Annotated in this window: 52 protein-coding genes (2 of these 52 only partly in view); 17 read left to right on the top strand and 35 right to left on the bottom strand. The window is 64.1% G+C overall.

All coding sequences use genetic code 11. The features are described 5' to 3' along the window. Together P9A16_RS00510 and P9A16_RS00505 are read right to left on the bottom strand one after the other, a co-directional pair. Positions 1-652 carry the 5' portion of an ATP-binding cassette domain-containing protein gene (locus P9A16_RS00510; protein ID WP_023512744.1) on the bottom strand. The gene continues 167 nt to the left of window position 1, outside the view, so 652 of the gene's 819 nt are visible here — the first part of the coding sequence; it begins with the start codon at positions 650-652; the stop codon falls past the left edge of the window. Positions 653-731: 79 nt separating this feature from the next. Next, positions 732-1,778: an ABC transporter substrate-binding protein gene (locus P9A16_RS00505; protein ID WP_023512745.1), complete on the bottom strand. Its 1,047-nt coding sequence runs from the start codon at positions 1,776-1,778 to the stop codon at positions 732-734. Between the two features lie 272 nt (positions 1,779-2,050). Here P9A16_RS00505 and P9A16_RS00500 point away from each other — a divergent pair, with 272 nt between their 5' ends. Beyond that, positions 2,051-3,070, top strand: coding sequence for a LacI family DNA-binding transcriptional regulator (locus P9A16_RS00500; RefSeq protein ID WP_023513928.1), 1,020 nt, complete (start codon positions 2,051-2,053; stop codon positions 3,068-3,070). Positions 3,071-3,083: 13 nt separating this feature from the next. Here the strand turns inward: P9A16_RS00500 and P9A16_RS00495 are convergent, their stop codons facing one another. From P9A16_RS00495 to kdpF, 6 genes are read right to left on the bottom strand one after another with little or no spacing between them, the layout of a single operon-like run. Continuing rightward, on the bottom strand, positions 3,084-3,776 hold the full coding sequence (locus P9A16_RS00495; protein ID WP_050743669.1) for a response regulator: 693 nt from the start codon (positions 3,774-3,776) through the stop codon (positions 3,084-3,086). Then, a complete protein-coding gene (locus P9A16_RS00490; RefSeq protein WP_023513926.1) occupies positions 3,773-6,457 on the bottom strand; it encodes a sensor histidine kinase in 2,685 nt (894 codons plus the stop codon). Before P9A16_RS00490 ends, P9A16_RS00495 begins: the two co-directional genes overlap by 4 nt. 8 nt (positions 6,458-6,465) lie before the next feature. Further along, positions 6,466-7,035 carry a potassium-transporting ATPase subunit KdpC gene (gene kdpC / locus P9A16_RS00485; protein ID WP_023513925.1) on the bottom strand — a complete coding sequence of 190 codons (570 nt, stop codon included), beginning with the start codon at positions 7,033-7,035 and terminating at the stop codon, positions 6,466-6,468. Positions 7,036-7,037: 2 nt separating this feature from the next. Then, the gene (gene kdpB, locus P9A16_RS00480) at positions 7,038-9,074 is read right to left on the bottom strand and encodes a potassium-transporting ATPase subunit KdpB (protein ID WP_023513924.1); all 2,037 of its coding nucleotides are present in this window, start codon (positions 9,072-9,074) and stop codon (positions 7,038-7,040) included. A gap of 11 nt (positions 9,075-9,085) precedes the next feature. Continuing rightward, positions 9,086-10,795 (bottom strand): potassium-transporting ATPase subunit KdpA, encoded by a 1,710-nt coding sequence (gene kdpA, locus P9A16_RS00475; protein ID WP_023513923.1) that lies wholly within the window; start codon positions 10,793-10,795, stop codon positions 9,086-9,088. 18 nt (positions 10,796-10,813) lie between these two features. After that, entirely contained in the window at positions 10,814-10,936 is a 123-nt protein-coding gene (gene kdpF, locus P9A16_RS00470; protein ID WP_081870726.1) for a K(+)-transporting ATPase subunit F, read from the bottom strand. A 266-nt stretch (positions 10,937-11,202) separates the two neighbouring features. Here kdpF and P9A16_RS00465 point away from each other — a divergent pair, with 266 nt between their 5' ends. From P9A16_RS00465 to P9A16_RS00455, 3 genes are read left to right on the top strand one after another with little or no spacing between them, the layout of a single operon-like run. Next, on the top strand, positions 11,203-11,577 hold the full coding sequence (locus P9A16_RS00465) for a COG4315 family predicted lipoprotein (protein WP_023513922.1): 375 nt from the start codon (positions 11,203-11,205) through the stop codon (positions 11,575-11,577). Beyond that, complete coding sequence (locus P9A16_RS00460) at positions 11,561-12,127, top strand: RNA polymerase sigma factor (RefSeq protein WP_081870725.1); 567 nt, start codon at positions 11,561-11,563, stop codon at positions 12,125-12,127. The genes P9A16_RS00465 and P9A16_RS00460 overlap by 17 nt, the downstream gene beginning before the upstream one ends. After that, complete coding sequence (locus tag P9A16_RS00455) at positions 12,124-12,903, top strand: anti-sigma factor family protein (protein WP_023513920.1); 780 nt, start codon at positions 12,124-12,126, stop codon at positions 12,901-12,903. Before P9A16_RS00460 ends, P9A16_RS00455 begins: the two co-directional genes overlap by 4 nt. Positions 12,904-12,936: 33 nt before the next feature. Here the strand turns inward: P9A16_RS00455 and P9A16_RS00450 are convergent, their stop codons facing one another. Continuing rightward, positions 12,937-13,731, bottom strand: a complete 795-nt coding sequence (locus tag P9A16_RS00450) for a TSUP family transporter (protein WP_023513919.1) — start codon at positions 13,729-13,731, stop codon at positions 12,937-12,939. Positions 13,732-13,746: 15 nt separating this feature from the next. Here P9A16_RS00450 and P9A16_RS00445 point away from each other — a divergent pair, with 15 nt between their 5' ends. Continuing rightward, entirely contained in the window at positions 13,747-14,535 is a 789-nt protein-coding gene (locus P9A16_RS00445; protein ID WP_023513918.1) for an AraC family transcriptional regulator, read from the top strand. 7 nt (positions 14,536-14,542) lie between these two features. Here the strand turns inward: P9A16_RS00445 and P9A16_RS00440 are convergent, their stop codons facing one another. Together P9A16_RS00440 and oiaX are read right to left on the bottom strand one after the other, a co-directional pair. Next, complete coding sequence (locus P9A16_RS00440) at positions 14,543-15,844, bottom strand: four-carbon acid sugar kinase family protein (RefSeq protein ID WP_023513917.1); 1,302 nt, start codon at positions 15,842-15,844, stop codon at positions 14,543-14,545. 3 nt (positions 15,845-15,847) lie between these two features. Beyond that, on the bottom strand, positions 15,848-17,104 hold the full coding sequence (gene oiaX / locus P9A16_RS00435; protein ID WP_050743664.1) for a 3-oxo-isoapionate-4-phosphate decarboxylase OiaX: 1,257 nt from the start codon (positions 17,102-17,104) through the stop codon (positions 15,848-15,850). A gap of 142 nt (positions 17,105-17,246) precedes the next feature. Here oiaX and P9A16_RS00430 point away from each other — a divergent pair, with 142 nt between their 5' ends. Next, a complete protein-coding gene (locus P9A16_RS00430) occupies positions 17,247-17,963 on the top strand; it encodes a transcriptional regulator NanR (protein WP_023513982.1) in 717 nt (238 codons plus the stop codon). Positions 17,964-17,966: 3 nt separating this feature from the next. On the opposite strand, the gene apnL is transcribed toward P9A16_RS00430, so the two are convergent. From apnL to P9A16_RS00365, 13 genes are all read right to left on the bottom strand, one after another. Then, entirely contained in the window at positions 17,967-19,835 is a 1,869-nt protein-coding gene (apnL, locus tag P9A16_RS00425) for a D-apionate lactonase (RefSeq protein ID WP_023513983.1), read from the bottom strand. Continuing rightward, positions 19,832-20,866 carry a Gfo/Idh/MocA family protein gene (locus P9A16_RS00420; protein ID WP_023513984.1) on the bottom strand — a complete coding sequence of 345 codons (1,035 nt, stop codon included), beginning with the start codon at positions 20,864-20,866 and terminating at the stop codon, positions 19,832-19,834. The genes apnL and P9A16_RS00420 overlap by 4 nt, the downstream gene beginning before the upstream one ends. Positions 20,867-20,868: 2 nt before the next feature. Beyond that, complete coding sequence (locus P9A16_RS00415) at positions 20,869-21,936, bottom strand: ABC transporter permease (protein WP_023513985.1); 1,068 nt, start codon at positions 21,934-21,936, stop codon at positions 20,869-20,871. Further along, on the bottom strand, positions 21,936-23,480 hold the full coding sequence (locus P9A16_RS00410) for a sugar ABC transporter ATP-binding protein (RefSeq protein WP_023513986.1): 1,545 nt from the start codon (positions 23,478-23,480) through the stop codon (positions 21,936-21,938). The genes P9A16_RS00415 and P9A16_RS00410 overlap by 1 nt, the downstream gene beginning before the upstream one ends. A 1-nt stretch (position 23,481) precedes the next feature. Beyond that, a complete protein-coding gene (locus P9A16_RS00405; protein WP_023513987.1) occupies positions 23,482-24,120 on the bottom strand; it encodes a DUF2291 family protein in 639 nt (212 codons plus the stop codon). A 69-nt stretch (positions 24,121-24,189) separates the two neighbouring features. After that, positions 24,190-25,131 (bottom strand): D-ribose ABC transporter substrate-binding protein, encoded by a 942-nt coding sequence (locus tag P9A16_RS00400; protein WP_024271314.1) that lies wholly within the window; start codon positions 25,129-25,131, stop codon positions 24,190-24,192. Positions 25,132-25,235: 104 nt separating this feature from the next. Beyond that, the gene (locus tag P9A16_RS00395) at positions 25,236-26,063 is read right to left on the bottom strand and encodes a phosphogluconate dehydrogenase C-terminal domain-containing protein (protein ID WP_023516209.1); all 828 of its coding nucleotides are present in this window, start codon (positions 26,061-26,063) and stop codon (positions 25,236-25,238) included. A gap of 313 nt (positions 26,064-26,376) precedes the next feature. Then, a complete protein-coding gene (locus P9A16_RS00390) occupies positions 26,377-28,077 on the bottom strand; it encodes a dihydroxyacetone kinase family protein (protein ID WP_023517390.1) in 1,701 nt (566 codons plus the stop codon). A gap of 66 nt (positions 28,078-28,143) precedes the next feature. Beyond that, complete coding sequence (locus P9A16_RS00385; protein ID WP_197032949.1) at positions 28,144-28,998, bottom strand: DeoR/GlpR family DNA-binding transcription regulator; 855 nt, start codon at positions 28,996-28,998, stop codon at positions 28,144-28,146. A gap of 92 nt (positions 28,999-29,090) precedes the next feature. Beyond that, a complete protein-coding gene (locus P9A16_RS00380) occupies positions 29,091-30,038 on the bottom strand; it encodes a D-ribose ABC transporter substrate-binding protein (RefSeq protein WP_024271312.1) in 948 nt (315 codons plus the stop codon). A 117-nt stretch (positions 30,039-30,155) separates the two neighbouring features. After that, positions 30,156-31,196, bottom strand: coding sequence for an ABC transporter permease (locus P9A16_RS00375; RefSeq protein ID WP_023517348.1), 1,041 nt, complete (start codon positions 31,194-31,196; stop codon positions 30,156-30,158). Positions 31,197-31,294: 98 nt separating this feature from the next. Further along, positions 31,295-32,836, bottom strand: a complete 1,542-nt coding sequence (locus tag P9A16_RS00370; RefSeq protein WP_024271311.1) for a sugar ABC transporter ATP-binding protein — start codon at positions 32,834-32,836, stop codon at positions 31,295-31,297. Further along, positions 32,833-33,483 carry a DUF2291 family protein gene (locus tag P9A16_RS00365; protein ID WP_023517504.1) on the bottom strand — a complete coding sequence of 217 codons (651 nt, stop codon included), beginning with the start codon at positions 33,481-33,483 and terminating at the stop codon, positions 32,833-32,835. The genes P9A16_RS00370 and P9A16_RS00365 overlap by 4 nt, the downstream gene beginning before the upstream one ends. 771 nt (positions 33,484-34,254) lie before the next feature. Here P9A16_RS00365 and P9A16_RS00360 point away from each other — a divergent pair. The 7 genes from P9A16_RS00360 to derI all read left to right on the top strand — a co-directional run bounded on the left by P9A16_RS00360 (position 34,255) and on the right by derI (position 41,381). Then, positions 34,255-35,805, top strand: coding sequence for an FGGY-family carbohydrate kinase (locus tag P9A16_RS00360; protein WP_023516469.1), 1,551 nt, complete (start codon positions 34,255-34,257; stop codon positions 35,803-35,805). 15 nt (positions 35,806-35,820) lie between these two features. Beyond that, a complete protein-coding gene (locus P9A16_RS00355; RefSeq protein ID WP_023516468.1) occupies positions 35,821-37,332 on the top strand; it encodes a glycerol-3-phosphate dehydrogenase in 1,512 nt (503 codons plus the stop codon). Between the two features lie 8 nt (positions 37,333-37,340). Continuing rightward, a complete protein-coding gene (locus tag P9A16_RS00350; RefSeq protein WP_023516467.1) occupies positions 37,341-38,276 on the top strand; it encodes a sugar phosphate isomerase/epimerase family protein in 936 nt (311 codons plus the stop codon). A gap of 73 nt (positions 38,277-38,349) precedes the next feature. Next, positions 38,350-39,294: a sugar-binding transcriptional regulator gene (locus P9A16_RS00345; protein ID WP_023516466.1), complete on the top strand. Its 945-nt coding sequence runs from the start codon at positions 38,350-38,352 to the stop codon at positions 39,292-39,294. Between the two features lie 79 nt (positions 39,295-39,373). Next, positions 39,374-40,147 (top strand): DeoR/GlpR family DNA-binding transcription regulator, encoded by a 774-nt coding sequence (locus P9A16_RS00340; RefSeq protein WP_023516465.1) that lies wholly within the window; start codon positions 39,374-39,376, stop codon positions 40,145-40,147. Further along, on the top strand, positions 40,144-40,908 hold the full coding sequence (locus tag P9A16_RS00335; protein WP_024271310.1) for a triose-phosphate isomerase: 765 nt from the start codon (positions 40,144-40,146) through the stop codon (positions 40,906-40,908). The genes P9A16_RS00340 and P9A16_RS00335 overlap by 4 nt, the downstream gene beginning before the upstream one ends. A 14-nt stretch (positions 40,909-40,922) precedes the next feature. Continuing rightward, positions 40,923-41,381: a D-erythrulose-4-phosphate isomerase gene (derI, locus tag P9A16_RS00330; RefSeq protein WP_023516408.1), complete on the top strand. Its 459-nt coding sequence runs from the start codon at positions 40,923-40,925 to the stop codon at positions 41,379-41,381. A 53-nt stretch (positions 41,382-41,434) separates the two neighbouring features. On the opposite strand, the gene P9A16_RS00325 is transcribed toward derI, so the two are convergent. The 6 genes from P9A16_RS00325 to P9A16_RS00300 form a co-directional block, all read right to left on the bottom strand. After that, positions 41,435-42,151 carry an aspartate/glutamate racemase family protein gene (locus P9A16_RS00325; RefSeq protein WP_023516407.1) on the bottom strand — a complete coding sequence of 239 codons (717 nt, stop codon included), beginning with the start codon at positions 42,149-42,151 and terminating at the stop codon, positions 41,435-41,437. 1 nt (position 42,152) lies between these two features. Continuing rightward, complete coding sequence (locus tag P9A16_RS00320; protein WP_023516406.1) at positions 42,153-42,875, bottom strand: ABC transporter ATP-binding protein; 723 nt, start codon at positions 42,873-42,875, stop codon at positions 42,153-42,155. 3 nt (positions 42,876-42,878) lie between these two features. Next, positions 42,879-43,661, bottom strand: a complete 783-nt coding sequence (locus P9A16_RS00315) for an ABC transporter ATP-binding protein (protein WP_023516405.1) — start codon at positions 43,659-43,661, stop codon at positions 42,879-42,881. Further along, on the bottom strand, positions 43,658-44,629 hold the full coding sequence (locus P9A16_RS00310; RefSeq protein WP_024271309.1) for a branched-chain amino acid ABC transporter permease: 972 nt from the start codon (positions 44,627-44,629) through the stop codon (positions 43,658-43,660). The genes P9A16_RS00315 and P9A16_RS00310 overlap by 4 nt, the downstream gene beginning before the upstream one ends. Before the next feature lie 4 nt (positions 44,630-44,633). After that, complete coding sequence (locus P9A16_RS00305; protein ID WP_024271308.1) at positions 44,634-45,503, bottom strand: branched-chain amino acid ABC transporter permease; 870 nt, start codon at positions 45,501-45,503, stop codon at positions 44,634-44,636. Positions 45,504-45,599: 96 nt separating this feature from the next. After that, complete coding sequence (locus P9A16_RS00300) at positions 45,600-46,787, bottom strand: ABC transporter substrate-binding protein (protein ID WP_024271307.1); 1,188 nt, start codon at positions 46,785-46,787, stop codon at positions 45,600-45,602. Between the two features lie 226 nt (positions 46,788-47,013). Between P9A16_RS00300 and P9A16_RS00295 the strand changes: the two genes are divergently transcribed. Beyond that, the gene (locus P9A16_RS00295; protein ID WP_024271306.1) at positions 47,014-47,721 is read left to right on the top strand and encodes a GntR family transcriptional regulator; all 708 of its coding nucleotides are present in this window, start codon (positions 47,014-47,016) and stop codon (positions 47,719-47,721) included. Between the two features lie 87 nt (positions 47,722-47,808). On the opposite strand, the gene P9A16_RS00290 is transcribed toward P9A16_RS00295, so the two are convergent. Together P9A16_RS00290 and P9A16_RS00285 are read right to left on the bottom strand one after the other, a co-directional pair. Beyond that, complete coding sequence (locus P9A16_RS00290; RefSeq protein WP_023512665.1) at positions 47,809-48,432, bottom strand: hypothetical protein; 624 nt, start codon at positions 48,430-48,432, stop codon at positions 47,809-47,811. A 127-nt stretch (positions 48,433-48,559) separates the two neighbouring features. Continuing rightward, positions 48,560-48,994, bottom strand: coding sequence for an Lrp/AsnC family transcriptional regulator (locus P9A16_RS00285; protein WP_024271305.1), 435 nt, complete (start codon positions 48,992-48,994; stop codon positions 48,560-48,562). 126 nt (positions 48,995-49,120) lie between these two features. Here P9A16_RS00285 and P9A16_RS00280 point away from each other — a divergent pair, with 126 nt between their 5' ends. Both P9A16_RS00280 and P9A16_RS00275 read left to right on the top strand, forming a co-directional pair. Continuing rightward, positions 49,121-52,171 (top strand): aminotransferase class III-fold pyridoxal phosphate-dependent enzyme, encoded by a 3,051-nt coding sequence (locus P9A16_RS00280; protein ID WP_278025616.1) that lies wholly within the window; start codon positions 49,121-49,123, stop codon positions 52,169-52,171. Positions 52,172-52,266: 95 nt separating this feature from the next. Then, complete coding sequence (locus P9A16_RS00275) at positions 52,267-53,277, top strand: amino acid ABC transporter substrate-binding protein (RefSeq protein WP_023512037.1); 1,011 nt, start codon at positions 52,267-52,269, stop codon at positions 53,275-53,277. Between the two features lie 44 nt (positions 53,278-53,321). Here P9A16_RS00275 and P9A16_RS00270 read toward each other — a convergent pair whose 3' ends face one another. The 3 genes from P9A16_RS00270 to nirK all read right to left on the bottom strand — a co-directional run bounded on the left by P9A16_RS00270 (position 53,322) and on the right by nirK (position 56,282). Further along, a complete protein-coding gene (locus P9A16_RS00270) occupies positions 53,322-54,017 on the bottom strand; it encodes a Crp/Fnr family transcriptional regulator (RefSeq protein ID WP_023512036.1) in 696 nt (231 codons plus the stop codon). A 75-nt stretch (positions 54,018-54,092) separates the two neighbouring features. Then, on the bottom strand, positions 54,093-55,007 hold the full coding sequence (locus P9A16_RS00265) for an SUMF1/EgtB/PvdO family nonheme iron enzyme (RefSeq protein ID WP_023512035.1): 915 nt from the start codon (positions 55,005-55,007) through the stop codon (positions 54,093-54,095). Positions 55,008-55,139: 132 nt separating this feature from the next. Beyond that, the gene (nirK, locus tag P9A16_RS00260; protein WP_023512034.1) at positions 55,140-56,282 is read right to left on the bottom strand and encodes a copper-containing nitrite reductase; all 1,143 of its coding nucleotides are present in this window, start codon (positions 56,280-56,282) and stop codon (positions 55,140-55,142) included. A gap of 214 nt (positions 56,283-56,496) precedes the next feature. Between nirK and P9A16_RS00255 the strand changes: the two genes are divergently transcribed. Further along, positions 56,497-56,790: the 5' portion of an NnrS family protein gene (locus tag P9A16_RS00255; protein WP_023512033.1), read on the top strand. It continues 921 nt past the right edge of the window; only the first 294 of its 1,215 coding nucleotides appear in the window; its start codon is at positions 56,497-56,499; its stop codon lies off the right edge, out of view.

Here is a 56,790-nt window from a genome sequence, read left to right as displayed (position 1 = left end):
CGACGGCGCGCACGTCCTCCATGTTGTGGCTGATGATGATGACGCCGAGTCCGCGGTCGCGCACGCGCTCGATGAGGTTCAGCACCTCCGCCGTCTGCGCGACGCCGAGCGCGGCGGTCGGCTCGTCCAGCATGATGAGCTTCGGATTGAGCAGCAGTGAACGGGCGATGGCGACCGTCTGGCGCTGGCCGCCGGAAAGCGAGGCGATCGGCTCGCGCACCGAGGGGATGCGCGCGGCAAGCTCGCGCAGCAGCGTCCAGGCGCGCACTTCCATCGCCACTTCGTCGAGCGCCCAGGGCGACAGCTCGTGGCCGAGATAGAGATTGGCGACGACATCGAGGTTTTCGCACAGTGCGAGGTCCTGGAAGACGGTGGCGATACCCAGGTCCAGCGCCTTGGCCGGGCTATCGAGCGTCACCTGTCGGCCGCAGAACTCGATCGTGCCCGAGGACGGCTGATGCACGCCGGCAAGCACCTTGACCAGTGTCGACTTGCCGGCGCCATTGTCGCCAACCAGCGCGACCACTTCGCCGGCCTTCACGTCGAGCTCGATGTCCGTCAATGCGGAAACGGCCCCGAAATTCTTCGATACGCCGCTGAGACGCAGCACGGATTCCCCCTTGGAGGGAGCATTTTGAAGCGTGGCTGTCATGGCCCGGAACCTTCAGACTGACCTTTCGACGGCAGGAAATGTCCGGCCGCCTTGTGCGGCCGGACACAGATGGCGGCGCTTACTGGATGATGCCCAGTTTGCGGCAACCTTCAACATACTCGCCGGTGCAGACCTCTTCCGGCTTGTTGATGCCCTTGTCGAAGATCTCGGCCTTGATGTTCTCCGCCGTCACGACCGCCGGAACGAAAAGCTGTGAGGGCGTTTCGTAGAGCTTGTGCGTCGCTTCCGGCGTCTCGCCCTTGAGGAGCTTGACGGCGGCATTCGCCGCCGCTGCCGCGACGATTTCCGACGGCTTGGAGATCGTGTTGTACTGGTCGCCGGAGATGATGAGCTGGAGCGCCGCGATGGTCGCGTCGTTGCCCGTCACCGGCGGCATTTCCTTGACGCCGGCCGCCTTCAGCGCCGCGATCGCGCCGCCGCCCGTGCCGTCATTGGCCGCGACGATGCCCTTGATCTCCTCGCCGAAGCGAGTGATCTGACCAGCCGCCCATTCCTGCGCCTTCGGCGGCGCCCAGTCCGGCGTGTCGAATTCGGCGAGCGTCTTGTAAGGCGAGGCGTCGAGGGCGGAATCGATGCCGTCGCGGATGAGCCCGGCGGCCGCATCGGTCGGCGAGCCATTGATCTGCAGCACGCCGGCACCATCGGGAACACCCTTCGCCTTCAGGTGATCGACAAGCGACTGCGCAATGGCCTTGCCGATGCCTTCATTGTCGAAGGAGACGTAATAGTCGGCCGGCTTGTCCGGAATCGGGCGGTCATAGGCGATGACCTTGACGTCCTGCGACTGGGCGATCTCGACGAGGGCAGCGGCAGCGGCGGAATCAACAGGGTCGAGCACGATGACCTTGGCACCCTGCGCGATCACCGAGTTGAATTGCTGCTGCTGGAGCGCGACGTCGGCATTGGCGTTCTGGTAGATCACCGTGCAGCTCGGGCACAGCTTTTCCATCTCGGCCTTGAAGCCGGGATAGTCATGCTGCTCGTAACGGGTCGAAGCCTGGTCGGGCATCAGGAAGGCAACGGTCGCGCCCTCCTGGGCAAAGGCGGCGCTGCCGAGCGACAGGACGAGGCCGGTCGAGGCGAGCAAATGGGTAAGCGTCTTCATTGGGTTCCTCCACGGTTGATATTTCGCCAGTTCCCTCAAGCCGTCCAGGGCGACAGGACCGACAATCTCCGCGCACCGAATGGGCACAGATCATCGTTCGCTGCGGCGAGGCCACAACGTCCGGTTCGTCGATGCTCCGTCTGACTCCTCCCTTGGGTCAGTCTTGCTGTTCAGGCAACTTCATCGATGGAGCATACTTGCTCAATCGATGAAGCAAGAATTGCCACCAAACGCCATTGGTGTCAAGGTGGCTCACGAAACGGAGATGACGTGTGAATAGAGCGACGCAGACGAAAAGGACGACGATCTACGATCTGGCGGAGCTGGCAGGCACCTCGGCAAGCGCCGTCAGCGCGGTTTTGAACGGCAACTGGAAGAAGCGGCGCATCAGCGCGAAGCTCGCCGAAAAGATCACGAAACTCGCCGAGGAACAGGGCTATGCGCTCAACATGCAGGCGAGCGTGCTGCGCCGCGAGCGGTCCAAAATCATCGGCATGATCGTGCCGAAATACGACAACCGCTACTTCGCCTCGATCGTCGAGCAATTCGAGATGCTGGCCCGCGCGCGCGGCCTCTTTCCCATCATCACCTGCACGCAGCGCGATCCGGCGCTGGAGGTGGAGGCGGCGCGTGCCATGCTCTCCTACCAGGTCGACTGCCTGATCGCTACGGGCGCCACCGACCCGGACCATATCGTCGACCTCTGCGCTGCCGCGGGCGTACGCACCATCAATCTCGATCTTCCAGGCACGCGCGCGCCCTCCGTCATCTCCGACAACTACGGCGGCGCCTTGGAACTCACACGCCGGGTGCTCGCCAACTGCGAGCGGGAATTCGGTGAAAAAAGCCCCCTGCTCTTCGTCGGCGGCCGCGGCAGCGACCACAACACGATGGAGCGCGTACGCGGTTTTCGCGATGCGCATGCCGAGGCGGGCGTGACGGTGGATGAGACACTGGTGATGACCTGCGGCTATGCGCCCGAAAAGGCGGAAAACGCCATGAAGCAACTCGCCGAGCGCAAAGAGCCGCTGCCACGCGGCATGTTCGTCAACTCCACCATCTCGCTGGAAGGCGTCATGCGCTGGATCCGCCGCTCCGGCCGCTATGCCGACCGGGTGCCGCAGCTCGGCTGCTTCGACTGGGACCCCTTCGTCGCCATGCTGGGTGACCATATCGAGATGGTCCGCCAGGACGTCCCCAAAATGCTGGAAGCCGTGTTCGGCATCATCGATTCCGGCGCAACGGACCGCACCGTGGTGCAAATCCCTCCCATCGTCGAAAAGATCGGCTGAGGCAGCGAAAAGCTCAATCCGCCTCGACGACGAGCCGGTATCCGACACCCGGCTCCGTGCGCACGACGGCCGGATGGGTCGGGTCGCGCTCGATCTTCTGGCGAAGCTGGCCGATGAAGACCCGGAGGTAATGCAGGTCCTCGCCATGGGCCGGGCCCCAGACGGAGGTAAGCAGCGTCTTGTGTGTGACGACCCGCCCGGCGTGGCGCGCCAGCAACGTCAGGAGATCGTATTCCTTCGGCGTCAGGCGGATCGCTTCCTCGTCTCGCGATACCAGCCGGCGCACCGTGTCGATGACGAGGCCGTCGGTGACGAGCGTTGCCGGAGGCGCCTCAGACCGCTCGCGGTGACGCAGCGCATTGCGGATGCGGGCGGTAAGCTCGCCGATGCCGAAGGGTTTTTCGATATAGTCGTCGGCGCCGAGGTCGAGGGCCGCGATCTTCTCGCTCTCCCGCTCGCGGGCGGAGAGGATGATGATCGGAATCTGCGTCCAGCCGCGAAGACTGGTAACGACGTCCTTGCCGTCCATGTCCGGCAGGCCGAGATCGAGAATGACGAGGTCGGGTGCTGCCGTTGCCACGGCCTTCAGTGCCTCGCCGCCGGTTGCCGCCTCCACCACGTCATACCCCGCCGCCTTGAGGGCAGGCTTGAGGAACCGCTGGATCTGCGGCTCGTCGTCCACCACCAGAATGCGCTCGTTCATCATGTCGCCTTGCCCGTCCTTGCCTTTTCACCCACCGGGAAGCGGATGACGATGCGGGTGCCCTTCTTCTTCACTGCCGGGCTCTCCGCATGGATCTTGCCGCCCATCGCCTCGATGAAACCACGGGCGATGGATAGGCCGAGACCTGTTCCGGGCGAGCGGCCGTCCGGCTTGCCGCGACGATAGAATTTTTCGAAGACGCGGTCGATCTCCGAGGGCGGAATGCCCCTGCCGAGGTCGGTGACGGAGATGAGGACATCCTGTCCATCCCGCCGCGCATAGACATTGACCGGCTCCTCGCCACCATATTTCACCGCATTGTCGAGCAGGTTGAACAGCACCTGGCCAAGCAGCACGCTGTCGCCCTCGATGAGTGGCAGGTCGGTCGCAATGCCGGTCTCGATCACCTTGCCCGGGAAATACTTGCGCGCCCGCTCGACGGCGGACTGCACGACATCGGAAACGTCCACCCAGTCACCCTTGGGCTTCAACGTGCCGGATTCGATGCGCGTCATGTCGAGCAGGTTGGCCACGAAGCGGCTCATGCGGCTGCCCTCCTCCTCGATCGACTGGAGAAGATCGTCGCGGCTTTCCGCAGTCATGCGCCCGCCGAGCTGGCGCAGGCTTGTGACAGCCCCCATGATGGTGGCGAGCGGCGTCCTGAGGTCGTGCGAGATCGAGGAGAGCAGAGCCTCCCGGTAGCGCTCGCCCTCGAGCTTGGCCGCCTGCATCACGCTTTCTTCCGAAAGCCGCGCCCTGTCGAGCGCAATCGCCGTCTGATCGAGGATGGCGGACAGCGCACGCTCCGCATTGAGGTCGAGGCGTTCGTCTCCCAGCTGAATGCCGCACACGCCGACCAGGCCGTGCGGCCCCATCAACGGGCGGAACTCGAAGCGGCTATTGGGCAGCGTGCCCGTGCCCAAGCCGGCCTTCTCCTGCTTGTCGCAGGTCCAGCGTGCCGCCGTGAAATCGGTGACGTCGAGCTCGGTATCCGGCGGCCAGACCGCGGCGACCTTGAGATCGTTCTTGTCGGGCAGAAGCAACACGATGTTGCGCTTGAGGCTTGCCTGCAGATGCGACACCGCCACCCAGTTCGCATCGTCGGCCTTGCCTGCCGTCGAGAGCTTTCGCGAAAAATCGTAGAGCGATTGCAAAGCCGTGGCGCGCACACGGGCAACTTTCGCCTGCTCCTTGATACGCGAGGCGAAACCGCCGGCGATGATTGCCACCGTCAGGAAGACGAAGAGCGCGAAAACCTCGTGCGGCGCGGTGATCGTGAAGGTGTGCACCGGATCGATGAAGAGAAAATTGTAGGCGAGCGCCGAAAGGAAGGCGGCAATGAAGGCGGAGGCATAACCGCCCAGCACCGCGGCACCGAGAACCGCAAGCAGGAAGAGCAGCGAGATGTTCGGCAATTCGGCAAAGAGATAGACAAGCTTGCCCAACGCCGCCGTGGCGGCCACGAGCGCGAGCGCGACAAGCGCCGACTGCCGGTAGGAGGCGATCGCCGGCATGGCGGGGCGTGCGGGGGCGGCCGACTTTTCCTTCCTGTCGGGCGTAACGAAATAGACACCAAGGCCTGCCGCGTTGCGCGAGAGCGCATCGGGCAGCGACGGCGAGACGAGCCGTCGCCAGCCGCGGTTGCGCCGGGCGCCGATGACGATCTGCGTCGCGTGCTCGCGGCGCGCCAGCTTCAGGATTTCCTCAACGAAATCGTTGCCGACCACCCGGCGCGTTTCCGCGCCCAGCTGCTCGGCGAGCCGGAACAGCGCCTCGATGCGGTGTAGATGTTCGGTCGTGCCGACCTCCCGGTCCGCCCGCTCTATCGACACGACGATCCACGGCGCGTTGAGGCCGGAGGCGAGCCGGCTCGCCACACGAACCACCTTTTCCGACAATTCGTCCGGCCCGACACAGACAAGCAGGCGTTCGCCGGCCGCCCAGGGTCCTTCGATCGCATGCTGCTTGAGATAGTCGACCATCTGGTCGTCGACCCGGTCTGCCGTGCGCCGCAGCGCAAGCTCGCGCAGCGCCGTCAGGTTGCCGAGCCGGAAGAAGCGGTCAATCGCGCGGCTGGCGCTGTCCGGCAGATAGACCTTGCCCTCCTTCAGCCGCTCGATCAGCTCCGTCGGCGGCAGATCGACGAGCAGGACCTCGTCCGCCTTCTTCAGCATGACATCGGGCACGCGCTCGCGCACCGTGACACCGGTGATCTCGGCGACGAGATCGGCGAGGCTTTCGAGATGCTGGATGTTCAGCGCCGTCCAGACATCGATGCCGGCCGCGATCAGCTCCTCGATATCCTGGTAGCGCTTGGGATGCCGGCTACCTTCGGGATTGGAATGGGCCAGTTCGTCGACGAGCACGATGCGCGGACGGCGGGCGAGCGCACCATCGAGGTCGAACTCCTCCAGTGCACGGCCGCGATGGGTGATCTGTTTGCGCGGCAAAACCTCCAGACCGGCAAGCAGCGCGGCGGTTTCCCCGCGCCCGTGGGTCTCGACGAGGCCGACGACGACATCGACGCCCTCAGCCTTGAGACGGCCGGCACGCGACAGCATGGCATAGGTCTTTCCGACGCCGGGAGCAGCGCCCAGAAAAACAGTCAATTTGCCCCGGCGGTCTTTCTCCGCCAGGGCAAGCAATGTGTCGGGATCCGGTCTGCGGCTGTCGTCGTCCGCCATTCGTCCTCTCATGATCCGAGTGTGTCGAGCGCCATGTTGAGCTGTAGCACGTTCACTTGCGGTTCGCCGAACACACCCAGGAGCCGGCCTTCGACCTGCCGCCCGACAAGGGCCTCGACCGTCGTTTCCTCCATACCACGCGCCTTTGCAACCCGCGCGACCTGCGCCCGCGCGAAAGCAGGCGAGATATGCGGATCGAGGCCGGAACCGGAGGTCGTCACCGCGTCGGCCGGGATCGGCGTCGCCATGCCCGCCGCCGTCAGCCGGGCGACATCCGCCTCGACACGATCCCGAAGCTTGACGGAGGTCGTGCCCAGGTTCGAGCCGGACGAGGCGGCCGCGTTGTAGGCGTCCGGTCCGGTGGCCGAAGGACGCGGCCAGAAATACTTGTCCGAGGCAAAGGCCTGCCCGATGAGGTCGGAGCCGACGACGGCTCCGTTCCTTTCGACGAGAGAACCATTGGCGGCGGACGGCATCACGACCTGCGCGATGCCGGTCACGGCGAGCGGATAGGCAAGGCCGAGAAGCGCCGTCAGGGCGAAGACGAGAGTGAGGGCCGGGCGAAGTTGTTTCAGCATGATCACACCAGATTTAGGGCGCTGACGGCAAGATCGATAGCCTTGATGCCTGCAAAAGGCAGGACGAGACCACCGAGACCGTAGACGAGAAGGTTACGGCGCAACAGGGCGGCCGCTCCCGCCGGACGATAGGCGACACCGCGCAGCGCCAGCGGAATGAGCGCCACGATGATCAGCGCATTGAAGATGACGGCCGAAAGGATGGCCGATTGCGGCGAGGCGAGTTGCATGATGTTGAGTGCATCGAGCGCCGGATAGGTCGCGACGAAGAGGGCCGGGATGATCGCGAAATATTTGGCGACATCGTTGGCAATCGAGAAGGTGGTCAGCGAACCGCGCGTCATCAGCAATTGCTTGCCGATCTCGACGATCTCGATGAGCTTGGTCGGGCTCGAATCGAGGTCCACCATGTTGGCCGCCTCGCGGGCCGCCTGCGTGCCCGTCTGCATGGCAACGCCGACATCTGCCTGGGCGAGTGCAGGAGCGTCGTTGGTGCCGTCGCCGCACATGGCGATCAGGCGGCCGCCCTGCTGTTCGCGGCGGATATAGGCCAGCTTGTCCTCCGGCGTCGCCTGGGCAAGGAAATCGTCGACGCCGGCTTCCGAGGCGATGGCTGCGGCCGTCACCGGATTGTCGCCTGTCACCATGACGGTGCGGATGCCCATGGCGCGCAGTGCCGCAAAGCGCTCCTTGATACCCGGCTTGACGATGTCCTTGAGGTGGATGACGCCGAGCAGGCGCGAACCGTCGGCAACGGCGAGCGGCGTGCCGCCGCTGCGCGCGATCGTCTCGACGGCACGACGGAATTCGGCGGGCGCATCACCCTCCTGAACGCCGGCAAAACGCAGCACGGCATCGACCGCGCCTTTGCGCAGCCGGCGGTCACCGAGATCGACGCCGGAAAGGCGGGTCTCGGCGGTGAACTCGATCACGGCATCGAAGCGCACCTGCGGCATCGCTACCGAAAACTCACCCGTTGCAAGAGCCACGATCGAACGGCCTTCGGGCGTCTCGTCGGACAGGCTGGCGAGAAGCGCGGCTTCCGCGAGTTCCGAGGGGCTCACGCCCGGCGCCGGCAGGAAATCGCTCGCCATGCGGTTGCCGAAGGTGATGGTGCCCGTCTTGTCGAGCAGCAGCGTATCGACGTCGCCGGCCGCCTCCACCGCCCGGCCGGAGGTGGCAATGACGTTGAAGCGGACGAGGCGATCCATGCCGGCAATGCCGATGGCCGAGAGAAGGCCGCCGATGGTCGTCGGGATGAGCGTGACGAGAAGCGCGGCAAGCACCGTGACCGTCAGGATCGTGCCGGAATAGCCGGCCAGGCCCCAGATGGCGACGCAGACGAAGAGGAAGATCAGCGTCAGGCCCGAAAGCAGGATCGACAGCGCGATCTCGTTCGGCGTTTTCTGCCGCTGCGCGCCCTCGATGAGCGCGATCATGCGATCGACGAAGGAGGAGCCGGGCGCAACGGTGATCTTCACCGTGATCTCGTCGGAAAGCACCTGCGTGCCGCCGGTAACGGCAGAGCGGTCGCCGCCGGATTCGCGGATGACGGGAGCGGATTCGCCGGTGATTGCGCTTTCATTGACCGAAGCGACCCCTTCGATCACCTCGCCGTCGCCGGGAATGAGTTCGCCGGCGGCAACAAGCACGACATCGCCGATGGCAAGGCTGGTTGCCGGGATCGTTTCGACCGCGCCGGAGGCCGACCGCCGCCTTGCGACGAGTTCCGACTTGGTCCGCTTCAGGCTGTCGGCCTGGGCGCGGCCGCGCCCTTCGGCGACGGCCTCTGCAAAGGTCGCAAAGAGCACGGTAAACCAGAGCCAGGCCGCAATCTGGCCGGAAAAGCCCGCCTGCGCGCTGCCGGTAAAAAGATCGCGCAGGAAAAGCACGGTGACGACGGCGGCGACAGCCTCGGTGACGAAGATCACCGGATTGCGCACCAGCTGGCGCGGGTCGAGCTTGACGAAAGCATCGCGCGCGGCCGGCAGGAGGATGGCTGGGTCGAGAAGGCCCGGCGCGTGGTGGTCCTTTGACATGATCTGTTCCTTCAGAAGGTCTGGCCGGCAAGCATCGCCAGATGTTCGACGATGGGGCCGAGGGCAAGCGCAGGGAAGAACTGCAGGCCGCCGAGAATGAGGATGATGCCGATGAGGAGGCCGACGAAGAGCGGCCCGTCCGTCGGGAAGGTGCCGGAGGACGGGGGCACCTTCACCTTGGCCGCCAGCGAACCGGCGATCGCCATGACGGGTATCATATAGGCGAAGCGGCCGAGCAGCATGGCGATGCCGAGCGTCGTGTTGTACCAGACGGTGTTGCCCGTCAGCCCGCCGAAGGCCGAGCCGTTGTTGCCGGCCGCGGACGTATAGGCATAGAGGATTTCCGACAGGCCATGCGGGCCGGCCGTGCCGATGCTGGCGACGGCGAAGGGCAGCATGGCGGAAACTGCGGTGAAGCCGAGGATGGTGAGCGGCAGGACGAGCACGGCGAGCATGGCATATTTCATCTCGCGGCCCTCGATCTTCTTGCCGAGGAATTCCGGCGTGCGGCCGACCATCAGGCCGGACACGAAGACGGAAAGCAGCGCGAAGACGAGCATGCCGTACAGACCGGACCCGACACCACCCGGCAAAACCTCACCGAGCTGCATCAGGAACATCGGCACAAGACCGCCGAGACCGGTGAAGGAGCCGTGCATGCCGTTGACGCCACCGTCTGAAAGGCCGGTCGTGACGGCGGCATAGAGCGCGGTCATCGCCTGGCCGAAGCGCACTTCCTTGCCTTCCATATTGCCGGCGGAAGCATCGACGCCAAGAGCGGTCAGGATCGGATTGCCCGCGGCCTCCGCCCAGTAGACGACGGCGACGCCTGATATCAACAGGATCGCCATGGCGCTGATGATCGCCCAGCCCTGGCGGCGGTTACCGACGAGCTGGCCGAACGTGTAGACCAGCGCGGCCGAGATCGACAGCATGGCGAAGATGTTGAGATAGTTGGAGAACGTCGTGGGGTTCTCGAAGGGATGGGCGGCGTTGACGTTGAAGAAGCCGCCACCATTGGTGCCGAGCTGCTTGATCGCCTCCTGCGAGGCGACCGGGCCGAGCGAGATCGTCTGGCTCGCGCCCTCGAGCGTGGTCGCCGTCACGGCACCGTCCAGCGTCTGCGGCAAGCCCATGGCGACGAAAGCAAGCGCGACGACGATCGCCATCGGCAGCAGCACATAGAGCACCGCCCGCGTCATATCCACCCAGAAATTGCCGAGCGTTGCGACCTTCGAACGGACGAAGGCCCGCGTCAGCGCCATGGCGAGCGCGATGCCCGTTGCGGCGGACAAGAAGTTCTGCACCGTCAGGCCGGCCAACTGGCTGAAATGGCTGAGCGTGGTTTCGCCGCCATAGTTCTGCCAGTTGGTGTTGGTGACGAAGGACACCGTCGTGTTGAAGGCGAGGTCCGGTGCCATGCCGGCAAAACCCTGCGGGTTGAGCGGCAAATACGCCTGCAGGCGCAGGATCGCATAGAGCGCGACAAAGCCGGCGATGGAGAAGGCCAGCATCGAGGCCGTATAGGCGAGCCAGCCCTGCTCTTTGCCGGGGTTTATGCCGGAAACGCGATAGAGGTCCGTTTCCAGACGTCCGAGAACCGGCGACAGCGCAGTGCGCTCGCCGGCAAAGACGCGGGCCATGTACAATCCGAGCGGCTTGATCGTGACGAGCACCGCGAGGAAGAAGAGGGCGATTTGCAGCCACCCGATCGTGGTCATCAAAATTCTCCAGAAAACTCAGAAGCGTTCGGGCCGCAGCAGCGTGACCACGAGATAGGCGCCAAGGGCAAGCGCGACGAAAAGGCCGAAAAGGGGTTCAAGCACTGTCGTCTCCTCAAAGCCGGTCGAGCGCGCGGGCATAGGCTGCGAACACGACGAACGTGGCGCAGCCGAGCGCGAGGAATATGAAATCGGACATGTCCGTCTCCTGTTTATGCTGGCGGCACACTAGGAGCGGACGGGGTCAGGTTTCGATTGGGAAGGCAGGGAAGCGACGTAAGGAAAAGATAAAGATGCGTTTTCCAGTCCGCCGCGTATTTTTTCAAAGCGGCAGGGAATAATCCGGCAGGCATCGGTGTCTTGGCAGGGGCGGCTCAGGAAAGTCGCCGTAACGATGGGAGACGACCATGAAGTTCCTAGTCCTCGTGCCATTCGCCGTCGCGGTCCTTGCGGGCACGGCTTTCGCTGCCGAACCGTTCACGACCGTCAAGACCGACAAGGGCGAGGTGCTTGCCGGCGAGAAGGGCATGACCCTCTATACCTTCAAGAAAGACAAGCCCGGCACCTCGAACTGCTACGACAAATGCGCGGCGAACTGGCCGCCGGCCATCGCCGCTTCCGATGCGGCCGCAGAGGGTGCATACTCCCTCGTCACCCGCAAGGACGGGGCGAAACAATGGGCCAAGGACGGCATGCCGCTCTACTACTGGGTCAAGGACAAGAAGGAAGGCGATACGACCGGCGACGGTGTGAACGGCGTCTGGGATGTCGCAAAGCCCTGACCCGCACGGCGTCGGGATGGGCAGCGGGCGGGAGGGCGTATCCTCCTCGCCCGTCTCTTTCGACGCCGAGATCCTGGCCCTCTTGCCACAGCTCCGGCGCTACTCCCGTAGCCTGACGCGATCGGATGCGGAAAGCGAGGATCTGCTGCAGGACTGTGTCGAAAAGGCGCTGAGCCACCGGGGGCAATGGCGCGGCGCAAACATTCGCGCCTGGGCCTACCGGATCATGACCAACCTGCATTTCAACGCCCGCCGCGCCGTCGCGCGCCGCCCGTCCGTCGGCATCGAGGCGGCCGAGAGCATCGCCGAAGGCGCCCCGCCCTCCGATCCGCTGGCGCGGAACCGGCTCGTTCAGGCGCTCGACGCCCTGCCGAAGGAGGCGCGGGCCGTGCTGATGCTGGTTGCGGTCGAAGGCCACACCTATCAGGAAGTTGCCGACATCCTGGATGTCCCGGCCGGCACCGTCATGTCGCGCCTCTCCCGCGCCCGGCAGATGCTGCGGGAGAAATTGGCAGCCGAAAACGTCATTCACCTGCGGAGCCCCCGATGAGCGAGAGCCGCCCCGTGACCGAAACGGACCTGCACGCCTTTGCCGACGGCTTTCTGAAGGGAGCTGAACACGAACGTGTGGAAGCCCATCTCGCCGACAACCCGGAAGCCGCACGACTGGTGGCCGACTGGCAGGCGCAGAACGATGGCCTGAGAGACGCCTTTGCCGCCTATGCCACCGCCCGCCCCTCCGATCTCCAGCTCATCACCGGACATCGTGCCGCTAAAAGGGTCGCAACGCCGCACCTTGCAATGGCCGCCGCGGCAATGCTCGTCTTCATGCTCGGCGGCCTTGCCGGCCATTTCGGCCCGATGCTCCTTGAAAGGGCGCCGACGATGACGGCCATGGATGCCCTCCCGCACGAGGCGCGCAATGCCTATCTCATCTATGCGAGCGAGGTGCGCCATCCCGTCGAGGTCTTTGCCGACCAGGAGGCGCATCTGGCACGATGGCTCGGAAAACGCCTTGCCATCGACGACCTGAAGGTCCCGGACCTCACGACGCTCGGCTTCAAGCTGGTGGGCGGTCGCCTCTTGCCCGTCACCGACAAGCCCGGCGCCCTGTTCATGTACGAGGACGAAACCGGGCGCCGCGTCACGGTCCTCGTTGCCCGCAACGAGGAAAACCGGACGACCAGCTTCCGCTTTGCTTCTACCAGCGGCGTGGAAACCTTCTACTGGATCGATGGCGATCTCGGCTATGCGGTGACCGGCGACATTTCCCGCGAACGGCTCCAACAGATCGCGGAGGAATGCTACCGGCAGTTCCCGACATAAGGCCGTCACAGGTCGGGCCAGGACCCGGCGGTTCTAGAGATAGGACAGGAACAGCACGATCCCCGTTGCAATGACGGCGAGCCGGAGGGCGATGGCTGGCACATGGGCCGCAAGCCGCCCGCCGAGGAACCCGCCGGCCAAGGCACCGGCAAAAACGGGCAAACCCTGCCGCCAGGCAATGCTGCCGCTTGCGATGAACACCGCCGCCGCAAGCGAGGTCACCACCGCCGCCCGAAAATTCTTGCGCAGATTGGCACGCCGGAGCGCCGCCTCCCCCTCCAGCATGATCAGCGCCATCAGCACGACACCGAGCCCGGCGCCGAAATAGCCGCCATACAGCGCCGCAGCGAAATCGAGAAACCGGCACCGCGGCCCTTTCCCTCCGGCAAGGCGCCCCACGAGCCGATGCAACGGTGCGGCAAAGGTAAAGAGCAGCGTCGCCGTCAGGATGAGCCAGGGCACGAGCACGCGAAACACATCGTTTCCGCCAAGGAGCAGCAAGGCCGCACCCGCAAGTGCACCTCCTGCCACCCAGGGCATGCTGTCGCTCTCTTCTGCCGGCAGCCGCTCCGGTGCCCCGACGACTGCCAGCGCGTGGCCCGGCCAGATGGCGACCGCGCTCGTCGCCGCGGCCGAAACGGGCGGCACACCCACTGCGATGAGGGCAGGCAGCGTGAAGAAGGTGCCACCGCCGGCGATGGCATTGCAGAGGCCGCCGATCAGGCCGGCCCCTGCGAGAAGAAGGAAATCTGTCAGGATCATCGTCACCTCTGCGGCAAGAATAGACTTGCAGCCGGCGGGCAGTGTCGCGAAGATGCCAAGTGCCATCGCGGAGGTGCCAGAATGCAGGTCGATCCGGTCGCGGGATACGAGGACGGCGCAGCACGGCTCATCGGCCTTTCCACCCGCTTCGAGACGGCGCGCGAGCCGCCGCCACACCGCCATCGCCGCGGGCAATTCGCCTATTGCCCGGATGCGCCTCTCTTGGTGCAGGCCGCAGAGCGTTTCGTCGTGCTCGGTCCCGGCGAGGCGATCTGGATACCCGGCGGCCTGCCGCATGCTCTGAGCGCGCGCAGCGCCCGCACGGCGCACAATCTCTATGTCGAGCCGGGCGCAACGGTGCTTCTCGGCGACCGGCCGATGCTTTTCCGGATCGGTGGACTGGAACGGGAGCTCGTGCACACACTCGCCTCCAGCGATCGCAGGGCTTCCGGCCAACCGGCGCATGAGCGTCTCATCGACGTGTTCTTCGACCGGCTGCGCCCGGCCCGACCTGTCGCGACGCTGGCAATTCCCGCCGATCCCGCACTCGCCGCCATGCAGCGCCAATGGCATGCCGGCGAAGAACGCCTGCTGGAGCTTTCCGATTGGGCCAACAGGCTGGCACTGTCGCCGCGCAGCCTGCAAAGGCGCATTACCACCACCACCGGGCTCTCCTTCCGTGCCTGGCGGCAACGGGTGGTGCTGGCTGCGGGTTTCGATCCGCTGATGCGTGGCCTACCGGTAAAAGTGGTGGCGGCCGATGCCGGCTATGGCTCGGCCAGTGCCTTCGTTTCCGCCTTCCGCAAGGCTTTCGGCGTAACGCCGGGCGCCCTTGCCGAGATGGGCGCGACAGAGCATCCGGGCCGGTGAAAACCGCTCAGGCCCGGCCGGCGCGGATCATCGAGAAATAGTCGTCGCCGCCAACCTGCCCGCCCTTCAGCGCGATCTCGAGGCCATCCGCCGCCCCGCCATGGGCAATGCAGAGCGGCGAACCCGGCGTCTGCGGCAAGGGCATTTTCAGCGTGAGTGCCGCGATCCCCATTTCACCAAGCGCATGGCTTGATGTGTCGCCACCGGCGACGACCGCGCGAACAAGACCGGCACGTGCGACGATCTCCGACTGGATACGCCCCAAGGCACGCCCGAGACGATGACGGGCGCCTGCCGCAGAATCGAGTTCACCGCCGCGGTCCGCCGCAGGCCCGAGCGCGGTATAGAGCACGACGCTGCGCCCTTCCTGCAAGATCCTGAGACCAGCCTCGACGGCCGCAGCAACCGCCGTCGCGTTGTTCTCGCCCGACAGCACAAGCGGATCGAGCGTGACGCCACCAAAGCCGTTTTCCAGCGCATGGCGGATCTGCCGTTCGGTGGTGGGCGAGACGCTGCCCGAAACGACAGCGATGCGATCCACCGGCCCGGCTGCGGGAAAGGCGGGCTTCTCGCCGACCAGGCCCTGGTCCCGCCATGTCGGGATCAGGGCGTATTCCAGACCGGAGGAGCCGCAGACAAAGCGGCTCCTCTCCCGCAGCCGGTTCCAGAGCAGGGCACCGGCCGCAACCTGCGTCGCCGCATCGAGCACGTCGACGAGAAGGATATCGGCGTTTTCCGGCTGCTGATCGGCCAGCAGCGCAACCATGTCGATGAGGGTGGAGGAGAGCGTCGTCTGCCGCGAGAGATGCAACAGGAGATTGGCCTCGTTCATCGGCGTCACCGGGTGACGTGCCATGACCGGATGGCGATCGATGCGGTAGTTACGCCCCTGATAGGCCGCAAAAAGGTCGCCAAAGGCCGTGTAGCGCCGGATCTGCGGCGCACCGACGATGAGCGGCACCGTCGCCTCGCCGAAGACGGCACGGCCGATCTCTATTGCACGGCCGATGTTGCCGACATGGGGGGCGGAATCGAAGGTCGAGCAGATCTTGTAGTGGCAAAGCTCGGCATCGAGCGTCTTCAGCCAGCCGAAGGCCGCACGAAGATGCACGTCCATCCAGCCCGGTGTCTCGCTGCGGCTGGTGCCCGCCAGGCCGAAGGCCCGCGCACCGGCAAACCGCGACAGGAGGTCCGCATCCGGCACATCGAGGAAAAGCACGGTCTCCACGCCATTGGACGCGAGGGCCTCCATGACGTCCGTCGAGCCGGTGAAATCGTCGCCGTAGTAGCTGATCAGGGGACGCGTCATCGTCTAGGCTCCCTTGCCATCGGCAAACTTTTCGATGGACTGCGCAAGTTCCGCATGGTCCTTCGCATAGGCTTCGAGCGGCACGCCCGCGACGGCCGCTTCCCAGGCCTGCCGTATGGCCTTGACGCCCGCCCCCGGCCCGCCCGGATGACTGACGATGCCACCGCCGCACAAGTACAGCAAATCCGTCGAACCCTGCGTCGCCGCGATCGTTTCCGGCGCCTGCCCGCCCCACTGGCCGGAGCCGATGACCGGGAGCGCCACGTCCTTCGTCGAAAACAGCGGCGTGCTGACGGCCTTGTAGGAGCGCACGAAACTCTCGTCGGGCTCCCAGTATTTCACGCGGATGCCGTTGATCTGGAACTGGTCGACACCGAGCAGCCGCCAGAACTGCTGCCAGACGGAAAACTCGAAGCCGAGACCGGCATGGCGGGTCAGGATATCCCACCCGTTGCGGTGGGCATGCAGCACGAGACCCGAGCGCTTGCGCAGAAAGGAAAGGCCGCCGAAGCCGATGGAGTTGATGTTGACGACCGCGCAGTTGCCGCCGGCTGCCAGTACCAGATCATGGTTGCGCATCATCTCGTCGGGATCGGCGTGGCTGATGCCGAACGCATACATGACCTTCTTGCCGGTCTTCTGCTCGTGGTCGAGGATCCTCGGCATGATCGTCGCCACGCGGTCCTTCAGCGGCGAATAGGCCGGGCTCATCAGCTTCTCGTCGTCCTTGATGAAGTCGACGCCCGCAGCGATCAACTCTCCGACCATCTCGGCCGTCTCGTGCGGCCGAAGGCCGAGTGCCGGCTTGACGATGGTGCCGATGATCGGCCTGTCTTTCACACCCGTCAGCGCGAAGCTTCCGGAAACGCCAAATTGCGGGCCGGGATGCGCGTCAGCGAACTCCGGCGGCAGCTTCATGCCGACGACGCGGATGCCCGTCATACCCTTGATGGAGAACACACCGCCGATCGCGATGGTCATCAGCGCCGAAAGATCGGTCCCGACAGCATCCAGCGGAAAATCGATATCGACATCCGCCCGATGAAAGAGGTGCGCCCCAACGGCTTCATCCGGAAAGGAGGCCCGCTCGGCGGGCGGCAGGGGGCGAATGGCAGCAACGCGCGCTGCAACACGGGCCTTCAGCTCCTCCGTCTCCCCGGGAAGGGCCACGAAGGTGCCGGTCGACTGGTCGCTGGCGATCTTCGCCGCCATGGCCTCGGGCGAACCCGCCGTCTCTATCCGATAGGTCAGACGGATCACGTTTTCTCCTCCCGCACGCGCTTGTGAAAATCCATCAACTGGTATAATGAGTATTTATGTTATTGCAAGCCGACTTTCTCGTGAAAGCTGTTGCGGCAATGAAACTTGATGCATATTCAAACCTGTCGAAACCAGGTGCCCCATGAACGTCGTTTCCGAACCGATCGTCCGCAAGAAACTCTCCGACGAAGTCTTCGCCCGGCTGAAGCACATGATCGAGACCGGCGAACTGAAAGCCGGCGACGACATGCCCTCCGAACGCGAGCTGATGGAGCGCTACGGTGTCGGCCGCCCGGCCATCCGCGAGGCGATGCAGGCGCTCGCCGGCAAGGGGCTGGTGGAGATTTCGCAGGGCGAGCGCGCCAAGGTGCTGCGCATCACCGCCGAATCCATCATCCGCCAGGTCGACCTGCCGGCAAAACTCATGCTCTCCGGCTCCTCCGACACGCTGGAGCATCTGAAAAGCGCCCGCATCTTCTTCGAGCGCGGCATGATCCGCGAGGCCGCCACCAAGGCGAGCCCCACCCAGATTGCCGAACTGCGCGCCCTGCTCGACACGCAGAAACAAAGCCTCGGCGATGCGGATGCCTTCATCGAAGCGGACATGGAGTTCCACCAATGCATTGCGCGGATCTCCGGCAATCCGATCTTCGCGGCCGTCAGCGGTGCGATGCTGGGATGGTTGAAGTCCTATCATACGGAAATGCTCATCTGGACGGGCCGCGAGAATTTCACGCTGGCCGAACACGAGGAAATCATCCGCGCCATCGAGAAGGGTGACGCCGACCTTTCCGAAAAGGCGATGATCAAGCACCTCGAACGCTCCCGCGCGCTCTATGCGCTCAAGGGGCAGAAATAAGGTTCACAGCAGGACCTCGACCGTGCCGTAGGGCGGCAGGCTGATCCTTTGGGCCGCCGGCATCTCCACGCCGCCGCCACCGATCAGCGAAACCGTGCGCGGCATTGCCGGAAGAACCACAACCTGCGCTTCCCGCGTGATGTTCGCCAAAAACAACCGGCTTTCCGCAGCAAGGCCCAGCACCGCATCCGGGCGGGACGTCTCGACGGCGACCAGCGCCGCACCCGAAAGGCTGCCGAGCCGCGCCAGCACATGGGCGAGCGGCCGAAGCGCCCCTTCGGGCGTTGCCTCCCCCTCGCTTGCCACAAGCCCGAACGGCCCCGCCAGCGTCGACAGCGTCAGGACTTCAAGCCCGGCCGAGGCAACCGTAGCGGCATAGGCCAGCGTCCAGGCTGCACCGAACGCCCCGTTGTGGCGAAGATCCACATTGGCCATCGGAATGCGGCCGCCCGCTGGATTGGCCTTCGTCGCGCTGCCATAGGGATTCTGCCGCATGGCGATTGTCGAAGGGCCGATACGGTACGGCTTGTCGCCGTAGAGCGTGCGAACCGAACGCGTTACAAAACGCAGCGCCTCGAAGGTCTGCATGACCGAGAGGTCATCGGCCGCGTGCACGATCGGATTGGTGCAATGACTGACATAATCCAGCAACGCGCCCGGCACACGCTTACGGTTGAGCTCGGTGAAATAACTCATCATGCCGCCACCGAGCCGCACGCCCGGAAAGGCTGCCCGCCCCGCGGCATAAACCGCCTCCAGCGGCGGACACTCCGGCCAGGCGCTGCCGGGCGGCGTCGACTGCCGGTCCACCGCAGGACAGACGAACAGCGTATCGAGCACCAGCCCTGCCTTACCGACGAGTGACGCGATATCAGACATTTCATCATCGAGCGGACGTTGGCACGGCACGGCAAATTCCAGCGTCACCTTCAAGCCGGACCGTGCTGCGATCTCAGCATAGCCAGCCAGCGCTTCGATGCCATGACCGGCGGCAGGATCGAAATGAGCGATCAAATGCCGGGCGCCCACAACGCTCAAGGCATCGAGTGCGGCCCGCTCGCCAGCAAGGCATTCCGGCCTCAGTCCGACGCCGATCTCGGGAAGCCGGTGTGTCGTCGGCACCATCAGCAGCGAAACGGCATCCCCGGCACCGGCCGCGGGCGCCGTCTCCCCATCCGCCTCGATCGCAACAGAAACCCGCTGGCTGAACGGTTTGCTCTTCGGCACGCGATAAGGCCAGGGCAGCGCCAGCGGCCGCATATAGGTTTTGTAGGAGCCGTCGGTCCAGTTGCGCTGGTCCTCCATCTCGAAGACATCGCCCAGGAATTCCGTCGTTGCCGCGATACCGGGGGCAACGTGATGGGTAATGGCGGCGATATCCTTGAAGGGCTGCCAGGGCTCTATCCGGTCCGGCCAGCGCGCCTGTTCGACGCTGCCGTCACTGTGCTGCACCTCGACCGGTTCGCCCGCAACACCGACAACCGGATGCAGCACGACGAAGCCCGCACGCGCAGTTTCAAAATCCGCATCGCTGACGCAATCGGCAGAGAAGGTCACGCTTTCGGCGTTGCCGGTGATCGTGATGGCGCAGTCGAGGTTGGCGCCGGAAGGCGCGCTGAAACGGGCATCATAGCGAACGGAAAAACCCGTTGCCGTTTCTTCGAGCGCAAGATTGGCGATGGCGGCACCGCAGGTGCCCCAATCCCTGTCGCGCACAAGGAAGGCAATGGCGCGCAGTACCTCATGGCCACGAAACCGCAGTGTGCGCAGGTTGCCGTCTTGAAGGCCCACACTCAGGTCGCCGACCGAAAGCGTTCGGCTTTCCGGCTCGCGCTCGCTTGTGCCGTAGAGCCGGAGCAGGTCCCCGCTCATCCCAAAAGATCTCCCAGCGCGACGGTCTCGCCGCGCTCGGCACTGAGATAGGCAGCCTCCACCAAGGCAAAGGTTTTCAGGTTGTCGTGGCCGGAGGTGTCCGGTTCCTGTCCCGTCGCCAGCCGCTCGAGCCAGTGTTTCTGGATGAGCGCAACACTCTCCTGGATATTGTGCCAGGGCCGCGAGGCCCAGGGCAGCAGGTTCGGCGCGACGACCGTTTCCGTCGTGCCATCTGGACCATGAACGGTGAGCTTGTAGTCCTTGCCGAGCCGCAGCGTGCCCTTGCTGCCGTCGATCTCGACGAAGGTTTCCGGAAAGGGTTCCTGCGGCAGCTTCGTCGCATAGCTGACGTCGACAACCGAGGTGACGCCGTTGTCGTGGTCGAGCAACATCGTCGCCACGTCCTCGCCAGCGATATCAGGGTTGATGCGGCGGATGCGGGCGGTCATGCGGCTGGCATCGCCGAAGAGGAAGCGGGCGATGTCGAGCGAGTGGATGCCGAGGTCCTCGATGATGAAGCGATTGCCCTTCGCGAGATAGGGCTGGCCGGAGAACACGTCGAAGCCGGAACGGAAGGAGACGCGACCCCAGAAGGGATCACCGATCGCGCCACTGTCGAGCACCGCCTTTACGGCTAAGATAGGCGTCTGCCAGCGAAAATTCTCGTGGATCATCAGGGGGATGCCGGCCGTCTGCACAGCGGCGACCATGGCCTTGGCATCCTCAAGCGTCGGCGCGAACGGTTTCTGGCAGATCGCCGGGATCGAGTGGCTTGCAGCAAGCTCGACCAGTGCACGATGGCTGCCGACCGTCGTGGCGATATCAACGAAATCAAAGCCGCCATCGGCAAACATCGCTCCCGCCGACTGATAACGCCTTTCAACGCGGAACTCGTCGCCGACGATGCGCAGCCGCTCCGGGTCACGGTCGCAGATGGCCACGATCTCCACATCGGCCAAGTCCCGCCAGCCATGCATCTGGTTGACGGCGAAGAATCCGCAACCGATCAACGCACCCTTGAACCGCGCCATGCTCAACCCGCCTTTGCCATCTGCATCAGGGTGACGCGCTGCTGGAGCCGGCGCTGCGCCTGGTCCACGACGACGGCCACGATGATCACAAGCCCCTTGATCACCATCTGCCAGAAGGAACTGACACCCATCATCACCAACCCATCCGAGAGAATGCCGATCACGAAGGCGCCGATGATCGTGCCGCCGATCGTGCCGCGCCCGCCCGACATGGATGTACCACCGAGAACGGCCGCCGCAATGGCGTTGAGCTCCAAATTGGTGCCGGTCGCCGGGTGCGAGGCCATCAGTTCGGAGGAGATGATGAGGCCGACGATCGCCGCGCAGAAGCCGGAGAACATGTAGACGAACATCTTGACGCGGTTGACGCGGATACCGGACATGCGGGAGGCGCGTTCATTGCCGCCGACCGCGAAGATATGCCGGCCAAGGGGCACGAAGCGGGCGAAATAGGCGGCCCCCAGCGCGACGACGATCAGGATCCAGACGGAAACCGGAAGACCGAGGATCGAGCCGGAGCCTAGATAGGAAAAGCCCTGGTTGCCGAGGTCTTCGCGGCCCGTGAGATTGGGCAGCGTCTGGCCATCGGAATAAAGCAGCGCCATGCCGCGCGCCACATAAAGCGTGCCGAGCGTCGCGATGAAGGGCGCGACGTTGAGGCGGGTGATGAGCAGGCCGTTGATCGCACCGATCAGGATGCCGACCGCCATGACGATAATAGCGACCTCGACGACGTTGAAATAGACCGTATAGCCGAGCGGCAGCGCCACACCATACATGATGAGCCCGCCGGCGATCATGCCGCATAGGCCGACGATCGAGCCGACCGAAAGGTCGATGCCGCCGGTGATGATGACGAAGGTCATGCCGATGGCAAGGAACGCGTTCTGCGTCGCGTGTTTCGACATCAGGATCATGTTCGCAGTCGACAAAAAGTTCGGCGCGAAGATCGAGAAGAAGATGATCACCGCGAAGAGCGCGATGAAGGTCCTCAGCTTCATGATCGTGAGCAGGGCAGCGCCCGTGGAAAGGTGGTTGCCGGCGGCGGCAGTTTGCGTTGCTGTCGTCATCACGCGTGCATCCTTTTGGTTTTATGTCCCTCCGCGGAGGCCGAAACGATCATCTCCTCGGTGGCGTCCTTTCGATCCACCACGGTCACCAGCCGGCCGTTGCTCATCACGGCGATACGGTCGGACAGCGCCACGACCTCTTCGAGGTCGGAGGTGGAGAAGAGGATGGCGAGCCCCTCGCCCGCCAGCCGCCGCATGGTGCGGAAGACGTCTGCCTTGGCCCCGACATCGATGCCGCGGCTGGGCTCGTCCATCAAAAGCACCTTCGGCCCGGTCATCAGCGCCTTGCCGATGACGACCTTTTGCTGGTTGCCGCCGGACATCGAGGTAACGTCGAATTCGGGGTTTTTCGCCTTGATCGAAAGGCTACGGATCGCCTCAAGGATCGCCTTCTTCTCAAGCTTCAGATCGATATGGAAGCCGCCCTTCAGGAACTGGCCGAGGCTTGCCATGGAAAGATTGTCGGCAATCGACATGGACTGCACAAGCCCCTCGCGCTGGCGGTCCTCCGGGATCAACGCCAGGCCCTCGCGGATGCGCCGGGTCGTATCGCGCCCCTTCAGCTCCTCGCCCTCGACGAAGATTTTTCCCGTATAGTGCTCGTGCCGGCCCATGATGCACTCGAAAAGCTCCGAGCGCCCGGCGCCCATCAAGCCATAGATGCCGAGGATTTCGCCCTTGCGCACGCCGATCGAGACATGATCGACGGCATAACCACCCTGCGCGCGCGGCAGGCAGATGTCTTCGGTGCGAAACACTTCAGCGCCCGGCTCGTGATCGACCTGCTTGGCAAAATCCTTGGCGTCCGAGCCGATCATCGAGCGCACGATCCAGCGCGTGTCGATGTCCTTGACCATGGCGTGACCGGTAATCTGGCCGTCCTTCAAGACGGTGATGTAGTCTCCGATGCGCATCAGCTCTTCCAGCCGGTGCGAGATATAGACGATGGCGACGCCGCGCGCCTTGAGGTCGGCGATGACGCGGAAAAGCACATCGACTTCCGCGGCACTGAGGGCGGACGTCGGTTCGTCCATGATGAGGATGCGCGTGTCGAGCGAGACGGCACGGGCGATCTCGACGAGCTGCTGCTGGCCGATCGGCAGGTCTTCCGCCAGCGTGTCGGCGGAAATGCCGGCTTCCAGGCGGTTGAGGAATTCGTTCGCCTTTTCGACCTGCGCCTTGTGGTCGATGCCGCGAAGGCCGCGTGTGATCTCGCGCGTCGCAAAGATGTTTTCGGCAACGGAGAGGTTGCCGAAGAGGTTCAGCTCCTGGAAGACGATGCCGATACCGTGGCGCACCGCATCGGCGGGGCTGTTCAGATGAATGCGCTCGCCGTCCATCCAGATCTCGCCGAGGGTCGGCCGCTCGACGCCGGCGATGATGCGCATCATCGTCGACTTGCCGGCGCCGTTTTCGCCGACGAGCACATTGACCGCGCCGCGCCTGAGCTTCAGGTCCGCCTTCTTCAGCGCCACGATGCCGGAATAGGCCTTCGTGATGTCCTTCAATTCGAGAATGACGTCGCCGTCGTCGATGCCGTTCATCTCAGCCTCCGACGGTGATCGCAACGGGCACGAATTGCGGCAACTGCCCCTTGGCCGGCAGCGGATAGGCGCCCGTCGCCTTGATCGTCTTGCCGGTCAGGCCTTCGCGGGGCAGCTTTTCCAGCAACAGGCCGTTCACATGCGTGTTGAACGACTTGCCGTACTGCGCCCACTCGATCTGGTTCTTAAACTCGTTGAAGTTCACGAATTTCAGGCTGTCACGGATCGCCGTGCCGCGGATGGCCGGGCCGATCGAGACACGCACATCCGCCTTCTGGTCGCCGTCGACGTCCACATCGACATAGGCTGCACGCGATTTCGTTTCTTCAGCAACGATCACCCCGTCGACCTTGGCCGCGAGCGTCCAGGGCGCATTGCCCTGCTTTTCCTTGTGACCGTATTTTTCCGCGGCCGCATTCAGGTCGCTTGCCGCGAGAGCGGAAACCTCCTGAAATGCACCGGCACGCTCGTCGAGATAGGGCACGACCTTGGCGTCCCAGATATCGGCGACCAGCTTGTCCGGATTGAAGGCCCCGGCCGCCGCCTGCTTCTGCTCATCTTCCGTCTTGACGAGCTTGCAGCCGCCAAGCGCCAGCGCGCCGGCCAGCAGAACCGGAAAGGCAGCCTGAAACCTCAGCATTCCCATTCTCCGTCATGAATGAAATGCGAGGCGGGACCGTACCCCGCCTCGCACCGTCGCGGGGGAGGATTATTCCGCGAGCGCGAAGGTTTCGAGCTTGCCGGCGTTGTCAGCAGTGATCAGCACGCAGTCCATGAGCTGCTTTTCCTCGGCCGGCGCCTTGCCGGTCGTGATGTATTCATGCGCCTGGGTGACGGCGAGCTGGGCCTGGGCATAGGCCGGCTGCATGACGGTCGCCTTGATACCGCCCGCCTTGATCGAGTCGCGCACGTCGTTCGAACCGTCGAAGCCGACGACGATGACGTCCTTGCGGCCGGCCGCCTGAAGCGCCGCGATCGCGCCCATGGCCATCGTGTCATTGCCGGCGATCACGCCCTGGATGTCCGGGTTGGCCTGAAGGATCGTCTCCATCTTGGAGTAGCCTTCGGTCTGGCTCCAGTTGGCCGACTGCTGGGCGACCATCTTCATGTCGGGGTATTCGTCGATGACGTCGTGATAGCCCTTGGAGCGAATGCCGGCATTGAGATCGGCTTCGCGGCCGAGCAGCTCGACATAATTGCCCTTCTCGCCCATCAGCTTGACGAATTCTTCCGCGCCGAGCTGCGCGCCCTGATAGTTGTTCGAGACGATCTGCGAGACGGCAACGCCGGTGGCGTTGATTTCGCGGTCGATCAGGAAGGAGGGAACGCCCGCATCCTTCGCCTTCTGCACGGCGGCGATCGAGGCTTCCGAGCCGGCATTGTCGAGGATGATCGCCTTCGCGCCGCGGCCGATCGCGGTGTCGATGAGCTGCGACTGCTTGTTGGCGTCGTCATCGTGCACGAGGACCAGCGTCTCGTAGCCGAGTTCCTTGGCCTTCGCCTCGGCACCGACGGCTTCCGCCTTGAAGAACGGATTGTCGTGGCTCGGCGTGATGATGGCGATGAGATCCGCCGCAAAGGATGGCATGGCGACGCCGGCGGCCATGACAGCGGCGAAACCGACGGTGATCAGTCTACGGGTAATGTTCATATTTTTCCTCCCGGTTAGGCACCGGTCTCTCCAGCGGCCATTCCTCCATTGAAAAGGGCCGCCCCGGTGCAAGTCGCTTGATCGGCGGGCGAACCCGCCGGATATCAGGTGATGCGATGGATGCTGGCCGCGATTTCCTCGGGCTCGAACACGCGCTTCCAGTCGTCCTTCATCAGCACGGGCTTGCCGAACTCGATCGCCTTGTTGCAGGCGTCGGAAAAGACGCCGGGCGTCTCTTCGAAGATGACCGCGCCGAGCACGTTCATATGGCCGAGCAGGAAGTCGCGGGCGGCCTCCTTGGCAACGCCCCGCCTGACGCATTCGTCCATGGCTTCCCGCATGACGACGAGCAACGACGCGCAAACGGTCTCGGAAAGCCCTGGCTCCAGCAGCGCCATCTGCTCGACGGTGACGCGGTGCGAGCGCATGACCGGCGCCCAGATAACCTTCGCGATCTCCTCACCGAGCGAATACGCTTCCTCCGGCCCCTGCATCAGGGCGGAAACGATGTGCTGCTTGGCGGCGATGCCGCCGAAGAAATCGCGCTTGGCGGCCGGATCCGTCTCGTCGTTGAAGATCGGCGGATGGCAGGGATGCGTGACGAAATAGGTAAGGTCCGCACGATCCGGCAGATGGCCGGCGAAGGGGGCGGCGGCATCGAGCGCGACGACCATCGTGCCCGGCTTCAGCTTGTCGGCGATGCCGGCTGCGACCTTGCCGATCGCCGTATCCGGAACCGCGAGGATGACGACGTCGGCACCATCGAGACCTTCGTCGGCGGAAACGCAGGCGAGGCCCAGCTCATCGGAAAGGCGCGCCTTTCCGGCCTCGCTCACCTCGATATGACGGACATCGAAGCGCGAACCCTTGAGATTCTTGGCGAGCCGATAGCCCATTTTGCCACCGGCGCCGAACAACGCGATCGATGTCATCGAAGACCTCCCTGAATGCAGCGGCCGGACATTTGGGGCCCAGCCGGAATTTCCTCCACCGGGCGTCCGGCGTGAACCTATATTTCCCAACTGGTATAACATGTCAACAACTATATCTTAGAATATGTGATCGCACGATGAACATAACATCGTGCCTTGAGGGTGACGGAGAACGGCGCCCCATTCCAACCATTTGAAAAACCGCTGGTTCTTGACGAAGCCGGACACGCGAAAAAGCCGAACGTCACACGACGTTCGGCTCAAAATCACACAGCGATGGGACGCAGACCGCTTCCGATCCAAAGAAAAGCTGTCAGAGGCGGCCGGCGATCGTCCTTGCGATCAACGCCAGCGACACCGCACCGGCATCCGGATGGCCGATGCTGCGCGCGGCGAGCGGGCGTGCGCGCCCGAGCCGCGGCGACAGCGGCGCGGTGGCCTCAGCCGCCTCCGCGCAAGTAACGGCGGCCTTCTGCCAGGCCTCTTTCCGCGAAAGGCCATCCGCTTTCGCCGTTTCGAGCGCCGCGACGAAGGGGACGAAGGCATCGACAAGGGTCTTGTCGCCCGGCTTCGCCCCGCCGAGGCGCATCACGTCCTCCAGCGCGAGGCGGGCGCCGCGCGCGATATCCGCATCCTGCAAGGCCGCCTCGTCGGAAAAAGCCGAGCCCCAGGAGCGTAGCAGCAGGCCCCAGATGGCGCCGGAGGTTCCGCCGGCCCGATCCGCCCAGGCATCGCCGGCCGCGGCAAGCGCGCTTTTCGCACCGGCACCATCCGCCACGGCCTGATGGAGGGCGTCGCGGGCCGCAGTCGCGCCGCGGCGCATGCCCTGGCCGTGGTCGCCGTCGCCGGCAAAGGCATCGATGCGCCCAAGCTCGGCCTCCGCCTCCGTCAGAGCCGCCACCATGGCATCGAGGAGACCGGCGAGGCAGCGGGCGCTCTCCCGCGCGGTGCCGGAGGCCGGCCCGAAGGTCGGCCCCGCGTCCTCGGCATTTTCCGCAAAGTCGGCCGGCTGCGTCTCGAACCCCGCGCCGCGGCGGAAGACCGGCGTATCGCAGGGGGCGAGCCAGAAACGCTCCAGCTCCGCGTCGAGCCACATCACCGTCAGCGAACATCCCTGCATATCGAGGCTGGTGACATATTCGCCGGCCTCCGGCGCGACAAGCTCGACACCGGCCGCCTGAAGCCGGCTCTCCACCGCGCCCCAGAGCACGAACAGCTCCTCGTATTTGGTCGCGCCGAGGCCGTTGAGCAGCACGGCGGCGCGACGCGCGCCCGCCGGGCGCTCGGCGAGCACGGTCTCCACCAGCAAGGTTGCAAGATCGCCCGCCGGCACGATCTTCGCGTCACGGATACCCGGCTCGCCATGGATGCCGAGGCCGAGCGCCATCATGCCCTTGGGCACGGTGAAGAGCGGCTCCGTCGCGCCCGGCAGCGTGCAACCGCCGAAGGCGACGCCAAAGGAGAAAGTGCGGGCATTGGCAAGCCGCGTCACGCGCTCGACCTCGTCGAGGGAAAGCCCCGCCTCCGCTGCCGCGCCCGCCACCTTGAAGACGAGGAAATCCCCGGCGATGCCGCGCCGTTGCAGATGCCGGTCCGCCGGTGCACTCGCCACGTCATCCGTCACGGTGACGATGCGCACGTCGATGCCCTCAGCCCTTAACCGCTCTGCCGCCACGCCGAAATTCAGGACGTCGCCGGCATAATTGCCGAAGCCGAGCAGAATGCCGCCGCCATGGTTGGCATTGCGGCAGACGCGGGCGACCGCCGCCGTCGAGGGGGAGGCGAAAATCTCGCCCGCCACCGCCGCATCCGCCATGCCCGGCCCGACATAACCGGCAAAGGCCGGATAGTGCCCCGATCCACCCCCGACGATAACGGAGACTTTTTCGCGCGGCACGGCCGTGGCGCGAACCACGCCGCCCTTCACCAGCCGGACATATCGCCTATAGACCCTTGAAAAGCCCGCCAGCGCCGAAGACGCAAACCGTTCCGGATCATCGACAATTTTTGTCATGGGTTTTCTCTCCGCGGGCAATCAGGCCGCGAGGATGCAACATCGACCGGAGAGAAGAAAGAGGTCTCAGGCAGCGCGCTCGGCATCCGCCACGATGACGTTGATGCCCGCCGAGCGCATGCGCGACAGATGCGAGATCGGAATGTCCTCGTCGACAACGACGGCATCGAATTCCTGAAGCGTTGCGAAGTGGTGCAGCGCGCGCCGCTCGAACTTGGTGTGATCTGCAAGAAGCACCCGCTTGGCGGAGCTTTCGAACATCGCCCGTTTTGTTTCCACCGTCTCTGGCGACTGGTGATAGACCGCATCACCGACGATGGCCGAGAGCGACATGAACACCGTATCGGCCCGCAGGCGGCGGATCTCGTTGGTGGTGATGTGGCCCATGAAGGCGTTGCACCAATTGTAGAACTGGCCGCCGAGACAGATCAGGTTGACGTCGTTGACGTCCTTCAATTCGTTGATGAGCACGAGCGAATTGGTGATGACCGTCAGCGGCACCTTGGCCGGCAGGAAGTTGGTCATCTCGTGCACGGTGGTGGCGTCATCGAGGAATATCGCCTGGCCCGGCTCCACGAAGCGCATCGCCGCCCTGGCGATCGCCTTCTTTTCCTTCGCCTGCTTCGTCGCGCGGTAGACGTCGGAGGATTCGATCAGGCTGGTGGGCGCAGCAGAGACGATGCCGCGCGTCTTGCGGAAAAGGCCGCGGCTGACGAGTTCATCGACGTCGCGATGCGCCGTCATCAGGCTGATGCCGAAGCGTTCGGTCAGGTCTTCGATGCGGATGGAGCCTTCGGCGATGACCGTCTCGGCGATCATCTGGCGGCGCACGAGCTGGCGCGCATGCCGGCTGTCGCTCGGCAGCTCTTCCGAAAGCAAATCCTTGACGTCGACTTTCTTGTTCACCGGAGGCCCTGCCATGCTTCGAGGATAGCGTGTCGTATCTCGTTTCGGGCGGCAAGGGAAATGCCAAGCGGAAAGGGGCGCCCGCGACGGGCGCCCCCCCGTGTCGATTACTCGCTCAGAACGAAGGGAGCGGTGTACTTGTCGACATTGTCCTTGGTGATCAGCAGGCAATCGAAGAGCTGCTTTTCGGTATCGACACCGGTGGAGCCGGTCTTGATCACGTTGTCAGCCTGCTTGACGGCCGCTTCCGAGAAGACGGCGACCGGCTGGAGGACGGTGTACTGCAGCTCTCCCGCCTTGATGGCCGCGACGGCATCCGGCGAGCCGTCGAAGCCGCCGACCTTCACCTGTTCCAGCTTGCCGGCTTCCTTGAGCGCCGCGATGGCGCCGAGGGCCATTTCGTCATTGCCGCTGATCACGCCGATGATGTCGGGATTGGCCTGAAGCAGCGACTGCATCTTGGCGTGGCCCTTGGTGCGATCCCAATCGGCGACTTCCTTGCCGGACTTTTCGAGATCCGGATACTGCGTCAGGACGGTTTCGTAACCGTTCGAACGGGTTGCGGCGTTGTTGTCGGAGGGTGCACCGAAGAGTTCGACATACTTGCCCTTGTCGCCGACCGCTTCGACCCACTGCTGCGCGCCGAGGGCGGCGCCCTGGGCGTTGTTCGAAACGAGCTGCGCCTTGGCGAGGCCTTCCTGGTTGATCTCGGCATTGACAAGGATGACCGGGATGCCGGCGGCAACCGCCTTCTTGACCGCACCAACCGAACCGTCGGCGTTTGCCGGGTCGAGGATGATGGCGACGGACTTGTTGGTGATGGCCGTGTCGATCAGGTTGCTCTCGGTGTTGGTATCGCCCTTGTGCGCGCCGACATTGGCCGTGTAACCGAGGCCTTCCGCCGTCTTCTTCGCCACTTCGCCTTCCGTGAACCAGTAGGGATTGGACGGATCGTTGACGATGACGGTGATCAGACCTTCGGCCCAGGCCGTGCTGAACAGCAGCGGCAGTGCGGCGGTCGCAGCGAAAAGTACACGCATTCCTTTTTTGAACATGGTCTCACTCCCTTGTTGAGTCCGGTTGCGCCGATTTTCGGCAATACTTTCCACTGCCGGGGCTTCGATGGTCCGCCTCCCCCAGCCGCAGTCAGTTCCTGTCAGTCGCCGCTTTCCCTAGCGGCGACCGTATTTGATGCTGTTCAACAGAACGGCGGTGACGATGACGGCGCCGGTGAAAACCGTCTGCCAGTAGGCCGAGACGCCGATGATCACGAGACCATCCGACAGGAAGCCGATCACGAAAGCGCCGAGCATGGTGCCGATGACCGTGCCGCGACCGCCCGTCAGCGCCGCCCCGCCGATCACGACGGCGGCGATCGCCGTCAGCTCGTAGGTCGTGCCGGCCGTCGGACCTGCGGATGTGAGCTGCGAGGACAGCACCAGGCCGGCAACGGCCGCGCAGACGCCCGACAGCACATAGACGGTGATTTTCACGCGCTTGACCGGCACGCCCGACAGTTCCGCCGCACGCTCGTTGCCACCGGAGGAATAGAGCCAGCGGCCGAACGCCGTGCGGGCAAGCAGGATGTGGCAGACGACGGCGAAGACGAGGAGCACGATGACGCCGATCGGCACGCCGGCGAGACGGTTGAAGCCGAGCCAATCGAAGCCGGTATTGCCGAGTTCCGGGCGCCCGCCGAGATTGTTGTAGGTGAGGCCGTTGGTCATCAGGAGCGCGATGCCGCGGGCGACATAGAGCACGCCGAGCGTCGCAACGAAGGCCGGCACCCGCAGATAGGCGATCAGCACGCCGTTGACCGCGCCGACGACGGCGCCGAGCAGGCAGGTCAGCACCACCACCACCCAGACCGAGGGATAGAGGATGATGCCGAGCTGCGGCAGCGTCACGCCCTGCATGAGGAAGCCCGCGACAACGCCGGCGAGCCCGAGCGTCGAGCCGACGGAAAGGTCGATACCGCCATTGAGGATGACGAGCAGCATACCGATGGCGAGCAGGCCGAAAATCGCGACATGCGAGGCCATGATCAGGAAATTGCTGACCGTGAAATAGTTCGGCGACATCAACGAGAAGACGACGATGATGGCAATGAGCGCGAAGAAGGCGCGGCCCTCGAACAGGAGCTCGATAAAGCTCTTCTTGCGCTTGCCGCCGCTCGCCGCCGCCTTCGTCTGGATTGCAGGTGTGACTGACATTGCTTCAGCGCTCCTAGAGCATTTCCAGCCGGAACATCGCCTCGGCGTCGGAGAATGCGGTAAAACAAGTATCTAGAATGAACCCGGCTGGGTTCGTTCTAGTGGGCGTGCACGGCTTCGCCCGAGGCGGCCATGATCTGTTCCTTGGTCACGTCAGGACCGAATTCCGCCGAAATGCGGCCGCGCCGCATGACGATGATGCGGTGGGCGATGCTGAGGCATTCGCCGACCTCCGACGTGGTGTAGACAACGGCAAGGCCCTGCTTCGCACGCTCGGCGAGCAGCTTGAACACCTCGGCCTTTGCGCCGATGTCGATGCCGCGGCTCGGCTCGTCGAGCAGGATCACCTCCGGATCGGTCGCCAGCATCTTGCCGATCACCACCTTCTGCTGGTTGCCGCCGGAGAGCGAGCCGATCGCAGCATCACCGCCATCGGTCTTGATATGCACCTTGCGGATCGCCTCGCCGATAAGGCCGGCCTCGCGCGCGGTCGAGGTGAAGAGGCCGCGCGTGAACGCGCCGAGGCTGGCGAGCGACAGGTTGCGGCCGACCGTCATCGTCTGCACCAGGCCGTCGCGCTGCCTGTCCTCCGGCACGAGCACGAGGCCGTCGCGAATGCAGGCGGCAATCGACTGGCCGGTGACGTCCCGGCCCTTCAGCTTGACCTTGCCGGCCGTCGCCTTCAGGCGGCCGGCAACGGTTTCGAGCAGCTCGGTGCGTCCCGCACCCATCAGGCCGTAGATGCAGACGATCTCCCCCGCACGCACGGCAAGCGACATGCCGTCAACGACGGAATAGCCCGCGCCGCCCGGATCCGGCACGGTCAGCCCCTCGATGGAGAGCGCGACGTCGCCCTTGTCGTAGCCTGACGGCGGCGAGCCGAGGTCGAAATTGTCGCCGACCATATGCCGCACGATCCATTCGAGATCGATGTCCTTGCGCTCGGCATAGGCGGTCATCGCCCCGTCGCGCAGCACCACCGCATGGTTGGTGATCTGCAGCGCCTCTTCGAGATGGTGCGAGATGTAGACGATCGAGACGCCGCGGTTCATCAGGTCGCGGATGACCTTGAACAGGACGTCGACTTCCGAGGCCGAGAGCGCCGAGGTCGGCTCGTCCATGATCAGGATGCGTGAATTGACCGAAAGTGCGCGTGCGATCTCGACGATCTGCTGCTGGCCGAGACGCAGGTCCTCGACCGGGGTCAGAGGATCGATATCCTCTTCGAGTTCTTCCATCAGGAGCCGCGTCTGGCGCTCTTCTTCGGCGAAGTCGACACCCGTCGCCGTCATGATTTCGCGACCCATGAAGATGTTGTCGCGAACGTTCATGTTCGGCGCGAGGCTGAGCTCCTGATGGATGATGGAGATACCGCGGTCACGTGCTTGGGAGGATGACGCGAAAACGATAGGTTCTCCATCGAGAATGATTTCACCCGATGTGGGCTGCACCACGCCGGAGAGGATTTTCATCAGCGTCGACTTGCCGGCGCCGTTTTCGCCGAACAGCGTCGTCACCTGGCCGCGATGGATGTCGAAGTTGACGCCCTTGAGGGCATGCACACTACCGTAGGATTTCGCCACGTTGCGCGCGGCAAGCACGACTTCACCCTTCCGGCCGGTTTCCGCAAGCGCGCTCATTGGACGTCGAGCCTCACCGGGGTGACGATCCAGCTCTTCGGGTTGACGAGCTTGATGACGCCGATCACCGAGACCGTCTTGCCGCTGAGCGCCGCCGGATCGATGCCCGACAGCACGACCTTCTTGACCTCGTTGTTGATGGCCGAACCGGCATCCTGGTATTCGATCTGGTTCTTGAACTGGCCGAATTCGATCTGGCCGGTGGCATCGCGCAGATCCGTGCCGTTGAGCGCCGGGCCGGTCTGCACACGCACGGTCAGCTCGGCGGGCAGCCCCTCGACCGCGACGACGTTGTAATTCGCCTTGCGCTCGCCGACGACGCCGGTGAATTTCACCGGAATGACCGGACCGACGGAGGTGGCGACGCCGTATTTCTCACCCGCCGCCTTCTTGTCCGCGGCGACCGCCTGCGACAGCTCGACGGCGCCGACAGCCCGCGTCTCGACGCTCTGCTTGATCAGCGGGAACTGTTCCGCGCCATACGCTTCCGGCGAAAACTTCTGGACCTGCACGTCGGCCTCCGAGCCGATGCGCACGATCGTCGTGTCGAAGACCATGGCGCCGAGCAGCACGACGGCGGCGGCGACACCGATCCAGCGATAGCTTTTCGCAGGCTGGGGCGATTTTGCGAGCGCAGCGTCAGTCATGTCGGTTGGCCTTGCAGTTGAACGAGGGATTTTCCGGGCGGACACGTCGATAGGGCGACGGCAAAAGGGACAAGCCCAAAGCGTTGCGGCCGCAGGTCGAATTCTTTCGAACAGAACATGTCACGATGTCCTCCCCATGAACGGCGCCGGCCCGGCCTCCTCACCTGCCTTGCGCTGCAGTGCACACAATTTCGCAATTGCGATATATGCGTGTTATATGTCGCAGTATATATGTTAAATTAACACAGGCTGTCAATCGGCTTTTTTTAACAACATCGTGTACAGCCCTGGTCCTGAGCGATAGTTCGGCGGCAAAGGAATGGGCATCGACGCGTCCTTCTCACCCACACGATCGCAGATCACCGTCACCGCCAGTGCATATCGGAAAATAAACTAAAATATTGATATTAAACGAGAAAAATGGAACTTATCGAATAGCAAGGAAGCCCGATCGACAGCCTTCGGGCAACAAAAGCACGCTACGCGACAGCGCCGCCCCATAAAAAGCGAGCCGCAACGAATTCCCCGATAGCTACCCATCATAACTGAAAAAAAATTCGTTGTTCGAAAAATTTTACGAGACACATGATAACTTTGTGTTATGTTCCTGTGTGAAATTCGGGCGGCCCGTGGTAGGTTCTTGAGGCAAGTCGAAAGAATTCGATTTGGGAACCCACACACATTTCCAGAGAGACTGTCGGGAGGATCGAATGCTCTCAATCGGATCAGGCGAGACGACGCGGGCAACCGCGGGCGCTGCGGGCCTTTCCCATGGCTGACGCGGCGGATCTGATCATCGGCGTCGATGCCGGCACATCCGTCATGAAGGCCGTCGCCTTCACACTCTCCGGACGCCAGATCGCCAGCGCCTCCGTGCGCAACACCTACACGACCGCCGATGACGGCGCCGTGACCCAATCACTCGACCAGACCTGGCTCGACTGCACCCGCGCGCTGCGCGGCCTTGCGGAGAAGGTCGAAAACCTTGCAGACCGCACCGCCGCCATCGCCGTGACCGGCCAGGGTGACGGCACCTGGCTCGTCGGCGCCGGAAACCGCCCGGCCGGCGACGCCTGGTTGTGGCTCGACGCCCGCGCCGCGCCGACCGTCGAGCGCCTTGCCGCCTCCGATGCCGACCATGCGCGTTTTGCGGCGACCGGCACCGGCCTCAACACCTGCCAGCAGGGCGCGCAACTCGCCCATATGGACCGGTATTTTCCGGACCTGCTGGCCGGCGCCGAAACGGCAATGCACTGCAAGGACTGGCTCTACCTGAACTTGACCGGTGTGCGCGCCACCGACCCGTCGGAAGTGAGCTTCACCTTCGGCAATTTCCGCACCCGCGCCTATGACAGCGACGTGCTCGCCGCCCTCGGCCTTACCCATCGCCGCAACCTGCTGCCGGAGGTAATCGAGGGCACGGAAACCGTTCATCCGTTGACGGCGGAAGCTGCCGCGGCAGCCGGCCTGAAACCTGGAACGCCCGTCTGCCTCGGTTATGTCGACATGTGCATGACGGCGCTTGGCGCGGGCGTGCGCAGCGAGGGCCGCAACGCCGCCTGCTCCGCCATCGGCTCCACGGGTGTGCACCTGCTCGCAAAACCGGTTTCCGAGGTCGTGCTCAACGCCGAGCGCACCGGCTATGTCATCGCCCTGCCGATCCCCGGCGTCGTCACCCAGGTCCAGACCAATATGGGCGCCACGATCAATCTCGACTGGCTGCTCCAGCTCGGCGCTGATCTTTTGGGCGAATTCGGCATCACCGTCGGCCTCAACGAGATGATCGGCCGCGTCGATCAGTGGTTCGCAACAAGCAAGCCCGGCAACATTCTCTACCATCCCTACATTTCCGAAGCCGGCGAGCGCGGGCCCTTCGTCAACGCCCGTGCCCGCGCGAATTTCACCGGGCTTTCCAGCCGCCACCGCTATCCCGACCTCGTACGCGCCGTCGTCGAAGGCCTCGGCATGGCGACACGCGATTGTTACGCCGCCATGGGCACGCTTCCCTCGGAGCTTCGCGTTTCCGGTGGCGCCGCCCGGTCGGCCTCGCTGCGCGGCACGCTCGGCGCAGCGCTGGGCGCGCCGGTGCGCGTCTCGACGCGCGAGGAGGCGGGCGCCGCGGGCGCATCGATGATGGCGGCCGTTGCCATCGGCGCGTATCGCACGATGGACGACTGCATCGCCGATTGGGTGACGCCTGAGCTCGGCGCGGCCGAGCCCCCGAAGCCTGAAGACACCGAACGCATGACGCGCCTCTTCGCCGCCTATTCGGACGTGCGTCGAGGCATCGCGCCCGCCTGGAACATTCTGGCGGCGCGCTGAAGCAAGGAGATTGAGATGAACGAGCCTGAGCGTATTGACCTCTTCGTGATCGGCGGCGGCATCAACGGCGCGGGCATCGCGCGCGATGCGGCCGGCCGCGGGCTGAAGGTCGTGCTCTGCGAAAAGGACGACCTGGCGGAAGGCACCTCTTCCCGCTCGGGAAAGCTGGTGCATGGTGGTCTGCGCTATCTCGAATATTACGAGTTCCGCCTGGTGCGAGAGGCACTGATCGAGCGCGAGGTGCTGCTCAACGCCGCCCCGCATATCATCTGGCCGATGCGCTTCGTGCTGCCGCACAGCCCGCAGGATCGCCCCGCCTGGCTCGTCCGCCTCGGCCTCTTCCTCTATGATCATCTCGGCGGCCGCAAGAAACTGCCGGGAACACGCACGCTCGACCTCGCACGCGATCCCGAGGGCACGCCGATCCTCGACCAGTACACTCGCGGCTTCGAATATTCCGACTGCTGGGTGGACGACGCCCGCCTCGTCACCCTCAACGCCATCGGCGCCGCCGAAAAGGGCGCGGTTGTCTTGACCCGCTCGCCCGCCGTCTCGGCCCGCCGCGAAAATGGCGCCTGGACCGTCACGACAAAGAACAGTCTGACCGGCGAAAACCGCAGCTTCCGCGCCAAGTGCCTCATCAACTGCGCTGGCCCCTGGGTTTCCGACGTCATCAACCGCGTTGCCGGCTCCAACTCGACGCGCAATGTGCGCCTCGTCAAGGGCAGCCACATCATCGTGCCCAAATTCTGGGCGGGATCCAATGCCTATCTCGTGCAGAACCACGACAAGCGCGTCATCTTCATCAACCCCTACGAGGGCGACAAGGCGCTGATCGGCACCACCGACATCGCCTACGAGGGCCGCGCCGAGGATGTCTCTGCCGACGAGGGTGAGATCGACTACCTGTTGAAGGCGGTGAACCGCTACTTCAAGGAGAAGCTGCGCCGGCAGGATGTGCTGCATTCCTTCTCCGGCGTGCGTCCGCTCTTCGACGACGGCAAAGGCAACCCGTCTGCCGTCACGCGTGACTACGTCTTCGACCTCGACGAAACCGGCGGTGCGCCGCTGCTCAATGTCTTCGGCGGCAAGATCACCACCTTCCGCGAGCTTGCCGAACGCGGCATGCAGCGGCTCAAGCATGTTTTCCCGAACATGGGAGGCGACTGGACCGAAAAGGCGCCTCTTCCCGGCGGCGACATGCCGAACGCCGACTACGAAACCTTCGCCAACAGCCTGCGCGACACCTATCCCTGGATGCCGCGCAAGCTGGTGCACCACTACGGCCGCCTCTATGGCACGCGCACGAAAGCCGTCGTCGCCGGCGCGAGCGGCCTCGACGGTCTCGGCCGGCATTTCGGCGGGCAATTTTATGAGGCAGAGGCGCGCTATCTCGTCGCCAGCGAATGGGCGGAGACGCCGGAGGACATCCTCTACCGCCGCACGAAACACTACCTGCACCTAACGGAAGCCGAGCGCGCGGCCTTCGCCGACTGGTTCAACGCCGCCCGCCTCGCCGCGGCCTGAGGATTGTTATGTCGCTGACGCTCTCGCTCAACACCAATCCGCTGGTCAACCGTTTTGCCGATCCCGACGACCTGATCGACACTGTCGCGCGCGATCTCAAGCTGCGCGATCTGCAGTTGACCCATGAATTCATCAATCCAAGCTGGAACGCAGCGACCATCCGCCGGCTGACGCGGCAGATGGACCGGGCACTGGAGCGAACCGGCGTGCGCGTCACCTCGGGCATGACCGGCCCCTATGGCCGTCTCAATCATTTCGGCCATCCGGATGCGGATGTGCGCCGCTACTATGTCGACTGGTTCAAGACCTTCGCCGATATCATCGGCGATCTCGGCGGCACCTCCGTGGGCACCCAGTTCGCCATCTTCACCTACAAGGATTACGACGATCCCGCCCGCCGCGAAGAGCTGATCCGGATCGCCATCGACTGTTGGGCCGAGGTTGCAGAGCACGCCAGGGGTGCCGGCCTTTCCTATGTCTTCTGGGAGCCGATGAGCATCGGCCGCGAATTCGGCGAGACGATCGACGCCTGCCTGTCGCTGCAGGACCGGCTGACCGCCGCGAACATGGCGATCCCCATGTGGATGATGGCCGACATCGACCACGGCGACGTCACCTCGGAAAACCCCGACGACTTCAATCCCTACGCCTGGGCACGCGCGGTACCGAAAGTGTCGCCGATCATCCACATCAAGCAGAGCCTGATGGACAAGGGCGGGCACCGACCTTTCACCGCCGCGTTCAATGCCAAGGGCCGCATCCAGCCCGAACCGCTGCTGAAAGCCTTCGCGGACGGCGGGGCCGCCGACAACGAAATCTGCCTCGAACTTTCCTTCAAGGAGCGCGAGCCGAACGATCGCGAGGTCATTGCGCAGATCGCCGAAAGCATCGCCTTCTGGGCCCCGCACATCGATACCGGTGCGTCGGACCTCAAGCTGGGCTGACCATTTTGTAAGCGCTTGCTAAGACTGGGCCTGAAGACCGCTTCCGGTTGCAAGGCACGACAGGACATCGCTGATGACCGACAATGAAGATTCCCTCGCCGTCCGCGCCGCCTGGCTGCACTATGTCGGCGGCTTCACCCAGTCCGCCGTCGCCAAACGGCTGGGCATCCCCTCGGTCAAGGCGCACCGGCTGATCGCGCGCGCGGTCGCCGAGGGCGTGGTGAAGGTCAGCATCGACGGCGACATCGCCGAATGCGCCAATCTGGAGATGGAGCTTTCGACCCGCTACGGGCTCGATTACTGCGAAGTATCGCCCGATATCGACGACGATCCACTGGCGCTGACGACGCTCGGCCATGCCGGCGCGAATTTCCTGCGCCGCGAGATCGAACGAGGCGAAGCCGCCGTCATCGGCCTTGGCCATGGCCGCACGCTCTCCGCCGCCGTCCGTCACCTGCCGCGGATCGGCGCGAGCGGCACCCGCTTCGTCTCGCTGCTCGGCGGCCTCACCCGCAACTACGCCGCCAATCCCTATGACGTGATGCATCGCCTCGCGGAAAAAACCGGCACGCAGGCCTATGTAATGCCCGTGCCCTTCTTCGCCAACACGGAAGAGGACCGCGAGGTGCTGCTCTCCCAGCGCGGCGTCAGCGAGGTGTTCGACCTCGCCCGCAGCGCCGATCTGAAAATCGTCGGCATCGGAACGGTCGACAATCAGGCCCATCTCGTCAAATCCGGCATGTTGCAGCCGGACGAGCTGGAGGAGATCGCGGCGCTCGGTGGCGTCGGCGAACTTTTAGGCCATTTCTTCGACGCCAAGGGCCGCATCCTTGAGACAGCCGTGACAGCGCGCACGCTGGCCGCTTCCTTCTCCGAGGCGGGCGGCGACCGGATCGTCGCCATCGCCGGCGGTCCTGTCAAAACCGAGGCCATCCGCGCCGTGCTCTACAGCCACAAGCTGTATGGGCTCATCACGGACGAGCGGACGGCCCGGCAGCTCCTGCAAAACTCAACATGAGAAAAATCTCAAAATCACATTTTTAATGTTATAATCCGGAAGGAGCGATGTTATAAGCCGCCATGCGACGGAGGACGCCTTGAAACGGGAAGAGCGCAGGCAGGAAATCATCAATCTGCTGGTCGAAAGTCGGGCCGTCGAGCTCGACGACATCGCGGCGCGCTTCGGCGTCTCCAAGATGACCATCCACCGCGACCTCGACGATCTCGAGAAGGCCGGCGTGCTTCGAAAAGTGCGCGGCGGCGCAACGATCGACGCGGGCACCCAGTTCGAAAGCGATTTCCGGTTCCGTGAATTGCAGGAGGCCGACGTCAAGCGGGAACTCGCCGAAACAGCCGCCGAACTGGTCGAGCCCGGCATGACCGTCATGATCAACGACGGCTCCATGGCCTCCGTGCTCGGCGACGTACTCTGCGAAAAGAAGCCGATCACCCTCATCACCAACAATGCCGCGATCCTGGAGCGCGGCAAGGGCCTGTCCGGCGTGACGCTGATCGGCCTCGGCGGCGTCTATTCGGCAAAGTTCAACGCCTATTTCGGCATTGTGACGGAAGAGGCGCTGTCACGGCTGAGAGCCGACATCGCCTTCGTCTCGGCCCCGGCGGCATCGGGACGCCTTGCCTATCATATGGACGAGGCGGTGGTGCGCACCAAGCGGGCGATGATGGCGGCGAGCCGCCAGAAATGCCTGATGATCAACAGCCGTCGCTTCGGCCATACGGCGCTGCATGTGCTCGCCGATCTTTCCGAATTCGACACGGTCGTTTCAGACAAACCCCTGCCACACGACACAACCGCGGAACTCATCGGCGGAAAAACGACGGTCAGGATCACACAGGAGAAAACGCCATGAGCCGGAAATTCTGGGTCGGCACGAGTTGGAAGATGAACAAGACGCTGGCCGAGGCAAAGCTCTTTGCCGAAGGCCTCAAGGCGGCTGACGGCAACCGCGATGCCCGCATCCAACGCTTCGTCATCCCGCCCTTCACTGCCGTGCGCGAGGTCAAATCACTGCTTGCCGACACCTCCGTGAAGGTTGGCGCACAGAACATGCACTGGGCGAACGACGGCGCCTGGACCGGCGAAATCTCGCCCGTCATGCTGAGGGACTGCAATCTCGACCTCGTCGAACTCGGCCATTCCGAGCGCCGCGAGCATTTCGGCGAGACCGACGAGACGGTCGGCCTCAAGACCGAGGCGGCGGTGCGCCATGGTCTCGTGCCGCTGATCTGCATCGGCGAAACACTCGCCGATCGCGAGGGCGGCCATGCAACCGAAGTGCTCGCCCAGCAGGTGCGCGGCGCGCTCTCGCGGCTCGACGCTACGCAGAAGCAGGCAACAATCCTGCTCGCCTACGAGCCCGTCTGGGCGATCGGCGAAAAGGGCATCCCGGCCACCGCCGACTACGCCAATGCACGCCACGCCGAGATCGCCGAAGTTGCGGAAAACATGCTCGGTCGGCGCATTCCCTGCCTCTATGGCGGTTCGGTCAATCCGCAGAACTGCGAGGAACTGATCGCCTGCCCCGATATCGACGGGCTCTTCATCGGCCGCTCAGCCTGGAAGGTTGAAGGCTATCTCGACATTCTGGCGCGCTGCGCCGCCACGATCTGAAAAGGAGATCTCCCATGAAACTCGCCATTGCCGGTGACAGCGCGGGCGAAGGCCTCGCAAAGGTTCTCGCCGATCATCTGAAGGACCGCCATGAGGTGCATGAAGTCTCGCGCACCGATGCCGGCCCGGACGCCTTCTACGCCAATCTTTCCGACAGGGTCGGCTCCGCCGTCATCGCCGGCGAATACGATCGCGCGATCCTTGTTTGCGGCACCGGCATCGGCGTGTGCATCTCGGCAAACAAGGTGCCGGGCATCCGCGCCGCGCTGACGCACGACACCTATTCGGCCGAACGCGCCGCACTGTCCAACAACGCGCAGATCATCACGATGGGCGCGCGCGTCATCGGCTCGGAACTGGCAAAGGCTATCGCCGACGCCTTCCTCGCCCAGACCTTTGACGAAAACGGCCGCTCGGCCGGTAACGTTCAGGCGATCAACGACGTCGACGCCAAATACAACGCGGGCAAATAAACCCGGTCGCGAAAGCGGAATGCGATCTCCCGCATTCCGCTTTTCGTAAGAGCTTACGAACCGAATGCCGTCGCGAGCTTGCTGGCCGGCGGCGGGGCATAGCCGCCAAGGCGCGAGGTGCGCATGTTTAGGGCGCCCATGGCCTCGGCGAGTTTCACGGCACAGGTCACGCCATCGAGCACGGGCAGGCCGTGTTCCTGTGCGAGATCATTGGCAAGGCCGGCCATGCCGGCGCAGCCGAGCACGATCGCCTCCGCCCGGTCCTCGGCGACGGCGATCCCGATCTCCGCGCTGATCTTCTGGCGCGCATTGGAACCGGGCTGCTCCAGTTCCAGCACTGCAACTTCCGAGGAGCGCACCCGCGCGCAACGCGCCGCAAGGCCGTAGCGCGCAAGATTGTGCTCCAGTGCCGGCACGGAACGGGCCAGCGTCGTGACGACGGAGAACTTGTTCGAGATCATCGAGGCAAAATGATAGGCCGCCTCGCCGATGCCGATGACGGGTTTGTCTGTCAGGCAGCGCGCAGCATCGAGCCCCGTGTCGTCGAAACAGGCGATGACGACAGCGTCGCAATCCGGATTGTCCTTGATGACGCCGAGCAGGCCGGCGAGGCTCATCGCCTCGTCGAAATAGCCTTCGATGGAGACCGGACCATTCGCCGGATTGACCGCGACGATCTCGGTCCCGGCAGAGGCGGCGCCAAGCGCCGCCTTACCGATATGGTCCGTCATCGATGCTGTCGTGTTGGGGTTGATGACGAGGATTTTCATTTTAGAGTTCGCCTCCGAGGTAGGCAGCCTTGATGCGGTCGTCGTTCATCAGATCCTTGGAATTGCCTGACAGCGCGATCGACCCGGTGGAAAGCGCGTAAGCGCGGTTGGAGATGGACAGCGCCATGCGGCTGTTCTGCTCGACGAGGAGGATCGAAACCTTCTCGTCGCGGCTGATGGCGACGATGGCGCGGGCGATGTCCTGCACCAGTTTCGGCGCGATGCCGAGCGACGGTTCGTCGAGGAGCAACAGTTTCGGACGGGCCATCAGCGCGCGGCCGATCACCATCATCTGCTGCTCGCCGCCCGACATGGTGTTGGCCTGCTGATGGTAGCGTTCGCGCAGGCGCGGGAAACGCGTCAGCACGTTTTCCAGCGTCTGCTCGATCTCCGCCTTGTCGGTGCGGGTGAACGCTCCCATCAGGAGGTTGTCCTTCACCGACATCAGCGGAAAGGCACGACGTCCCTCGGGCACCATGGAGATGCCCTTGCGCACCACATCGGCGGCGGAGGTGCCGTCAAGGCGCGCCCCCTGGTAAAAGATCTGGCCGGACTTCACCGGCCGAAGACCGGTGATCGCCCTGAGGATCGAGGACTTGCCCGCCCCGTTCGCGCCGATCAGCGCGACGGTTTCGCCTTCGTCCACATCGATGGAAACGCCCTTCAGCGCATAGATGTGGTCGTAGTAGAGTTGGATATTCTCAACGCTCAATATCTTCGTCATGGCTTACATCCCGATCGCCGCATCTTCGGAGCCGAGATAGGCCTCGATGACCTTCTCGTTCTCGCGGATTTCCTGGGGGGTGCCCTCGGCCAGCTTCTGGCCGAAGTTGATGCACACGATGCGGTCGCTGATCTTCATGACAGCGGGCATGTCGTGCTCGACGAGAAGCACGGTGACGCCGCGCTCGTCACGCAGGCGCCGCACGAGGCCGACCATCTTCATCGTCTCGTCATGGTTCATGCCGGCGAAGGGTTCGTCGAGCAGGATGACCTTCGGATCGGTGGCAAGGCCGATCGCCATGCCGAGCGCGCGCAGATGCCCCTGCGGCAGGTTCGAGGCGAGTTCGTTGCGGATCGCCTGCAGGCCGAGGAAATCGACGATGTCGTCCGCCGAGGCCGCAAACGCCGCCTCGTCATCCTTCGCTTGGCTCGTGCCGAGGAAGAAGCCGAAGAGGCTCGCCTTGGAGCGCAGGTGATGGGAGACGATGATGTTTTCGCGCACCGTCATGGAGCGGAAGATCGTCGTTTCCTGGAAGGTGCGCACCACGCCCATGCGGGCAACCTTGTGCGGGGCGAGGCTGGAGATGCGCGTGCCGTTGAACAGCACCTCCCCGCTGGTCGCCGGCACGAAGGAGGAGATCAGCTTGAACAGCGTCGATTTCCCCGCGCCGTTCGGGCCGATCACCGAGAGGATCTCGCCCTTGTTGACGTCGAAGGAGACGTCGTTGACAGCCGTCAGACCACCGTAGCGCTTGGTGATGTTGCGGATTTGCAGGATGGTGCTCATGCGCGTCCCTCCTTCTTGTCGAGAAGGCTCAAAACCCCGTTCGGCAGGACCAGCATGAGGAGGATCATGACGCCGGAATAGATGAGGAGCTGATATTCCCGGGCGATCGACAGGAGGTCCCAGCCGAAATAGAGCAGGAGCGTGCCGAGCATCGGGCCAAAGACATAACCGAGACCGCCGAGGAAGCAGTAGAGCATGAAGTTCACGCTGTCGGCGACCACGAAGGAGGACGGATAGATCGACTGGGCGATGGAGGCGAACATGGCGCCCGCAATGCCGCCGAAGAACGAGGAAATCGCATAGGCGAGCACCCGGAGATAGGCGGTGTTGACGCCGATCGAGGCCGAAAGCTCTTCATTCTGCTGGAGGCTGCGGCAGAGATGCCCAAGCCGCGAATTCACGATGCGCCACAGCACCAGGTAGGTGATGACCATCAGCACCACGGCCATGAGGTAGAAACCGAAGCGCGGGTTGGAGAGCGTGCCGAAGGCCGGGATGATCGTCAGGCCGAAGATGGAGAGCTCGCCGGGCAGCGGGATCGAGGTAATGCCCTTGGCACCGTTGGTGACGGGCAAGGCGAGCGCGGAAAGGCGTGCGACCTCGGTCAGAACAAGCGTCACCATGGCGAAGTAAACGCCGCGGAGCCTCAGGATCGGAAAGCCGATCAGCACGGAGATGACCGCGCAGAACAGGCCCGCCAGCGGCAACGTCAGCCAGAAGGAGACGCCGGCCTGGGTGACCAGGATCGCCGAGACATAGCCGCCGACCAGCGCGTAGGCGCCCTGACCGATATTGATGCGGCCGATGTAGAAGGTGAGCCAGACGCCGGCAGCACCGACGGAGAGCAGCGCGACCGAGGTCAGCGTGTAGAAGAAATCCACGCGTCCGGTGGCGCTGATGAACAGCGGCACGAGCACGAAGACAACGAGAAGGAGGATGGCGAAGCCGAGAAGCTTTTTCGTGTTCATGATCTCAACCCCACGGCTTGCCCATCAGCCCCTGCGGGCGGATGGCGAGGAACACCATCAGCGAGGCGAAGATCACGAGATAGGTGATGTCGCCATAGGCCGAGAGCACGGTGAGGCCGACGCTCTCCATCATGCCGAGGATGAAACCACCGGCAATCGCCCCGGAAATCACGCCCGCACCGCCGATCATGATCATCAGGAAGGCCTTGACCGAGGTCGGACCGCCCATGCCGAGATTGACGCCGGTAATGGTGACGAGCAGGCCGCCGACAAGGCCAGCCAGCATCGCGCCGAGCGCAAAGCCGATCATCGAATAGCGCGAGACGTTCACGCCCATGAGCTGGGCGGCCATCTTGTCCTGCGCGAGTGCCCGCATGGCGCGGCCGGTCTTGGAGTAGTTCATGAAGCCGATGAAGGCCACGATGAGCAGGATGGCGAGCACGCCGATCAGGATGCGGTCGTAGGGCATGATGATGCGCATATCGAGATTGAGCACGCCGTTGACGATCTTCGGCACGCCGCGCTGCTTTTCCCCGAAGAGCAGCAGGATGACGGCATCGAGGAAGAAAGCGACGCCCGCTGCAAGCAGCATGGTCGATTCATCCCGCTTCGAGCGGCGCACGACCGGCGCGAAGAGGAACTTCTCGATGGCCGCGCCCATGACCGCCAGTACGATCGCCGAGGCGAAAAGGCCGACAATGAAAGGCAGGCCGAGCTGAACGACGACGGTGTAGGTGACGAAGCCGCCGAAGACGTACATCTGCCCGTGGGCGAAGTTCAGCACGTTCATCAGCGAGAAGATCAGCGTCAGCCCGAGGGCGATCAACGCATATTGCGCACCAAGGTAGAGACCGTTGGCAATTATCTGTTCCATCGTGAGCCTCCAATGGAAAGAAGGTTCAGGCAAAAAGGGACCCGGCCGGACGACGCGCCGTCCGGATCCCCCATCTTATCAATGCCTAGGCTCCGATCAGTCGACCTGACCGACGAACAACGTCTCGAACTTGCCGCCCTTGTACTCGTTCACGACGAGCGGGACGGAGATCTGCCGCTTCTGGCCAAAGGACGTCATGCCGACATATTTCAGCTTGGCGTCGCCCTTCATGAAGGGGTTGGCGGCTTCGAACGTGTCCATCGTCTTCTTGAATTCATCGACATTGTCGATCGCAGCGGGGTTCGCCTTGAGCGTCTCGATGATGTATTCGAGCGCATAGACCTTGGTGTTCGACTCATCGTTATACTCACCGAACATCTTCGTATAGCGCTCGACGAATTCCCGCATCGCGTCGCTCGCAAGCTCCGGCGTGGACGCGCCACCAACGGAAATGAAGCCGTCCGCGAGTTCTCCCGCACCTTCCTGCAGAACGCTGGCATCCTGCCCGGTTTCCGTCGAGATGAGGCCGGTATAGCCGAGTTCGCGTGCCGAGCGGATCAGCTGCGGGGCATTGGCCGGCGAAACACCGGAGAGCACCAGCAGGTCTGGCGAAGCCTGAATAACGGGCAGCAGCACCGGGGTGAAATCGGTGGTGTCCACCTGATAGGTCACGTTGCCCGACACGACTTCAAGCCCGAGCGCCTCGGCGGCGGCAATACCGGATTCCCGCTGGCTCAGCGGATCGGATTCGTTGGCGGCAACGAAGGCCACCTTCTTCACGCCCTTGGTTTCCTTCAGGAACTTGTAGATGGCAGGACCGGACTGGTAGTTCGCCACCATGCCAAGGATCGCGTTCGATGCCGGCGCGGTGAAGAGTTCCTTCGGGAAGGCATAGGGGAAATACATGATGCCGTTCTGCTCGGCGACCGGGCGCACGGCGGCGGCACCGTCATCGACGTTCGGGCCGACGACATAGTGCACGCCGTCCTGCGCCATCTTCTCCATGCCTGCAATGGCACGCTTGGGGTCCTTCTGGTCGTCGAAGGGCACGATCTCGATATTGTAGGTCTTGTCACCGATCTTGACACCGCCAAGCTCGTTCAGCCAGGCCGCGCGCGCTTCCATCGAGCGCTGGTTCGAAACACCCCAGGACGCGGCCGGGCCGGAAGTGACACCGACGAAACCGACCTTCAGCGTGGCATTCTCGGCATAAGCCATCATCGGCATCGACAGCATGGTCGCGGCGGCAAGGGCGGAGATCTTCAGAAATGTGCGCTTGTGCATGATGTTCTTCCTCTGGGCCATTGATCTGTTTTTGATAGGCGCATGGGTCGCAAGCGGCGGCCCCACTCGGCCTTGGCAGAGGCATTGAGCGCATTGTTAACGATCTTGTCAAGTGGTTGTGAACACGCGATACTGTTCCGTGTCAACGAAATCGGCGCTTGTTGGTCAACCAAATCGGTCTTATTTAGGGGCTGTGCAACAGACTGCGCGTGTCAGGGTGAATTCGGTGGTTGATGTAGGCAGGGAAAACCTGGTTGAGGCGGAAGAGATCGACGAGAGCGATATCGTCGATCGCATTTTCGAAGCGGTCATCGAACAGCGATTGCCGCCGGGCACGAAGCTTTCGGAATCGGCCCTGTGCGACGCTTTCGGCGTCGGGCGCATGCGCATCCGCCGCAGCCTGCTCCTGCTGGCGAGCCGCGAAGTCGTGGAACTGCATGCCAATCGCGGCGCCTTCGTCGCCTCGCCGACGCCCGAGCAGGCCCGCGAAGTCTTCGAAGCCCGCCTCGCACTGGAGCCGAACATCGCCCGTCTTGCCGTCCAGCGCGCAAACGAGGCGGACATTGCCGCACTGACCCGCCATCTGGAAATGGAATATGTGGCGCACAAGGAGCGCCACCGCCACGACGCGATTCGCCTGTCCGGCCAGTTTCACACGCTGCTGGCGCAGATCGCCGGCAATGCCATCCTCATCCGCACGATGAAGGAACTGGTGACCCGTACTTCGCTGATCATCGGCCTGTTCGGGGCACCCGGCGTCAGCAATTGTCGCGACGACGACCACGCCGCCATCGTCGGCGCCTTCCACACGCGCGATGCTGAAAAGGCAGCCTGGATGATGACCCTGCATCTGCGCCACATCCAGGAGCATCTGGAAGCGGGCGCAAAGACCTCCGACAGCGTCGATCTCATGGCCCTGTTCGGTAAGGCGTGATCCGCCGGGTCTCCAGCAGGCAGCATGGCCCGCGCCAATCCTCGGCCGTGCCTGCCGGCGATGCGCAGGGAGGACACAGACGAAACGTCAGGGCGATGATGCCTTTTCCTCCGGCCGCTCGATGCGGATGGCCGGATCGAACCGGTAGCGCGTCGTTATGGCGAGCCGGTAGCCGTTGACATCGGCATCCGAGACGGTCGCCACCGGACGGTAGCTGGCAGGGTCGAAATAGGCCGTGACACGCGTATCCAGCGTGCCGATCTTCTGACGGAAGACGAAACCACGGTAGGACTTGCCCTCGAAGGTCACCTCGCCGGGGCACTCGAATTCCCGTGCATTTTGATCGTAAACATAACGATCGGCCACCACGCTCTCGAGCGACTGCTGCAACTGCTCCACCGGCATCGGAACCCAGGCCCCGTTCGCCAGGGTCCACCCCTCCTCGCCGATAATGATGAAATCTGCCTGGGTATTGAGCCCCGACGTCTTCATGCGCAGGCCTTGCGTCATGTCGAAAAGCGAGGAGGAAGCCATGCGCCGCACCACCGCTCCATCCGATGCCAGCACGTCGGCCACCACTTCGACCCCGTAGCGCACCGCATCCGGACGGTGCCGGTTGATCCCGGTGAAATCCGAAAGGCAGTCGGCCCAGCCATCCTGCCCTGTCGAAACCAGAAGGACCCCCGCCAGAAAAGCGACCCTGATGTTCAACTGCCTCTCCCCCGCCACGAGCACGATGGTTCGCACGAGAGGGAACGCATCAGCCGCCCCGCCTATTCACGTTGCCCCCGCGTCTTCCCGCGGCACGCGGATACCCGCCAAGAGAGGCTCTTTCGGCTCAGCTGCGCTCGATATCCCGCCTGAGCACGATGGAGGTCGTCAGGTCTTCGACATTGTCCATGGTCGAGACCTCGTTTCGCAGTTCGTTGAGCGCGTTGATCGAGCCGACCTCCACCTCCACCACGAGATCAAGCTGGCCGCTGACGGAGGAGACCTTGCGCACCGCGGAAAAGCCGGCAAGGCGATCCAGCACGCCGATCGAGGGCGTGCGCTTGAGGGTGACAAGCAGAAAGGCCTGGATCTGCCCGTCATCGAGCTGGCCGATGTCCGCCCGGTAGCCGCGGATGATGCCGGCCTTTTCCAGCCGGCTGACACGCTCGGTGGTGGCGCTGCGCGACAGGCCGATCCGCCCCGCCAGCGACTTCATTGGAATGCGCGCCTCGCGGGAGAGAATGCTGAGGATCATGCGGTCGATGGCGTCCGTATCCTGCATGGCCCCTTCCCAATTCGCGCCGACAAGATGACGGTTATTATAAACAGAGTGCCGGCACAACCGGCATAATGCCGGATGCGCCGCCGCGTCGTCCATGCAACTCTTTCGGCAGGAACGAGGATGACCATGAACGACATGCTGAAGACGACCCCGGATTTCTCCATCGACGCCGCCGCAGCGCTGCTTGCAGAGCATTACGGTCTCTCCGGCACGCTTTCGCCGCTGGCCAGCGAACGGGACCAGAACTTCAAGGTGGAGACGACGGAAGGCACCTTCATCCTGAAGATCATCAACGCTGCGGAGCCGGAGGTCGAGAGCGACTTCCAGACGGCGCTGCTCGCCCATCTCGGCACCCATGCCGGCGACCTGCCGGTACCCCATATCCGTCCGACACTGTCGGGCGGAAGCCTTGCCTCCACCACCAGCCCGCACGGCGTCCAGCATCGTATCCGGCTGGTGAGCTGGGTCGAAGGCAGGCCACTCGCCGAGACGGAGCGCAGCGATGCCGCGCTTCAGTCCCTCGGCCGGATGCTTGGCCGCTTCGATGCCGCGCTGAAGGGCTTCATGCATCGGGGTGCCCTGCGCGATCTCGACTGGGACATCCGCCATGCCGGCCGCTCCGCCGCACGCCTGCAGCATGTCGCCGCCGCCGAGGACCGGGCATTGATCGAGCGCTTCCTCAGGCGCTTCACCGCCATCGCCTCGCGCCTTGCAACGCTGCGCGCCGCGGTAATCCACAATGACGCCAACGACTGGAACGTGCTCGTCGATGCAGCCGATGCCGACCGCATTTCCGGCCTGATCGATTTCGGCGATGCGCTGCATGCACCCGTCATCGCCGAAGTTGCCATCGCAGCCGCCTATGCCGGCCTCGACCACGGCGACCCGATCGGCGCGGCTGCCGCCATTGTCAGCGGTTTTCATGCCGAATATCCGCTGCAGGAGGAGGAGGTCGATCTGCTCTACGACCTCATCGCCATCCGCCTCGTCACCTCGGTGACCATCTCCGCCTCCCGCCGCAGCCATGCGGAGGACAACCCCTATCTCGCGATCAGCGAGCGTCCGGCCTGGACGCTGCTGCGCAAGCTCGACCGCATGAACCCGCGTTTCGCCACCGCCATCCTGCGCAAGGCCTGTGGTTTCGAGACCGCACCGGGCGCCCGCACCGTCGCCGGCTGGATCGCGAAGAACCGCAAGACACTCGCCCCCCTGCTGGAGCGCCCGGCCGCGACCTATCCGGCAGCCCTTGTCCCCTACGGCGACCCAGTCCACCCGATGACCGTCAAGTCCGCCGCCGAGCAGCCGGACGAGGCGCAGGCGATCTGGGAAGCACATTGCCGCGAGAACGGCATCGAGCTCGGCATCGGCCCGTTCGGCGAGGAGCGCACCGTCTATGCCGGCGATATGTTCGTCTCGCGCTTCATCGAAAAGACGCGCCGCACCCGCCATCTCGGCCTTGACCTCTTCATGGCCTCCGGCACGAAGCTCTACACGCCCCTGCCGGCGACTGTCGTCAGCGTTGAGATCGAGAAGGACCCGCTCGGTTACGGCTGCCTGATCGCGCTTCGCCACGAGCCGGAGGACTGCCCGCCCTTCGTCAGCCTCTGGGGTCACCTCGCACATGAAGCCCTGGGGCGGCTCAAGGCAGGGGAGCGGCTAGAAGCAGGCGCGCTCGTCGGCGAAATGGGCGCACCGACGGAAAACGGCGGCTGGGCGCCGCATCTCCATCTCCAGCTCTCTGCCGACACCAACCTCTCCGCCACCGAAATCCTCGGCGTCGGCGAACCGCGCTATCTCGACGTTTGGGCAGAGCTTTTCCCCGATGCTAGCACCTTTGCCGGCATCGCCGGGGAATTCTACGAACGCCACGGCCGCTCGCATGAGGAGATCGTCAAGCTCAGGCGCGAATTGCTGCTGCCGAACCTGTCCATCTCCTATGATAAGCCGATCAAGTTCGTACGCGGCGAAGGCGTCTTCCTGATCGACGACAGCGGCCGGGCCTATCTCGACTGCTTTAACAATGTCTGCCACATCGGCCATGCCCATCCGGTCGTGGTGGAGGCGATGGCGAAGCAGGCGGAAACGCTCAACACCAACACCCGCTACCTGCATGACAACATCGTCGCCTATGCCGAGCGTCTGACGGCAACGCTGCCGAAGGAGCTGACGGTCGCCGGCTTCGTCAACAGCGGCTCGGAGGCCAACAGCCTGGCGCTGAGACTGATGCGGGCGCATACCGGCCGCGAGAATGCCATCACGCTCGACTGGTCCTATCACGGCACGACACAGGAGCTGATCGACATCAGCCCCTACAAGTTCCGCCGCAAGGGCGGCAAGGGACCGAAGCCCCATGTCCATGTCGCGACCGTTCCCGACAGCTATCGCGCGCCCGACAACTGGTCGGTCGAAGAGCACGGCAAGCGCTTTGCCGAAAGCGTCGCGGAACTGATCGCCGGCATGCAGGCGAAGGGCGAAGGTCCGGGCTTCTTCATCGCCGAATCCATTCCGAGCGTCGCCGGCCAGGTCTTCCTGCCGGAAGGCTACCTGAAGGAGGTCTACCGGCTGGTGCGCGAGGCAGGCGGCGTGTGCATCGCCGACGAGGTGCAGGTCGGCTTCGGCCGCGTCGGCAGCCATTGGTGGGCCTTCGAGACGCAGGGTGTCGTGCCCGATATCGTCACCATGGGCAAGCCGATCGGCGACGGCCACCCCATGGCCGCCGTGGTGACGACCCGCGAAGTGACCGACAGCTTCAACAACGGCATGGAATATTTCAACACCTTCGGCGGAAACCCGGTTTCCTGCGCCGTCGGCCTTGCCGTGCTCGACGTCATCGAAAGCCAGGACCTGCGCGGCAATGCACTGACCATCGGCAACTATCTGATGGACGCCTTCCGCGCCATGCAGACACGCTACGACGTGATTGGCGACGTGCGCGGCCTCGGCCTCTTCCTCGGCATCGAGCTCGTCACCGACCGCAGGACGAAGGCACCCGCCACCGAGTTCGCCCGTGCCGTCTCCAACGGTGCCCGCCGCCGCGGCGTTCTGATGGGAACGGAAGGGCCGCATGACAATGTCCTGAAGATGCGCCCGCCGATGATCTTCTCGAAGCGGGACGCCGACCACCTGATCGCCGTGCTCGAGGAAACCTTCGCCGACGTCGCCAAGACGCTCGGCTAAGGCAAACGCCACCACCACGCAACAACTTGCCGCCGGGAAGGATCGCCTTCCCGGCCAGGATGACGCATGCCCAAAATCAACAAGGAGGAGAACCAATGAAGATCGCAACTTTGGCCATGGTTGCCGCCACGCTCGCCGCCGGCACGGCCGCCCATGCGGGCACACTCGATATCATCAAACAACGCGGCGAGGTGCGCTGCGGCGTCAGCCAGGGCGTGCTCGGCTTTTCCGTGCCGGACAAGAACGGCGTCTGGGGCGGCTTTGACGTCGACTTCTGCCGCGCCGTCGCCGCCGCCACGCTCGGCAATCCGGACAAGGTGGCTTATGTGCCGCTCTCCACGAAGGACCGTTTCACGGCGCTGCAATCCGGTGAAGTGGACCTGCTCTCGCGCCAGACGACCTGGACCCTGTCGCGCGACACCGACCTCGGCATGAGCTTCGTCGGCGTCAACTACTATGACGGCCAGGCCTTCATGGTCAGCAAGGAGATCGGCGTGAAGAGCGTCAAGGACATCTCCGGCGCGTCCGTCTGCACGGAAACCGGCACGACGACCGAGCAGAACATGGCCGACTACTTCAGCGCCAACAAGATCGAATACCAGGTCATCGCCTTCGAAAAACCGGACCAGACGGTGCAGGCTTTCAACACCGGCCGCTGCGACGTCTACTCGACCGACGCCTCCGCGCTCTACGCCCAGCGCCTGACGCTCAACGACCCCCAACGCTTCGAGGTGCTGCCGGAAGTCATCTCCAAGGAGCCGCTCGGCCCGGCCGTGCGCCAGGGCGACGACCAGTGGTTCAAGATCGTGCGCTGGACGCTGTACGCGCTGATCGAAGCAGAAGAGATGGGCATCGGCAAGGACAACGCGGCGACACTCGTCGAAAGCGGCACCATCGCGCAGAAGCGCTTTCTCGGCATCGAGAACGAGGCCGGCAAGGCGATGGGCCTCGATCCGAAATGGGCCTATCAGGCCGTCTCCGCTGTCGGTAACTACGGCGAGATCTTCGAGCGCCACCTCGGCAAGGACAGCCCGCTGAAAATCGACCGCGGCCTCAACCGGCTGTGGAGCGACGGCGGCCTGATGTACGCCCCGCCCGCCCGCTAAAAATCAGGGAACGTCGCAGGATCCTTCCTGCGGCGTTCCGCATTCTATTCGCGCACGCCGTCGGCAAGCGCCGAGAGCCCCGCCATGTCGCGGATCAAAAGCTTCTGCCGCCCGCCCTCGACGAGGCCGCGCGCCTCCCAGGCGCTGAGAATGCGCGAGACCGTGTGCAGCGTCGTGCCGGTCATCTCCGCAATATCCTGCCGCGAAATGGGGAAATCGATACGGATGCCGGCCTCTTCCTTCCGCCCAGCCTGCTGGGACAGGCGAAGCACGGCATGCGCCACCCGGCGCTCGACCTCCTGCGTCGACATCTCCCGGATGCGAGTATGAGCCTCCTCCAGCCGCTGGCCGATCGTCTGCATGGCCGTGACGGCAAGGCGAGGATTCTGCTCGACGAAATGCGGCCAGAGATCCGTCGGCCAGCCGAGGATGACGCTTTCCGTCGCCGCCCGCGCGGTGCCCGGATAGTCCGTGCGCTGCAGCGCCTTGGCGAAGCCGAAGAGATCGCCCGGATGCACGACCCGAACGATGATCTGCTGGCCGTCTTCCGTCACCTGCGTCACTTTCAGCCGGCCATGCAGCAGAAGAAAGAAGCTCGCCGCCTGCTGGCCCTGCTCGAAAACGGCATCGCCCTGCGCCACGCGACGCGCCGTCGCATGGGTCAGCAGCCTGTCGAGGTCCTCGTCGCTCATCCTGTCGAACAGGGCGAGCGATCGGACGACGGTCCGGTCGATCTTCACAGCCAAATCCCTCTCGCGTGAAAGCTACCGGCTTCTATCACGCCATCCCGTCACCTGAAAGTTTGAACATCCCCGTCAGAAAGAAACCCCCTTTTCCTTCAAGGCCACGAGCAGGGGCGCATACCAGCGCGTGTCCTTGACGAGGCGGAAGCCGACATTGTCCGGCGGCACGCCGACGGCACAGCCGCCGCCCTTCGGGTTGCGCACGAACGAACTCATCGCCGCCCGGTGCTTGCCGCTGGCAATGTAGATGCCGCACGACGACACGTCGTTCAGCACCTGGCCAGCCTTGTCGAGATTGACGCGGCGGTGGCAGGTCGCGGTCCATTCCCAGACATTGCCGGCGAAATCGGCAAGGCCGAATTCGTTTTCGCCGAAGCGTCCGAGCGGCTGGGGAACGGGATCGCGCGAGGCCTTGCGCGCCGCTTCGCGGCGATAGTCCGCAAGCCAGCGCTCGGCCGGATTGGTGCTGTTGATGTCGACACCGAGCGCGTCGTCGGGAAAGCGCGTGCCGGCAGCGAAGGCGAGCTCCTCGTCGCTCGGCAGGGTCCAGATCTCGCCGGTGCGGGCGCCCAGCCAGCCGGCATAGGCCATCGCATCGTCATAGCTGACACCCGTCGCCGGCGTCTCGGCCGCTTCGACCGGCACGAAGCCGGGCTCGGCCCGCGCGCAAACGCCATCCGCAACGCAGCGCCGGTATTCGGCCGCGGTGACCTGGTATTTCATGATGGTGAGCGGGCTTCGAACGGTAACGGTCTTGACCGGCCCATCGACGGCAAAGCCGTTGCGGAAGAATTCCCCGCTCTCACGGTATTCGAAGCGGCGCGGCGCGATTTCCACGGTGATTGGCTCATCCAGCACGGGACCGGCGGGCGCTGCGCCGATGAGATCGGCCTTCACCGCGATCCCGCCGACTAGCGCGGCGAGGAGCAGCGCGGGAAGGGCGAGCGATGTCCAGGAAATGGCGGGCTTCGAAATCAATGCAGCCATGACGGCCTCCTTGCGCATCGCCCGGACGATCCTTCGGCGTCCGGGACGGGCGCCACATTTGGATCGGGCCGCCGGTGGCGGCCCGCATTGGCAGGCCCACCTCCAGGGGCAGGCCTGCCGGCAGCAGGGGTGTCAGGCGCCGCTTGGCGGCATGACCGAGGTCATCAAATCGTCGTTCCACTCGCCGGTGACCGTGAAGTGTGCAGCGGCGCCCAGCTCGAAGGCCTCGATCAGGTTGTGGTTGACATAGGCGTAGATGCCGGGCTGCTCGAAGGTGTAGAAGGCCGCGCCCGCCGTGCCGCCCGGAATGAACCAGGTCTCCTGATCGACATCAGGCACGTTGCGGAACTTGCCGGTCGCCCAGACATAGTCGCCATGCCCGCCGATGAGGTGCGGCCGGGTATCGCGGTTGGCCTGCGAATGCACGATGAGCACCTTCTCGCCCACCTTCGCCTGCAGGGCGCTGTCGCCGGTCAGCGCGCCGACGGCACCGTTGAAGACGATGTGGCTCGGGGTCAGCGTGCGCATGACTTCGAGCGTATCGGCATACGATTCCCCGACGCTCGGATACTTCTTGTAGTTCCCTGCCGCATCCTTCGGCACGTAGAAGTCCTGCTCGCCGACATAATAGACGCGGTCATAGGTCAGCTCCTTGCCGTGCCCGTCCGTCAGGCCTTCGCGCGGCAGCACCATGATGGCGCCGTTCATGCCCGAGGTGACGTGCCAGGGCACCATTCCGGGAGGTGCGCAATGGTAGACGAAGACGCCGGCCTTGGTGGCCTTGAAGCGCAGCACCGTGCGTTCACCCGGGTTGACTACGGTCAGCGCGCCGCCGCCAAGCGCACCCGTCGCCGAGTGGAAGTCGATATTGTGCTGCAACTCGTTGGTTTCGGGGTTGATCAGTGTCAGTTCGACATAGTCGTTCTGGTGCACCACCATCAGCGGGCCCGGGACCGAGCCGTCGAAGGTCATCGCATGGACCTCGGTGCCCTTGTCGTCGAGGATCATCTTCTTTTCCTCGATCGTCATGGTGAATTCGTAGACTTTCGGTCCGCCTTCGGCCTTCTGGGTGTGGGCGTGAACGAAGGGCGGTTTGACCAGCTCGACCTTCACGCGTTCCAGCTTGGCGATGTCGGCCGCCGTCGCGGCTGCATTTGTCTCGATGGCGCCGCCTTCCGCTCGCGCCATCGACGCCGCAATGATCGGCGTCAGGACGCCGGCAAAGGCGGCTCCGCCCAGAATGGTGCGGCGTGTCATCTGAAGCTGCTCGGTCATTGTGTCTCTCCTTTTTGAAAGGACGGAGCGGTGTATCGCCCGGTCCTCTCTGTTCTAGGAGCATTCGCGCCAACCTCTTTGAGATGGGACAAACAGGCCTTTCCGGCCGCTGCGGCATTTTGGCAGGTGCTGATTTGCTCTTTGCCATCTCGCAAAGAAGCCTCTGCCCGGCTGCCCTAGAAGGAGCTGACAAATGCAAAGGAGCAGACCCAAAATGAGCGCAAGCCAACCCGCAGCGCGCGTCAGCCGCGCCGTTCCCCGCGGCCTTTCCCGCACCGGCCCGGTGCTGTTCTCCTACGGCTTCCGGCCATTCTTCCTCGGCGCCGGCCTCTGGGCCATCGCGGCGATGTCCTTGTGGATCGCGGCGATCACCGGGCATGTCGAAATCGGCGGCGACTATGGCGCGCCCAACTGGCACGCGCATGAAATGCTGTTCGGCTTTGCCTCCGCCGTGCTCGCCGGTTTCCTGCTGACCGCGGTGCCGAACTGGACGGGCCGCCTGCCCGTC

Origin of the sequence: Shinella sp. 838 (assembly GCF_029623935.1) — a bacterium.
Classification (GTDB): Bacteria; Pseudomonadota; Alphaproteobacteria; order Rhizobiales; family Rhizobiaceae; genus Shinella.
The sequence above is the reverse complement of the archived record's forward strand: the minus strand, read 5'-3'. Positions and strand labels throughout refer to the sequence as shown.

What these genes read in the sequence shown, in the direction of transcription:
- P9A16_RS00300 (WP_024271307.1), bottom strand. Translation starts at nt 46,787, where the DNA reads ATGCACAAGCGCACATTTCTGAAGATCTCCGCCCTTGCCGCCGCGACC.
- derI (WP_023516408.1), top strand. Translation starts at nt 40,923, where the DNA reads ATGAAACTCGCCATTGCCGGTGACAGCGCGGGCGAAGGCCTCGCAAAG.
- P9A16_RS00315 (WP_023516405.1), bottom strand. Translation starts at nt 43,661, where the DNA reads ATGAGCACCATCCTGCAAATCCGCAACATCACCAAGCGCTACGGTGGT.
- P9A16_RS00280 (WP_278025616.1), top strand. Translation starts at nt 49,121, where the DNA reads ATGAACGACATGCTGAAGACGACCCCGGATTTCTCCATCGACGCCGCC.
- P9A16_RS00440 (WP_023513917.1), bottom strand. Translation starts at nt 15,844, where the DNA reads ATGACGCGTCCCCTGATCAGCTACTACGGCGACGATTTCACCGGCTCG.
- kdpA (WP_023513923.1), bottom strand. Translation starts at nt 10,795, where the DNA reads ATGACCACGATCGGGTGGCTGCAAATCGCCCTCTTCTTCCTCGCGGTG.
- P9A16_RS00360 (WP_023516469.1), top strand. Translation starts at nt 34,255, where the DNA reads ATGGCTGACGCGGCGGATCTGATCATCGGCGTCGATGCCGGCACATCC.
- P9A16_RS00335 (WP_024271310.1), top strand. Translation starts at nt 40,144, where the DNA reads ATGAGCCGGAAATTCTGGGTCGGCACGAGTTGGAAGATGAACAAGACG.
- P9A16_RS00355 (WP_023516468.1), top strand. Translation starts at nt 35,821, where the DNA reads ATGAACGAGCCTGAGCGTATTGACCTCTTCGTGATCGGCGGCGGCATC.
- P9A16_RS00430 (WP_023513982.1), top strand. Translation starts at nt 17,247, where the DNA reads ATGAACGTCGTTTCCGAACCGATCGTCCGCAAGAAACTCTCCGACGAA.
- P9A16_RS00405 (WP_023513987.1), bottom strand. Translation starts at nt 24,120, where the DNA reads ATGCTGAGGTTTCAGGCTGCCTTTCCGGTTCTGCTGGCCGGCGCGCTG.
- P9A16_RS00400 (WP_024271314.1), bottom strand. Translation starts at nt 25,131, where the DNA reads ATGAACATTACCCGTAGACTGATCACCGTCGGTTTCGCCGCTGTCATG.
- apnL (WP_023513983.1), bottom strand. Translation starts at nt 19,835, where the DNA reads ATGAGCGGGGACCTGCTCCGGCTCTACGGCACAAGCGAGCGCGAGCCG.
- P9A16_RS00370 (WP_024271311.1), bottom strand. Translation starts at nt 32,836, where the DNA reads ATGAGCGCGCTTGCGGAAACCGGCCGGAAGGGTGAAGTCGTGCTTGCC.
- P9A16_RS00380 (WP_024271312.1), bottom strand. Translation starts at nt 30,038, where the DNA reads ATGTTCAAAAAAGGAATGCGTGTACTTTTCGCTGCGACCGCCGCACTG.
- nirK (WP_023512034.1), bottom strand. Translation starts at nt 56,282, where the DNA reads ATGACCGAGCAGCTTCAGATGACACGCCGCACCATTCTGGGCGGAGCC.
- P9A16_RS00320 (WP_023516406.1), bottom strand. Translation starts at nt 42,875, where the DNA reads ATGACGAAGATATTGAGCGTTGAGAATATCCAACTCTACTACGACCAC.
- P9A16_RS00275 (WP_023512037.1), top strand. Translation starts at nt 52,267, where the DNA reads ATGAAGATCGCAACTTTGGCCATGGTTGCCGCCACGCTCGCCGCCGGC.
- kdpB (WP_023513924.1), bottom strand. Translation starts at nt 9,074, where the DNA reads ATGTCAAAGGACCACCACGCGCCGGGCCTTCTCGACCCAGCCATCCTC.
- P9A16_RS00350 (WP_023516467.1), top strand. Translation starts at nt 37,341, where the DNA reads ATGTCGCTGACGCTCTCGCTCAACACCAATCCGCTGGTCAACCGTTTT.
- P9A16_RS00410 (WP_023513986.1), bottom strand. Translation starts at nt 23,480, where the DNA reads ATGAACGGCATCGACGACGGCGACGTCATTCTCGAATTGAAGGACATC.
- P9A16_RS00445 (WP_023513918.1), top strand. Translation starts at nt 13,747, where the DNA reads ATGCAGGTCGATCCGGTCGCGGGATACGAGGACGGCGCAGCACGGCTC.
- P9A16_RS00325 (WP_023516407.1), bottom strand. Translation starts at nt 42,151, where the DNA reads ATGAAAATCCTCGTCATCAACCCCAACACGACAGCATCGATGACGGAC.
- P9A16_RS00415 (WP_023513985.1), bottom strand. Translation starts at nt 21,936, where the DNA reads ATGACGACAGCAACGCAAACTGCCGCCGCCGGCAACCACCTTTCCACG.
- P9A16_RS00465 (WP_023513922.1), top strand. Translation starts at nt 11,203, where the DNA reads ATGAAGTTCCTAGTCCTCGTGCCATTCGCCGTCGCGGTCCTTGCGGGC.
- P9A16_RS00365 (WP_023517504.1), bottom strand. Translation starts at nt 33,483, where the DNA reads ATGACTGACGCTGCGCTCGCAAAATCGCCCCAGCCTGCGAAAAGCTAT.
- P9A16_RS00310 (WP_024271309.1), bottom strand. Translation starts at nt 44,629, where the DNA reads ATGAACACGAAAAAGCTTCTCGGCTTCGCCATCCTCCTTCTCGTTGTC.
- P9A16_RS00265 (WP_023512035.1), bottom strand. Translation starts at nt 55,007, where the DNA reads ATGGCTGCATTGATTTCGAAGCCCGCCATTTCCTGGACATCGCTCGCC.
- P9A16_RS00490 (WP_023513926.1), bottom strand. Translation starts at nt 6,457, where the DNA reads ATGGCGGACGACGACAGCCGCAGACCGGATCCCGACACATTGCTTGCC.
- P9A16_RS00455 (WP_023513920.1), top strand. Translation starts at nt 12,124, where the DNA reads ATGAGCGAGAGCCGCCCCGTGACCGAAACGGACCTGCACGCCTTTGCC.
- P9A16_RS00375 (WP_023517348.1), bottom strand. Translation starts at nt 31,196, where the DNA reads ATGTCAGTCACACCTGCAATCCAGACGAAGGCGGCGGCGAGCGGCGGC.
- P9A16_RS00505 (WP_023512745.1), bottom strand. Translation starts at nt 1,778, where the DNA reads ATGAAGACGCTTACCCATTTGCTCGCCTCGACCGGCCTCGTCCTGTCG.
- P9A16_RS00460 (WP_081870725.1), top strand. Translation starts at nt 11,561, where the DNA reads ATGTCGCAAAGCCCTGACCCGCACGGCGTCGGGATGGGCAGCGGGCGG.
- P9A16_RS00285 (WP_024271305.1), bottom strand. Translation starts at nt 48,994, where the DNA reads ATGCAGGATACGGACGCCATCGACCGCATGATCCTCAGCATTCTCTCC.
- kdpF (WP_081870726.1), bottom strand. Translation starts at nt 10,936, where the DNA reads ATGCCCGCGCGCTCGACCGGCTTTGAGGAGACGACAGTGCTTGAACCC.
- P9A16_RS00385 (WP_197032949.1), bottom strand. Translation starts at nt 28,998, where the DNA reads ATGGCAGGGCCTCCGGTGAACAAGAAAGTCGACGTCAAGGATTTGCTT.
- P9A16_RS00390 (WP_023517390.1), bottom strand. Translation starts at nt 28,077, where the DNA reads ATGACAAAAATTGTCGATGATCCGGAACGGTTTGCGTCTTCGGCGCTG.
- P9A16_RS00420 (WP_023513984.1), bottom strand. Translation starts at nt 20,866, where the DNA reads ATGGCGCGGTTCAAGGGTGCGTTGATCGGTTGCGGATTCTTCGCCGTC.
- kdpC (WP_023513925.1), bottom strand. Translation starts at nt 7,035, where the DNA reads ATGCTGAAACAACTTCGCCCGGCCCTCACTCTCGTCTTCGCCCTGACG.
- P9A16_RS00450 (WP_023513919.1), bottom strand. Translation starts at nt 13,731, where the DNA reads ATGGCACTTGGCATCTTCGCGACACTGCCCGCCGGCTGCAAGTCTATT.
- P9A16_RS00345 (WP_023516466.1), top strand. Translation starts at nt 38,350, where the DNA reads ATGACCGACAATGAAGATTCCCTCGCCGTCCGCGCCGCCTGGCTGCAC.
- P9A16_RS00495 (WP_050743669.1), bottom strand. Translation starts at nt 3,776, where the DNA reads ATGATGAACGAGCGCATTCTGGTGGTGGACGACGAGCCGCAGATCCAG.
- P9A16_RS00395 (WP_023516209.1), bottom strand. Translation starts at nt 26,063, where the DNA reads ATGACATCGATCGCGTTGTTCGGCGCCGGTGGCAAAATGGGCTATCGG.
- P9A16_RS00305 (WP_024271308.1), bottom strand. Translation starts at nt 45,503, where the DNA reads ATGGAACAGATAATTGCCAACGGTCTCTACCTTGGTGCGCAATATGCG.